Raw genomic sequence first — 57,671 nt, 5'->3', positions numbered from 1 at the left:
AGTGATGTAGCCGATCTGCATGTTCGCCACGAAGATAATCCCCAGGTGCACCGGGTCAATCCCATACCGCAACGCCACCGGAAGGATCAGCGGCACCATAATCACCAGCGCCGCGAAGATATCCAGCAACGCGCCCAGCAACAGCAGCAGGATATTGAGCAGGATCAGAAAGGTAATCTTGCTCTCAACGTGGGTCTGGATCAGTTCGAACAATTTCTCCGGCACACCGGCATACACCAGGTAATCGGAGAAGGCCTGCGCCACCGCCAGAATCAGCAGGATACCGCCCACCATGATCATGGAATCGCGCATGATTGTCGGTAGCTTGCGCAGCGAGATTTCCCGATACAGGAACACCTCGGCCACCAACACATACAGCGCCGTCACCGCCGCCGCTTCACTGATCACCAGGAAACCGGAGAAGATCCCGCCGAGCACCACCAGCGGCAGCGGCAGCTCCCAGCGCGCTTCCCAGAGCGCATCCACCAATTCACGAAAATCAAACGCCTGCCGAGGCACATCGGTGCCCCGCGTGGCCCACACACAGTAACCGTAAAGCAGCACGATCATCAGCAGCGCAGGCAACAGACCAGCCAGATACAGATCGACAATTTCTACCGTCGGCATCTCCAGCTGCTGAGACATTTGCTGGGCAATAATGCCGTAGATCAACAGGGGTACCGACGGCACCAGCAACAACCCCAGACTCCCCGAGGAAGTCACCAGACCGAGGCTGAATTTTTCCGGATAATTGCCTTTCACCAGCGCCGGTAGCAACAGCGCACCCAGTGCCACAATGGTGACACCGGAGCCGCCGGTCAGGGCGGTGAAGAACGCACAGGCAATCAGCGCAACAAAGGCCATGCCACCGGGCATCCAGCCGAACGCGGCCTGGCTGAGCCGCAACATGCGATCGGCGGTTTTCGATTCACTGAGCAAAAAGCCGGCGAAGGTAAACAGCGGTAACGCCATCAGCACGACGGAATTACTCAGCTGATAGATGTCGATGTGCAGCACCGCCAGCTCGATTTCCAGGGTATAGAAACCCAGTGCGGCTGCGCCGAGAATAATGGCAAACAGAGGAGCGCCCATCAGCGCCAACACCACCAGCAGGACAATCGCCGCAATGATCATGGCGTCGGCTCCTGCATTTTCGGCCGTTTGCCAATCAATCCCAAGGCAAACAGCACCACGTAGCGCAGAGCCATGACCGAGAAACCCACCGGGATAATGGCTTGCAACAACCAACTCGGCACACTGGCAAATGCCGGCGAAGCGTACTCATACTCTTCGATTACGAAGTGCACGCTATACCAGGCCACCAGCAGACAGATAAAGGCGGTGAACAGATCCACGAAGGTGGTCAGGAAGGGATGGTACTTTTCCGGTAACAGTGACGAGGCCACATCAATGCGGATGTGCTCGTCATTACGTGAGGCTATCATCGCGCCCAGCAAGCCAATCCATAGCACCGCGTTCTGCAGCAGCGGCTCGATCCATACCAGGCTGGTGCCAAAGAAATTACGCAAAACAATCTGCGCCACCGCCAGCAGGATCATAAACAAAAGGACGGCCACGATAAGGCCGTCCTCGATATGATGAAGGGTGCGATGCACCCCACGTAATAGCGCTGCCATCATTGCCCGTCGCGTTGCTTGGCAAGAATGCCGTTAAGTCGATCCAGCATGGCCTGGCTGATTTCGCCTTCTTCCACCAGTTCTGCAGTAGCGCGCTCGGCGTAGCTGTGCCATTCCTCGCGTTGTTCGTCGCTGGGCTTGATCACTTCCAGCCCCTGCTGCTGGACAGCGGCAAAGGCACTCAGGTTTTCCTTGCGGCTTTGCGCATCCAGTTTGTCAAAGGTGGCTTCCAGTACCGTACGGACCACCTGCTGATCTTCCGGGCTCATACGCTTGAAATATTTTTCATGGATACCCAGCATGCCGAAGGTATAGAGCAGCGGCATGTCGGTCAGGTAGTTCACCCGGGAATACCATTGCAGGGTCAGGGCCGCCACCGGGGGGGCTGCGAAGGCATTCACTGCACCGGTCTGCAGGGAGGTGAGCACCGAACCGATGTTGAGCAAAATGGGGGACAGTTCGAACGCCTTGGCCGCCTTGGCAGAGGCTTCATCATTGGCCGGCAACCACAGTTTCTGTTCACGCAGATCGGATACGCTTTTCACTGGCTGCTCAGACATGACATACGCAAAGCCGCCATCCAGCAGACCAAAGCTGACCCAGCCGCCGTCTTCCAGGCCTTTCTGGATGACCGGGTCCAACTCGCTGCGCACCGCGTCTACTTCATCGTAATTGTTGAAGGCCAGCGGCACGTTGAGAATCTGACTGTCCTTGTAAGCGGAGGCAAAGGCACCGCCCTGGGCCACCAGGCCATGGAGCTGGCCGATGCGGATTTTGCGCTCTACCGCCCGGTCATCCCCCATCACCCCACCAGGGTAGATTTTCAGCTTTACCCGGCCTTCGGTTTGCGCCGCAATGTCTTTGCCGGCTTTTTTCAGGCCGGTGACGATGGTGGTGCCATCCGGATACAGAGTGGAAATTTTCAAGGTGGTCGCAGCGGTGGCTACCAGCGGCAACAGCGCGATCAGAACAGTGACAAGGCGCAGCATAAACACTCCTAGAAATAATCATCCGCGTCGGCAAGCAAGGCTTCAGCCTGCTGCTGCGCATAGGTATTTTGCAGGGTCAGGCCGTGGACATCCGGGTCCGCCGCCAGCACCTCATTGAGCAAGCTGTCGTGCAGCTCCCGATCGAACACCAGACGCGCGTACTTTTCTGCATACAGCACCTGGGCCAGCAGGTTCTTGCCGTCGGACAGCAATACCGCCTCTTCAAAATGCGCCTTGGCCTGTTCCGGCTTGCCACCCAGCGATGCCGGCAGGATGCTGTTCAGCACCCCCAGGTACATATGTGCCTGGCCGTACTGGTAGCCTTCATCCAGCGCCACGATGCGCACCATGATGGCTTCCACCCGACCCAGTTCCGCTACCGCATTCCAGTCACTGGTGTTCTGCTGGATATAACCGGCCCAGGCGCTGCCCAGGGAAAACAGCACCGGCACATCGCCTTTACCGGCATCATCCAGCAGGGATTCAAATTCGGGCACCGACAGGCTGCGCAAATCGCAGTAATCCTTGTGGTGGGCGCAGGCAGCGCGAAAACCGTATTCCAGCGCCTTGTTGCTGAGTTTGCGGGCCCGTTCCGGGTCTTCCACAAACAAGCCAGCGTAGGCACCGTAGAGGTCTGCGCCGCTACTCAGCAGGGATTCGCTTTCCGGCCAGTTCTCAATCAGGCCATCGACCATCAACAAATAGGTGGGCAGGCCGTCTTCGACCAGCTGCAGGTCATTGTTGTTGAGGACACCATAGGGCAGGTTGTCGTCAACATGGGCCAGAGAGCAGCCTTGCAGGGTAACCACCGCTGCGAAAAAGAGAGAAGGTACCCAGTAAGGTACAGAGCGCCACTGCATAGGTCGCTGGCATCCTTTCATTATTGTGACTTCATCGTTTTGGCTGTCTTTATAGCAGCCCCCCGGGGGTAACTCAAACCGCCCTGCTCTTCTGGCTGCGCCGCACCATGCCGAAAATGCCACCCAGCAAACAACCGCTTACCAACCCGGCCAGATGCGCCGCATTCGCCACCACATCCGATAGCCCTACGAAACAAATTGCCATCCATGCCAGCATGAAGACCACAATCTGCCGGCGCAGAGCAAACCCGGCCCCGGGATTGAGCCGCCCGAAGATCCACAGGTAGCCCAACAGACCATACACCACGCCGGACAAGCCCCCGAACATGGGGCCGCTGTACAAGAACTGAGCCACATTGGACACCGCGGCCGTCACCAGCGTCACCAGCAGCAGCTGGGCGCTTGATTGATGGCGTTCAATCAAGCGCCCCAGATCCGCCCACCACAGCAAATTGAAGATGATATGGAGCAGGGAAAAGTGCAGCAGCATGGGGGTGATCAAGCGCCAGGGCTGGCTAGTCAATCCCTCCATGGACGCGGGGAACAGCAAGGCACGATAGACCCCGTCACCGAATAGATAAGGGGTCAGGAAGATGGCCACACACAGCACCAGCCCAATCCTGGTCACCCACCCCATGCTGGCTAGCCAGCCACCAGACAACAATGGCTGCGGCTGGCCGGTCAGGGGCTCCACAGCCTGTTGGCTTTGGCCCCGTTTCAAGTCGGCAATCAGCTCCGCGGTCAGCTGGCGCGCATGGGGGTATTGCTCCGCATCGGGGACCCCCAGCACGAATTGCCCCTCGTCCTCATGACGGTCCACCTGAAAACCATTGCGCTTCAGCGTGCGTTCAATCAGGTCCGCCAGCTCTGCCTGGGGGGTGCGAATCAGTTCCATGCGAGTGCCTCCAGGGCCTGTTTGCGTTGCGTATCCTTCATGGCCACCAGGTTATCCACTTGTTGCCAGAAGCAGCCCCAGTCCCGCCGACACTGGTCCAGCAGGCGGGCAAAGGCCGGCACATAATCGTTATAGTCACTGACGCCGTTAAGGCGGGCATTGTTCAATCGCCCGTCGAAAAACCCCGCGTAGGCTTTCAGGGCCGGTTGCGCCTGGCTATCGCGGGCAAAGCGGTCTCGGGCCTGCTGCAGGATACGGGTTTTCTCCCGCGCCAGCGCGTCTTCATCCTGCTGCGACGCATACAGTGTTTTCAGGGCCCCACGCGTCGCCTGTACAATGGCCATAAAGGCATCCTGCACCTGTTCGCGCTGCTGCCAGTAGTCCGCCGCCAGCGGCTCTCCGCTATGGGCAAAATAATCCACTGCGCCCTCCCGGCCGACCAGGGTCGCCAGGGATTCATTGAAACGGGTGTCATCCTTGATATACAGCTTGCGGTGCACCAGCTCGTGGATCAGCAATTGCGCCAGCGACGGGCGGGATCGGTCGAGCATGGGCGTGGTCAGCGGGTCGGCAAACCAACCCAGGGTGGAGTAGGCAATGGCGCCACCCACGAAGGTGTCCATCCCGTCTTCAGCCAGTGCCTCCGCCTCGCGGGTAGCACGCCCCTTGTCAAAATACCCCCGGTAACTGACACAGCCAATCATCAGGTAGCACCAGGTTTTCGGTGCCAGGGAATATGCCGGTGCCGCCAACACATTCCACACCACCGCATCCTGCTCCAGCGCCACATACTGGTGGTAGACATCGTCGGCCGGCAACAACAGGTCCTCACCGGCAAACGCGATGACCTGCTGGCTGAAGCGCAACTTGCCGGCCAGTGCCGGCGACGTATTGGCATCCGCCAGCACCGTGCTCACCGGCTCGCGCTTGCCCATCAGCGACCAGTGGCCTTTCACCGCCTGGCCGTAATACCCCACCTGACACCCCGCCAAAACGCCGCACAGCAACAACACAGCGACAGCAGGCAACTTGCACAGGGGAGATAACCGCATCTGCTGGCAATCAGGCCCGGGACATGAATTTACGTTCGGCGGTATTCACCCGCACCTTTTCCCCTTCCACGATATATTCCGGCACCTGCACTACCAGGCCGGTATTCAGGGTGGCCGGCTTGGTGCGGGCGGATGCAGACGCAGCCTTCATGGCCGGGGTGGTTTCAGTCACTTCCAGTACCACCGACGCCGGCAGCTCCAGGCCGATAACCGATTCTTCCACTCTCAGGGCCAACACCCCTTCAGTTTCTTCCGTGATGAACGCCAGCTCATCGCTGATATCTTCCTGCTTGAGCAAGTATTGGGAGAAATCCTCGTTATCCATGAAGATGTAGTCATCCCCGTCCACGTAGGAAAACTGCACCGGGCGGCGCTGCAGCTCCACCGTGGCCACGTCGTCATCCCCCTTGAAGCGCTCTTCAAACTTGGGACCACCGCCAACCGCACTGGCCTTCACCCTATACAAGGTGGCCGCGCCGCGGGCAGAAGGCGACTGCACCTCAATCTGGCGGATGGCATACAGGGTGCCGTTGACTTCGATAACGTCGGATTTTTTCAGTTCACTGGCGCGGGTCATGGAAAGCGGTCCTGGGCAATTGATGCGCCAATGCTACAACAAAGCGAGACGACAGGCAGGGAGAGCCGAGAGACAAGTTGAACGTTCTTGCGCTTTTAAGCTTTCAACTTTGAACTTTCAATTGCCCCTCAAGCCGTTCGTAAGCTTGGGCACACAATTGTTTGCGGTCCATGCCTTCACCATCCAGGGGCGTACAGAAGTGCAGGCGAACGCGGATTTTTTGGCGGAGCAACATGGCCCACAGGTGATGATGAAACTCATCGTCACCAATAAAGGCCAGGCCCCGGTCCGGAGCGCCCATGTTATCCAGGTAGCGTACCGCTAACGGTTGCACCGGCACGCCCGCCAGCAAGGGGGCATCAAACAATTGCGGAAAAAAGCGGCGCAGGCTGGAGCCATCGGTGGTGGTTCCTTCCGGGAACACCAGCACCGTGTGCCCCTGCTGCAAGCGGCTGGCAATTTCCTGGGCCTTGTGAACCGACTCACCACTGCCGCGCTTGATAAACAGGGTCCCCATGGCCCGGGCCAGTGTGCCGATCAACGGCCAGTCACCCACCTCCGCCTTGGAGAGAAAATACAGATGCCGCTGGCTGGCAATCACAGGAATATCCAGCCACGACACATGGTTGCTGACCAGAAACACGGGGGCTTCCACCCGGCTCCCCGTGACCGTCAACTCCACCCCGAGGATACGCAGAAAATGCCGGCACCAACGCTGTTTCGCCGCCAGCACCACAGGCCGATACGGAGACCAGAACGCCCCCAGCAAGAACGCCAGCACAAAACCCCACAACAGATAGAGTGCAACGCGGATCACCCGCCCCACTCGGCGCAGTTGCGGCCAGAGCCCACCCTCGGAATACGCGCAAACGCTGGCGCTATGATTCATCTCGCTCATCTATCCCGCCCGTTAGCCGTCAACTGCCCACGATGCATTGCCAACCGGCTTTACACCGCCTGGGCCGGCTGCATGAAGTGCTGCACATAACGGGCGGGCAAGTCCTCCACCGCCATCAACACAAAGAAATCCAGGCAGTTAAAATCCGGGTCCCAGCACGGTTCACCGCACACTTGAGCCCCCATGCGCAGGTAGGCCTTGAGCAGCGGAGGCATTTTCACACTATCCGCCTGGGCATCTCCTGGCAGCGCCTGCAAGCGCAGATGCGGCTGCACGCGATGCCCTGCCTGGCTCAGGTGGCGCGCCTGGATACGCTGATTAACCGCTGCCACGTTATAGCCTTCACTCAGAGCGATACTGGCGCAGCCCAGCAGGTAGCGCACATCGTTTTCCAGCATGTACTGCGCCAGCCGCGCCCACAGCACACTGATAACGGCCCCGTTGCGGTGTTCCGGGTGGATACAGGTACGGCCGATCTCTGCCAGCTTGCCATCCAGTCGACCCAGCATGGTCAGATCAAATTCACCGCTGGAATAGAAACCCCCGGTCCGGTGCAAGCGATCGCCAGGCAGCACACGGGTGTAACCCACGATTTCCCCATTGCGGTTATCACGCACCACCAGGTGCAGGCAGTGACGATCAAAGCGGTCCCGGTCGAGCCCGAATGGGGCACTGAAACTGGCGCCGTATTCCTGGGAAAAGATGCGATAGCGCAGGCGCTGGATTTTCAGAATCTCGCGGCGCGAGCGGGTGAAATAGGCCGTGAAACGACCCGGCGCTGGGGCCTCAAGCGCCCTCTCGGCGGCCATATCACGGGGAAAGCGAAGAATCTCGGCGGTGGCCACGAACGGCTTGGCGAAGGCCCCTTTCAATTGCGGGCTTAACGCTTTGATCTTTCCTGCAGCTTGCGCAAGCATAGTGTACTCCACTGGCAGTTTCGGCCAGTGTCGTCAGCCGCCGTGGCAAGGCAGTGACATTTGCATGACATTTGCGCGACACACGAAAAATGCGCTTGACGTTAACGAAAGCCCCCTGGAGAGCACCATGGACACCCCCCGCATCGCCCACACCGTACCGTTCCCGCTACCCGTCAAAAAAGGCGATACGGTCTACTGGTGCGCCTGCGGCCTGAGCCAGACACAGCCTTATTGCGACGGCAGCCACAAGGGCACCGGCTTCGCTCCGGTGCCCTACACCGCCACGCGGGACAGGATTGTGTTTTTCTGCGGCTGTAAACACAGCAGCAAAGGCATGATCTGCGACGGCAGTCATTCGAAGATAGTGGACAGTGAATAGTCACCAGGCAAAAACGTCGCGATTGCGTTGCCATGCCTGTCGAAGCCAAGAGGCCGCGTCCAAGGATTGGGCGCGGCCTCTTCCGTTTCAAATCAAGACAGCCGATTTCGCGCAGCTGTCAGCTGTCAATTGCCTTTACCCCGTGTTGCGCAGTCCTGCCGCAATCCCCGCGATCGTCACCATCAAGGCGCTTTCCAGCGTTTCGTCGCCGTCCTGCTGACGTAGCCGCGCCATTAGCTCTGCCTGCAGCAAATGCAACGGGTCGGTGTACGGGTCACGCACGCGGATGGACCAGCGCATCACCGGGTTGTTATCCAGCAGATCTTCGCGGCCGGTGAGCGCTGACAGGGCACTGACTGTGGCGGTGAGCCGCTCGCGCAGCACTTCGCCCAAACGCATCAGGCCGGCATCATCGCCAGCCAGGCGCTCTTCATACCAGGCCGCCACCCGCAGGTCGGATTTGGCCAGCACCATTTCCAGCATATCCACCACGCCCTGGAAAAACGGCCACTCGCTGGCCATTTCCCGCACCATGCCATTCTGTGCCGCATCGTTCTGGGCATCTTCCAGGGCGGCACCGGTGCCCAGCCAGGCAGGCAGCATCAGGCGGATCTGGGTCCAGGCGAACACCCAGGGAATTGCCCGCAACGAGCTGATGCCCTGATCCGATTTGCGGCGGGCCGGACGGCTGCCCAGCGCCAATCGCGACAATTCGGTTTCCGGCGTCACGGTACGCAGGTAACGCACCAGCTCGGGCTCATCGCGAACCACCCCGCGATAGCCCGCCACAGAGGTATCGGTCAGCGCCTGCATCTGCTGGCGCCACTCCGGCCGCGCCGCCTGGGGCGGCAACAGGGTGGCTTCCAGTGTGGCCGCCACATACTGCTCCAGGTTGAACACCGCCACCGACGGGCGGCCATATTTGAAGCGAATCACCTCACCCTGCTCCGTCACCCGGATACGCCCGGCCACTGATCCCGGCGGCTGCGACAACAACGCCATGCGGGTGGGCGAGCCGCCGCGGGAAATGGAGCCACCCCGGCCATGGAACAGGGTGAGCGGAATAGCGTTCTCGGCAAACAGCGCCGTCAGCTTTTCCTGGGCCCGGTACTGGGCCCAGGCAGCACCGAGAAAACCGGCGTCCTTGGCGGAATCGGAATAGCCGATCATGACTTCCTGGCCCGCGGCGACTCGCTCCCGGTAGAACGGCAACGCCAACAGGGCCGACATGGTCTGCTCGGCGCCGTCCAGATCGTCCAGGGTTTCAAACAGCGGCACCACGCGCATGGGCTCGCGGACACCGGCGATCTTCTGCAGCAACATCACCGCCATCACATCGGACGGCGTGGTCGCCATGGAAATCACGTAGGCTCCCAGCCCTTCACTGCCCTGCTCGGCGATCACCTCACAGGTGGCCAACACTTCGGCTACCTCGGGGGTGCAGTGTTCGCTATCGCGGAACGCGGCATCAATCAACGGCCGGCGCGCCTGCAGTTCGTCTACCAGAAACGCCTGGCGGGCCGCTTCATCCCAGTCGTTGTAACTGCCCAGCTGCAGATAGCGGGTGATCGCATCCAGCACCTCACTGTGGCGGGTGGATTCCTGGCGGATATCCAGCCGCAACAGGGTAATCCCAAAGCAGTTCAGGCGGCGCAAGGTGTTCTTCAAATCACCATCGGCGATATCGCTCAAACCCACCGCACGTAGCGAACGGTCCAGCATCTGCAGTGGCGCCATCAGTTCTTCGCGACGCAGGTACGCGTCCCCCTCCGGCACCGGCAAGCCTTCCACCTGGGCTTCCATCTGGCGGCGGGTCAAGCGCAGGCGGCTGCGCACGTCGCGCAACAACACCCGGTACGGCTCGTGGGTAGGGCCCGTGGCCGCCAGTAGTTCGTCACTGGCAGCTTTCATGGACAGGTCCGCCAGCAGATTTTCCACATCCCGCAGGTACAAATCCGCCGCCATCCAGCGAGCCAGCAACAGCACTTCGCGGGTCACCGGGGCGGTGACATTGGGGTTGCCGTCCCGGTCACCGCCCATCCACGAGGCCAACCTCACCGGCGCCCAATCCGCTGGCGGCGCGGGCAGGCCCTGCTCGGCCAACTGCGCTTCCAGCCGGCGCAATACATCCGGTACGGCTTGCCACAGGGATTGCTCAATGGTGGCAAAGCCCCATTTGGCTTCATCCACCGGGGTCGGCTTTTCACGGCGGATTTCATCGGTGCACCAGGCCGCCAGGATCACCCGGCGTAGCCGTTCACGGCGCAGTTCACGCTCGTCATCATTGAGATCGGAACGGTCCAGCTCGCTGAGCAGGTCAGCCATCTGATCGTACTTGCGAATCAGGGTACGGCGAGTGACCTCGGTGGGGTGCGCGGTCAGCACCAGCTCCACGGAAAGGTCTTCCAGCGTGCCCGAGATCTGCGATTGCGCAATCTGGTTATCCGCCAGACGCTGCAACACATCCTGTAGCCCCTGATCGGTGCCCGCATCGCCTGGATACCGCTGGTGCTGACGGTGCAGCCGCTCGCGGTGATGTTGTTCGGCAATATTGCTCAGGTTGAGAAACTGGCTGAACGCGCGTGCCACTTCCAGCAGAGTAGCATCGTCCAGGGGGGACAGCAGGTCACGCAGTGACGCCAGTGACTCGCCCCCGCCGGTGCGGGTTGCCACCGATGCCTGGCGAATCTTTTCCACCGTCTCGTACATGGCGTCGCCCGCCTGCTGGCGCAGACATTCACCTAACAAATCGCCTAACAGACGGACATCATCACGCAATGGTGCATTTACACTGTGATCCACTGTGCCTCCTTACGGTGCAGGAATATTCACCGGCGCCTACAATACTCACTCTTCAGGTCGAAACCATGACCGGCAAATTCATCTCAACGTACAGTTTTAACAAGATTACACTGCCGGGCATCTTTATTCCGCTGCCACGGTGCCGCAACATAGGCCCCCTAATAAACCCGGGATCGACTCAATGATGAACACCTCAAGCCGTATCACCTCGGATCAGGGGGTGGTACTGATGCAGTATCTGGCGCGGGCCTTGTTTGCCGGTCTCGCCGTGATGTATTTCCACCACGCGGACCATTTCTTCTTCACCCTGCCCAAGGCGACTCCGTGGCTGCTGTTTTGCGCCTATATCGGCATCCAGCTTCTACTGCTGATCTGGCGCCCGGTCAATGCCGACGCTTTTGCCTCCGCACTGGACCTGCTCACCCTGGGTATCGTGCTGCTGCTGGATGCGGGAGATCCGCCTCCCACCATGGCACTGCTGTTTATCGCCGTGCTCAGTAACGGCCTGCTGCACGGTCTCAAACGTTTTCTGATCATGCTCATCGGTGCGGAGATCGTGCTGGCCTTTGTCCTGCCCATCCGGCTCAGCTATGCCAGTGCTCCTACGGCTTCTGCCAGCCTGTTTCTGGTGGCGGCACTCAGCGCCTGCATGCTCTACTTCGGCTTGATGATCTGGCGCAACCAGCACCTCTCCCGAGCCGCACTGGAAGCCACCTGGCGTGACCCGGATACCGACTTCATCAGCCGCGAAGCGCTGGTCAGTACCGCTGGCTGGCTGGTGCCCCTGCACGATCGCATTTCCTCGCCGCTGACCCTGGCGCTGGTGCAGCACAACGAACTGCCACTCCTGGCCGACCGGGTCGCCCAGCGCATTCGCCGCAGCGATGTGGCGGCCCGCTACGATGAACAACACCTGGCCCTGCTACTGCCCTGCACCGCTACAGCCGCCGCCGAGCAGCTGCTCAATGACTTGCGCGACCGGCACCCGGGCCTGCGCGCCGCGGTGATGACGCTGACCGATGGCGACGCGGCCCTGGAGCAGGCGTTCTCTCACCTGCAGACGTCCATGGCCCGCACCACGGAAGAGGACAACCACTGGCTGGCCCATGCGCCACCGATGAACTGAACCCTCAAGGCCAGCCCCAACGGCTGGCTGTCGGCACACCACCGCCACAGGGCACCGGAAACAAACAAAACACGCTTCGCTCACACAGCCTTGTCACCCTTTGCGCTAAACTGGCGTAAACAATGACAAGGCCGCCTTCATGCCCCTTCGTACCGTTTCCGCAGCCCTGCTCGTCTGTCTGCTGACCGCCCCGGGCACGCTCTTGCTCGCCGCCGACGGCCCCAGCCCGCGTATTGTCGGGGGCAATCAGGCTCCCTCTGGCTTCTGGCCGTGGATGACACAACTCGCCATCGACGACCCCAATTTAGACAACGGTTACTTGCTCTGTGGTGCCAGCCAGATCAGCCCGCGCTGGGTGCTCACGGCACATCACTGCACCCAGTACCAGAACGATGCCCTGGCCACCGCCGACCGCATATTTGTTTATATCGGCGAAACCGAACGCAAAGGCACCTTCCCCCAGCCGGGACGCATCGCGGTGGAGGGTATTTACCGCCACCAGAGCTACAACAATTTTTCCTTTGCTCACGATCTGGCCCTGCTGCGCATACCTGCCACCAGTAACAACCAATGGCCCAGCCTGGCGGACAACGGCACCTTTGCGGAACTGGAAAGTCGCTCGTTGAACCAACGTGACGAAGCGGTAACGGCCCTGGGCTGGGGCCAAACGGGCAGCGGCAACCTGAGTACACGGCTGCGCGAGGTGCAACTGGATTACATTCCCAGAACGATCTGCAATGAGCGATCCACCCTGTCGATTCCGGCATCGACCATCTGCGCCGCTGAGCTCAACCCCATCAACGGCATCAACCAGGACACCTGCTTCGGCGACAGCGGCGGCCCCCTGTTTATCGGCGAAGAACCCAACCCCTGGTTGGTGGGCCTGACCAGCTTCGGCCTGGAAAACTGTGCATCCGGCGCCCCTGCCGGGTACAACCATGTAACCACTGAAATCGCCGAAATCGAACGACTGACCACGCTGGGCGGAGTACCGCTGGTGGACATGACCGTCAATGGCGCCAACACGGCCCGCTACTATCAACCCCTGAACGGCACCCAAATCATCTCCGCTACCCTGCGCAACAACAGCACCAGCAATACCGCCACCAACGCCACAGTGAGCCGAGCGCTCAGCGGCAGCCTGACCACCAGCGCCCGCTTTGACTGGAACGGTTGCAGCGCCCTGTCCTCCGCTACCCGCTGTACCGTGGCCAGCAGCCTGGCCGCAGGCGCTTCCCGCACTGGCAGCGTGGAGGTGACGGACAGCAGTGGCACCGACCAGGTCGTGACCCTCACGCTCAGCGCCAGTGCCGATGAAAACGACTACCGCCGCCGCAACGATGACCGGGTACAGGAAATCGCCTTCTCCGACAATCCCGACCTGGCCCTGTCCGCCGCCCAACAGACCAGCAGCCCCACCCGAGCCAGGCTAACGCTAACCCTGAGCAATCGCTCTCCGCTGAATGCCGCCACCAACACCGGCATCAGCTTCCCGCTCCCTGCCAATACTCAATTGGTCAACGGCGCGGAACTGGGCTGCCAACAAGGCAATCCGGTGTTCTGCCCTGTCGGCGATCTCGACCCGGAACAAAACCAGACCCTGACCCTGGAGTTCACCACTGACACCGGCATCAGCCAGACCTTTACCTTCAACGCCAGCGCCGATCAGAGCGACCTGCCTGGAGACACCGACACAGAAGCCGACATCACCGTGCAGTACAACGCCAGCGTTAACACAGCGGCAGGTGGCAGCAGCGGGGGCGGTGGTGCGTCACTGTGGTTGGGGCTCATGGCGTTGCTGCTGGGCGTGCGCTTGCGTCAACATTAGTGGTGGCACGTTGTATTATTATTTCTTCAGCAAGAAGAAGTGACATAGATCACAATCCTCCTATCCGAAAATAAATTTTAGCCGCGCCTGTAAGTCATGGCTGACAAGAGAAAGTGCGCTCCTGCCTTATACTTTCGCCCCAATTAAAACGACGAATCCAAACATGGGGAAATCATGCTGAGTATGCAGTGGCACCGTATGAAACGTACTGTAATTGCACTTTTATTATTCATCGCAGCGGCGCCCAGTTTCGCAAACCTGGAAGCCCAAGGCCCCGAATACCTCGTTAACACCTCATCATCCGGTTACGAAGCAACACCGCACATAGCCGTAGACGGGAACAATCAGACACTGATCGTTTGGACCTCTCAAAACCGCCTCTCCGATGTTGGCCCAACCATTAAAGGCCAATTTTATAATCAATTTGGTGAGACCGTTGGCCCAGAGAAAGTCTTGGTCGATGCGGACCAAAATATCGCCCGCATTCCTGAACAGAACGACTACCCACACATTGCAATGACCATGTGGAACGATGGTGATTTTGCCCTCGCCTGGTCGGAAACCGGCGATCCCATCAGTGACACCGATAACGACTACAATCTGGTGCTTCAATTCTTCAATAACGACGGCTCTCCAACAGGTGAGCCTGTCACCGTTGCAAATACCGACGGCAAAGAAGCGCTACCCGCCCTCGCCCACAACGACACCGGTCTGGTAATTGCCTGGCAAACTTTTCCCACTACACGGGGCAAGCCTATAAATAGCAAGACACTGTCATTCCGGCGTTATAGCAAAAGCGGCAACGCCACAAATAGCGGAGTCACCGTCCCGCAGCCTATACCGCTCACCAACCTGGGGGCTATTCCAGCCGTTGCCCTGAATACCGATAACGCGATATTCCTCGTATGGGGCGCAGATATGCAGGGCAAGAAAACCGGAGAAGAAACGTCACCGCATTACGCTATTAGAGGCGCGCTTTTCGCTGCGAATGATAATCCGATAGGCGAAACATCCACCCTGTTTAGCATAACCGATGTGGGCAGCTACCCTAGCGACGTTCACGCGGCCACACTAGACGAAAACCACTTCATCGCAGCCTGGGACAGCGGTGATTATGGAAGCCGGGACCCAATGGCACGGTCTGTTTCGCTAACCGGGGTTCTTGGCAGCGTCATGGGCCAACAAACGCAGGAAGATAATGCCATCTCGGCTATCGCAAAGGGCAAGGATGGCAATGCCTTTATCGTCTGGAACCGCAACGGCGGATATAACGATAAAACTCTTTACACTCAACAGCTCACGGTCAACGGCCTTATAGGCGGCCCTCAACAAGCATCCACCTACACCACGCCTGAAGAGAACCATGTGGCTCTTGCCACAGACAGCAATGACTCGCTCATCGTTACCTGGGAAAGCTGGATAGCGAATGATGACGACGCGCCGGATATTTATGCTCGCCGTTTTGAGGTCACGCAAAGCAGCAATACAGAAACCGGCGGAGCAAGCAGTGGAGGAGGAAGCAGTAGTGGAGGCGGTAGCCTGCCCCTTGCTTTGCTTACTGCTCTCGTGGCGCTCGGCAGGTTTCGCAGGAACCACTGGCGGATCTCGGACCGTAGGTCAGATTAGCCTATAAGGCGTAATCCGACATCCAGGTACGCAATAAAAGCGAAGACGTATCACATCGTCCGAAACTGCTCCAACGCCGCCAGAATATCCAGCGCATGGCGGCGTTTCACCGGATCATACAAATCCACCGTCACCATCAGCTCATCCACCTCTACCGAATCCAGCAACTGATCCAGTTGTCCTTGCATAGAGGCTGCCGTTCCCAGCAACTGCAAGCCCAGGAAATCTTTTACCCCTACTTCCTCTTGTGGATTCCACAATCCGTCCATGCTCTGTACCGGCGGCTTCATCCACAAAGGCTGGCCACGGAACAGGGCCAGAATGCGCTGGTAACTGGTGGTGGTCAGGTACTGGGCCTCCACATCGGAATCCGCCGGCACCGCAGGCACCGTCAACATGGCATAGGGCCTGTCCAGCTGAGCAGAGGGCTGAAACTGATCCCGGTAGATACGCAACGCCTCACGATACAACCGCGGCGCAAAATGCCCGGCAAAGGCATAGGGCAAGCCACGCTGTGCGGCCAGCTGCGCGCTGTACAAACTGGAGCCCAACAACCAGATCGGTACTTCGGTGCCCGCCCCCGGAATCGCGTTCACAGCCCGTGACGCATCCAGCGGCCCGAGCAAACGCTGCAACTCCGCCACATCCTGGGGGAACTGCTCCGCCCCCAGACCTTCACGACGCAGGGCACGGCTAGTCATTGGATCGGTTCCCGGCGCACGGCCCAGGCCCAGGTCAATCCGATCAGGATAGAGACTCTCCAGGGTCCCGAACTGCTCGGCAACCACCAGCGGGGGATGATTCGGCAACATCACCCCCCCGGACCCCACCCGAATGGATTCGGTCGCCCCGGCAATATGCCCGATCAACACCGAAGTCGCGGCGCTGCTGATCCCCTGCATATTGTGGTGCTCCGCCAGCCAGAACCGCTGAAAACCCAGCGATTCCGCATGGCGGGCGTAGGCAACGCTGTTGGCCAGCGTCTCGCCCACGGTATCGCCCTCACGGACCGAGGCAAGCTCCAGTAATGAAAACGGCACTTTTGCAGACAAGATTTATCCTCCCATAACGCCAGCGTTATGAATAGTGTTCAAATTCGGGATTTCAAGTCAACAGAGAAAAAGCAAAGGGCCGGCTCATGCCGACCCTTCAGATTTTTAGTAGAAAATAAGGCTAACTCAAGGTGAGCCCATATGCCCATGACTATTTCATTATGGAGCTTTAGCTCCACAACGGGTAACACAACTGTAGTTTGAGTGCGGCGATGATCCCGAAAAGAGTTCTAGCGGATTGCCCCAACCAGGTTGATTTTGTGTCGCGCTATGAAACGGCACTGCCGGCACCTCCATTGTCACCAGTGAGTTAGTCGTCGCGTCGAAATGATCCACGACACTAACGCTCTGCCCATGACTCCCATAGACATATAGCCCGTGATTTCCACCTAGGCCCTGCCCTACAAAATCGCCACTGTTAACAGAGGAACTAGTAAGCAACATGCTGTTACTATGGAGGTACGTGTTGAAATCCTTCAAATTCACTGGGGAACCAAACATATTCCAGGTGAAATTTGGATTACCGGCTGTGCCGAACGCGATATCCTCAGACAGCCCCACCGCAAGCAAGCCCGAGTAGTTCAGCAAGTTCCCCTGTGAGTGGTTTGCAAGATTTGCATGATCGTCCCCTCTGGCCAGCATCACCTGATTCGCAAATATGCCCGTATCAACCGCCACGTTTGTCGCCATCCATGATTGGCCCAGCTTAATCGACAGCGTGTCTTGCGCGCTTTCAAAGAGGTCAGCGAGCACACCTCGCGACGGGTTGTAATTCAGTGTCACCAATACCGGCTGCTCAGGATTGTTTAACAGGTCATGGGTTTGCGTCACAGCGTTGTAGGAGGCCAGCGCAGGGGTATTTAGCATGCCGTTTGTGGAATTCTGATAAGTAGCCGTTCCTGCGGCAATCGCCAGCGGGTTCGTGCTAACCATTGTCCCTGCCAGCTTTGCTTGCTGCGCAGCATTCATCAAATGATAGCCAGGCGTTTCTGAAATCGGCACCCAGCCCAACTCCGGATTGGCCAGCATATAGGGATTGTCTGCCGTAGCAATCACCATCTGTTGTTGGTGTGCATCGCTCCCAGGCAAGAGCTGGCCTGGTAACTGTGCCAAAAGCCCGCCAAAGTTCTGTGCGGTGGGCAGGATTCCGAATGCTCCGATTCTTTGATTGATTATCTCCCTCATCACCGTGGGATTATCTACACCCGAGATGCGTACACCAAGGTCTACACCACGGCTTATCTCACCGCCTACTCCGCTAATCACTGTCTGAGCATTGGTTCCTGAGCTTAATTGTTGCTCCACAATCTCGGCCCGACCCACTTCGCTGAAAAGACGATTATCTACCGTCACTCCGACGTCCAGCACCCCAGTCTGCTGATCAAGCGTCACCACTTGCGACTCATTGATATCACGATTCAAATCGGCATAGTCAGCATGTTCATCCAGACTTACTCCACCAACGGTGATATTACCCGCCCCAATCGTGGCCAGGGTCTGACCTTCCATGCGGCTCCCCGAATTCTGGAGACTGACTGTCGTTGTTCCGGTTGTCTGCTCCTTGCCCTTTAGATCTTCTCGCGTCCCTTCATATTCTTGCTTACCAACATTACTTACCTGCAGTCCAACACCCTGCTGTTCACTCTTACTGTAATCGCGCAGATCTTCGACCGTTAATGTTTCCGTAGCAAAGCTCAGATTGCCATGGTCCACCAACGCCAGCTCACCAGTCTCAGCATTTTCTTCATAGCTGGCATTTGCGATCATGCCACCGATCAGGGTAGTGTCCCTGGCCGTGACCCGGCTGTTTTCGCCGTCTGCCACCAGAATGGCACTTTGCTGATTGGTGCGCGCGCCTTCGCTGCTTCCTTCTGCCATGTTAAAGCCCGCGCTGCCGCTAGCAGGCTTTCTCTCGTTTCCAGCACCAGCGATTCCAAGATTTGCTCCCATGCTGCTGTTGCTGCTGCTGTAGGTATCTTGCAGACTTTCAATATGTAGTGCTCCGGTTTCGATTTCAGCGGAGTTAGCGGTGATAAGGCCGCCTTTCACCGTCAGGCTCTCACTGTTACTGGCCAGGTGGCCCACATTGAGCTGGCTATTTACGTACTGGGTGGCCTGACTTTGGGAGTCAGCTTCATTAAAACCGACATTGGCATTCCAGCTACCCGCACCGCTGGTGCTGACACTGAAGCCACCGTTTTTGCTCTCTTGTTCAAAGCGGCTGCTTTGTTCGTTGGTACCCGCTCCAATAAGGATATCGGCTGCATTCAGGTCCAGTACACCGGCATTAATGTCACTGCCAATGATGCTTGCCTTGTCCGCATTAATGCTCATGGCGGAGGCATTGAGGGTGCTACCTTTCCAATCTTTTTGTGTTTCAGTGCTAGTCGAGGTGGTTTCACTATGCTGAGCACTACCGCTGACATAGAAACCGGTGCCAGCCGCTGCCGTCCCGGCAGCCATCGCCATACCTAGCGCAAGCTGAGCCTGGACTAAGTTTGCTTCTGCAGCGGCCACCATAATGCGATAATCATCCAGTGCATCTTTAGCCAGCTCCCCTCGTTCGACACGCCTTTCCGCCTCTTTTAGCCCATCAACCGCATCACCAACTGCCTCACCCGCCTTTTTAAGGCCCTCCACCGCATACGCGGCATCCACGTAGGCATTGCGAATACCTACCGACGTTTCCGTGGTTTTTTCCTTCAGCGTTTCCGTAACCGTTTTTTCATCCTGCACCCCGGTAATGCTGACGCTGTCACCAGCCAGTGACAGAACACCGTCTTCCCCGGTAGCTTCAATATCGGCATTGATCAGGCTTAACTCGCTGTCTGCCTCAAGGACAATCTGATTCCCTGAAATACTGCTACCGCTATGCGTTAGCGTATTGGTGACCGTTGCCTGCTCCAGCTCGGTCAACCGAAGCCCGCCCAGGCTGATTTCGTCCTTTTTCAGTGAGGGATCGATACTGGAGGCGGTCTCGGTTTCATCTTTTTCAGTGATCGTCGTTTCGGTGACCGCTGTATCCAGCAGGATATTGTCGGCCAGCATCACGACCTTGCCACTCTCTTCGTCAGCTTCCAGACTCGAACCCGTCAAGGTCATATCGTTTTGGGCAGAAAGCTGGATATTCTCTGCTTGCAACGCCGAGCCAACCTCGCGACGCTCATGGACTCGGCTTTCCGTACTTTCGGAAAGCGTTACCTCCATGTCTTTGGCCCCCAGTGCCAGCCCTGGCAAATACATGCCGCCGGCCCCCATAATGACGGAGGAAGCTTTTGCCAATTCCTTGACAGGGCCACGCAAAGAACGGGTTTTTATATCCCAGTTTTCGTTTTCGAGGGCAACAGTACCAATGTAAAGATTGTCGATACTGCCGCGCTCAATAATAGGGTTTCCTTCATCGTCCAACCTCAGGGCACCGTTCTCAGCCGTTACCAAGGCGGCATCCCCGATGCGCAGATCACCCTGCGCTTCAAGCTGGGCGGCACCCAGCACCACATCCCCTTTTGCATCAAGGGACAGTTCCGCTCCCGATGTCAGCCCGGCTTGTGCCAGTGTCTGAGCCATGCTTCCCGTGTCACGGGTTTTGATCCTGGCGGCATTTTTATCGGTAGTTTGTATTCGTGTGTATGCGCTATTGACACCAGATTCAATGTGCACATCCCTGCCGGCCTCAACCTCGACACCCTCTTCGCCATGACCGTTAGAAGCGATCAATTTCACATCACCCGCTTCTGCCGCAAGCGAGAGGGTGCCACCTGCCGTTAAGAGGCTGCCAATAGCATTTTTTGTTTCATGTTCGATCGTTGTCGTCTTGCTGCGTCCAAAACTGCTATCGTCCTCTTCATAGCTATAACGGTAGTCAGAATTTTGGGCCGCCAGAATACTAATATCTCCCTTACCCATCAGCGACAGATCTTCCCCAGCTTCCAGCCGACTGGCAATCGCGGTCAGATCATTCCCGGACTCCATAACCACATCGCCACCAGCGGTAACTGAGGAACCCTGCTGGCGCACGCTGCGCTGGATGTTATGGCTGGTTTCGCCATCGTGTCGCACCCTGAAATCGTAGCTGTCGCTGTTGGCCGCGGAAGCGATCAGCAGGTCGTTCCCCGCGCTCAGTTGTACGCCACCATCACTGGCCAAGTCGGAACCGATGATGTTGAAATCGTTGCTGGCACTGGCCAGCAGATTCATGGTGGCGGTGATTTCGCTGCCGATATGGCGGATACGGGACTCACTGAGCTTGCCGCTGTGGTAGCTGCCTTTTCTCCCGGATTGATCTGTCACAGTATCAACGACGATATCGCCTTCGGCATTGATCGCGACACTGCCCCCCTGGATGCGACTGCCGGTGATACGGATATCATCGCCGGCATCAAGCGCTACAGATTCCAGGCCGTCGATGGTTGCCGCTTTGCCCATCTGGGTGTGCCATTCTCTCCAGCCTGTTCCATCGCTTATCTCGCTCTGGTAGACAAGACGCTGGTTAATAATCTCCTCGGCACTCTTAAGCGCCACTTCCCGCCCGCGAATGGTGCCGCTGACATTGCGGACATCGCCTTCGGATTCAATATCCACCAAACCTTCACCAATAATATCGCCGCCCAGATTTTGCAGACCCTCTTCATTGAGATTGAAATGGGTATCGCCCCCGATGTGTATGGTCCCGCTGTTAACGATGCTGCCGCCGTCATTCACCATATCGCCACCAGAGGCGATCAATGCACCGTTCTCGTCAATCACCGCGCTTTGTGGTGACAAGTAGAGCTGCGGCACCAATACGGTCTCACCGGCGACTTCCTGTTCCACCATCCAGACGACGTCTCGGGTCAGCTTATTAACCTGTTCAGGGTTGAGTGCCACCCCAACTGTCAATTCCAGAGATTCGGCAGCGAACAGGCCATTATCGAGCAAAGCACGATACTGGGCATTGGCATCCACATATTCCTGGTCCAGCAGGGCGCGGCCGGTCAGGTCCACCACCTGCTGACGAATCAACTGCTGTTCGTAGAAACCATCGCCCAGCAAACGCATGGCGCCATTTGGGTCCCAGCCCAACCGGTTGAGAAGATATTCAGAGCCCAGGAAACCGTCACGGGAGGCGAAGAAAGGGTTGGTTTCAATCAGGTAGGGATGGTCCGGGTCGGCAATGGAGAACAGGCCGCCATTGGCGCCGTCCAGGTAGCTGTCCATATCGTTACCACCACGGCCGGCGCCCTCGCCAACGGCGATAAGCTCTTCTTCGGAAACTCCCCCGGCCTGCTTGTGGCCAAAGTCTCCATTGGTAACGGCCGCTCCCCCCATGTCCAGGTCGCCGCCAGAGATAATATTGGCGCCCAGGATTTCAGCGGATTCAAGTGGGACGGTTTCTTCACCAATATGGGGAGTGTTCTTTACAACCCAGTTATCTTCACGCTTTAGGAAATTGTCGGGATCATAGCTGGAGTTATTCCAGCCTGGATGAAGGCGCATATATTCCAGGGCTTTATTCCCACCATCGCCCCAATATTCAGCCCTACCAAAATAATTACGATTGTTGTATGGCTCGATTCCATATCTGACATTAGCCACATGCGCATCATCGGAAAGATATTTCTTGTAATGGTTGATCAGGACATATTCGCCACTATGTAGTCCAATATTGTCAATGCGATCCACATCAAGGTTCATATTCCCGTAGGCGAGAATGTCGCTGGTCTCATTGACCAGCTCCTCTCCGGTGAGTGACATATCGCCACCCGCCACCAGAAGGCTGCGCCCGGTGGTTGCCTCATCCAGCTCACGCACAAATTCTTCGGTGAAGGTATAGCGCATGGTGAAGTTCGTATGTTCGCATTCTATGCAGAAATACTGCGCCTTGGCGTCCACCAAAACGTCTTCCCAATCGAGTACATCCCGCACATTCAGAATCTGCTCCGCCTGAACCGCAACATCGCCTTCCGCCTCAATTCGCCCGGACCGGTTTTCCAGTTTTTCTGCACTCTCTCCATCGTTACCGCTGATAGTGATAGTCCCGGAGGTATAGATATCTGCCAACCGGTTGGTCACCTGATCGGCTGACAGGGTGATATCGTTTTCGGAGAGCAGGGCCCCGCCTTGATCATTGAGAATGGAGTCTGCCTTGACGGTCAGCGCTTCGCGCCCCCCCAGGGTGCCTGTGTTGGTAACGGTGGTGGCCTGAATATCCGCCATGCCATCAGCAACCACATACCCGCTATTGGTGTAATCGGCTGCATTCACACTCAAGTCTGCCTTTGCCAACACGGTGCCTGTGGACATGATATCGTTCTGATTGGCATCAATGGCAATATTCCCGGTTGCTGCCAAATCGAAATTTTGGATCTTGCCATTGGCCGACAGCACCATATCCCCATTCTGCGCCGCCACCGGCGCATCAAGCTTGACCCCCACACCCTCTTCATTGGCGATCAGTCGAATGCGGTTGGCGTACATGCCGCCCAGTGCACTGGAATCGATGGCAAAGCCCGGCTTGTTGGTGCCGGTGGTTTCATTCGATGTGGCCAGGGTGTTGCGGTCTACCCGTTGTTGGCCGGTGACGATGTTCAGTGAGTCTGCGTGCAGCTCACCGGCCACCTTGACAGAGCGGGCGATGAGGTCGAAGCGGTCGGTATTCGAACCGTTCAATCCGTTCTCGCCAATACCAATACGGCCGCCCTGCACATCAAACCCCTGCAGCTCGCCCCCTTCCATGATGGATTTACCGGTGGTCAGGGTGGCGTGGTTGGTATTGATAAAGCCACAACCGTTACAGCTGATGCCATTGGGGTTGGCCACCACCACATCGGCGCGGGCGCCGCCGACTTCGATATAGCCGCCCAGGTTGGACGGGTTCTGGCCGATGACTTCATTGAGAATCAGGCTGGCGGAGCCATTGTGCAGGTTCGGGTTGCCTTCGATGTAGCCACCCAGTTGAGTTTGCGTTACCTGCTGGCTGTTATTGAGAACAACGCCTTTGCTGCCTACGTTGAAATCGTTATAGAAATTCTGCGACACCCCTTTGCTGTTGGGGTTTTGAATATTGACCACGGGCACGCCATTGGCGGCTTTATCCATCGTCGGCCGCCCATTGGTGCCATGGGTGGGAGTGATGGGTTGTGCGGACAGCAGCATGGGCTGCCAAATCAGCAACAACGACAGCGTATACACCAGACCACGACGGACCGGCTTGGCGGAGGACTCAGAATTCGGCATAAAGTGAGGCATGGAGAGTGTACTCGCTGTCTGTCAGTTCCGTTGAATGCTGTTCCATGGGCCAGGAAATTTCGGTGGTAAGGCGCACCGAGCGGTAGCCCAACCGCACTCCGGCGGTGGTTGAATCTATGCGTGAAAAACCAAACTCGTTCTGATTGCCCGGCACCACTCCGGAGTCATACGCGGCAAAGGGGATCACCGAAACAGGCCCGGTGATCGGCGGGTAACCATCGAACTGCACGCTGCCCGCCACGGCTGAATTCCCGTTCAGGGTAATATCCCGATACCCCCGAACCACTGAACTGGATGCCACCGAGAACCGTTCCGAGGGAAACAACACGTCGTTGGCATACTGTGCATTCAACCGTAATGACAGGGCGCCATATAACGGCTTTATAAAGCGATTGGCTGTAAGATATGTCTGATAGCGAGTGTGCGTTTTCTCTGCAATTGAGACGTCACCCGGAAGGTTCGTCGCCGGCCCCGTGCCCCAGCCTTCTTCCACGGTGACCGTGCCCGCCAGCTGAGTGCGCCCCCAAAGGTGTTTGGCATTGATGCGCCCACCCAGGGCTTTCAGCTGGTAGGAACTCACCCGGATGACCGCATCGTCCAACAGGTTCTCGGTATCGGAGTAGGCGCCTAACAACGAGAACGACAACCGGGAACGGTTGCTGCGATACAAAGTACGGGTGAGCTCAATACGGGAGGTATCGGTGGCGCCAGTGGTTTCAAAACGCTGGAAGATCCCCTGGATTTCGTTTTCATATTGTTGGCGGTTATAGCTCAACGCCAGGTTCCAGTAGCCCAGGCTAATGTCATAACTGAGCCCGGCCCCCCAGGCACGATCCGAAAATTCCGTATCCAGATCGCTATTCAGGGATAGAGAGATCCTGTCGGTGAGTCCGAAGGGACTGCCCCAGTCCAGCCCTGCTTGAGCGGTGCCATGGGTAACATCCCCATAGTGCTCTTCATCCAGCACCAGGGTGCCCCGGTAGCGCCGTGGCCATTCCGCCTGACCCAGCACCACCGTGCCACCCTGTTCCTCCCCGGGTGCCAGATCCATCTTCGCGTCCAGATGGGGTAACCGCGCCAGGGTTTCCACCGCGTGCTCCAGATCACGCAGGTTGACCAGATCACCGGGCGACGCAGGCACCGCCCACTCCAGCACGCGCACGGGCATGCCCACGGCCTCGAAGGACTCCACACGACCGGCCACCACCAGAAGCACCAGGGTGCCGGAAGCGATATCCTGTTCGGGAATCAATACACGGCTAGTAACATAACCTTTGTCGATCAACGCATTGGAAAGCACCGCCTGTAAGGCGCGAATGTCTTTCATACCAATGCATGTGCCTTCTACCGCATCGGCGGGCCGCCGAAACCAGCGACCAAAAGGAAGCGGAGCATCCCCCAACGTTTTGAGTTGAACCGATTCAATCTCAAAACAGCGGTCGGATGCTCCAGAGCCTTCCGGAACAGGCATGCGCAGGTCCGGCCCTTCGCCGGGCACCTGCATATCTTCCAGCTGCTGCTGCTGACGCTGGCGCTCCTGCTCCTGCAGGCGGTCGAACATGCGCTGCTGGGAATTCGGGGCAGGAGCGGCCATTACCGCCCCAGCGCCTCCAATACCCACACAGAGACAGGCGGCGATAACGCCGTAACGAAACAACGGGTTTTCCCCCAACATGGCTATCCTTGCCGATTATGATCACACTGCCGCAGCAGGAAGGTTCATTGCCTTCTCGTAGTTGTGTATTGTGCTGCGGCGAATTAACAGGCGGCGATTCTACACTTTCGGTTATGCAAACGGACTTGAGAGACAGCACGGACGTGAACTTCATCACACGGATCTCGGCACAAACTGCCCAACGGTTTTTTCTGGCCCTTTTTCTGGCTTTTTTTAGTACGACAGTGCATTGCAACGTGGGCCAAGCCATGGCCCCACTGACGGATGCCTCCGCCAATTCTGACCATGCGGTTGAAGAGGCACTCAAGGCCAGCAAGACACTGAAGCCAGCAGAACAGCTGGTTGTACAGAACCGCCTGCGCCTGCGGCAAGCCGCCATGATGATGGTTAACAGCCAGTTCACTCAGGCCCGGGAAGTCTTGAGCACAATAGAAACCGCCAGCCCATCCGGCGCTCAGGCAGGCCTGTTGATGGCCGAAAGTTTTCGCCTGGAAAACAACACCGAGCAGGCAAAAAACTGGTTTCTACGCACCGCCCGGCACTTCCCTTACCGCCCGCAAACCCTTTCTGGCTTGATGAGCGCCGCCCACGACCAACGGACCACAAATCCCGGCCTTTCTCTTGCCCTTTACCAGGAAGTGGAAGCGCAAAGTCAATTTGCCGAAGACCAACTGAGCATCCTGAAGGCAAGCGGTCACATCGATCCGCTGGCTGTTATTTTTCCTTCAGGAATAGATGACGATGTGCGCAAGACACTATTAAAAAACTGCTTGCACCACCCGGATCTCGACCTGCTGCACGCGTCGTCCAGACTCCAGGAAGCTGTAACCACTCTTCTGCAACTGCAGGCACAAAACAGACAATTAACCGAACAGCTCAACGCACTAACGCAAAAACTGGCCACGTATCAAAAACAACGCAGTGACATAGAATCCACCCTCAGCAGCAATGCCAGCCGACTCACTTCGCTTAAAGAACAGCTGGTCCCCAATGACTTCAGTCCTGACCAAACGCGCATCCGCCAGCAACTAACCCAGCTGACCAACCAGCAAACCCGACTGCGCGCCCAAATCGCCTTCATCGACCAGGCAAGTGAGTCTCTGCCCGGCATTATTGACAAGATCGACCGCCAGACCCGCCAACTTCACAGCGCAGCCATGGCTCAACTCAAGGGAAGTCAGGTCGACGTGGAAACGGTGCTGAATAAAAGCTATCAGGCGTATTTAAGTGACCTGCGCAACCTGACCGCAGAAGCCAAGCTGCAACGTGCAGAAATACAAATATCGGCTTCGCCATAATACGAGGGCGGCTAGCCCTTTCTCTCTTCTTCCACCGCTCAACGTGCTCTCACCTTCCCTGCCTTCTGCCCTACCTTTTCCCGGCATCCTGTGGTTCACTGCCGGCATCACGCCCCGGAACACGGTATGCCATGCCCACACTCAAATGCCCCAGTTGCGAACAGGTCCTGCGCCTTGCCGGCAATAGCTGGCACTGCGATAACGGCCACCGGTTCGATCGTGCCAAGCGCGGTTACACCAATCTGTTGCTGGCGCAGCAACGCCGCTCCCGGTCACCGGGGGACGACAAGGCCATGGTGCAGGCGCGCACGGCGTTTCTTGAACTGGGCCGTTATCAGCCATTGGCAGATGCCCTGCTCGCCCACCTGCCGGATGAAGAACCCGCCTGGCTGGATATCGGCTGTGGCGAAGGCTGGTACACTGAGCAGTTTGCCCAGCGGTTGGGCGGCGTGAATGGTGTGGGCGTGGATATTTCCAAGTTCGCGGTGGATGCAGCTGCCAAGCGTAACAAGCGCATCACCTGGTTGGTGGCCAGCGGCGCCCGGCTACCGCTGTTTGATGACAGCCAGCAAACCGTATTTGTGTTGTTCACCCGCCTGTTCGTGGACGATATCGCCCGGGTGCTGCAACCCGGTGGGGAATTGATTGTTGTCGGTACCGGGGAAACGCACCTGCTGCCGTTGCGCGAAGCCCTGTACGACGATGTGCGGCAAAGCAGTTTCGATGCGGGCAAATTTCTGGACGAGCGTTTCGAGCTGATCTCAAGCGAGACGCTGCATTGCCAATGGGTGCCGGACTCAGAAGAAGAACTCCGTAACCTGCTGGCCATGACGCCCCATCACTGGCGGGCACGGCCGGATGCGAAAGCCGGCATTGGCGCCTTGGCCGGCCAGCCCATGAACGGACATTTTGTGATTCAACGCTGGCGGCGGGTGGCGTAGATTTCGTTTTTATCACGCGTGATGTCGGGTTCGTGTCGGATTACGGCTACGCCTAATTCGACCTACAAAACCCGTGTTCCTCGTAGGTCGAATTAGCCTGAAAGGCGTAATCCGACACCGCACACTCCTCTCACTCTACTCTCTTCCCAAGCACTCGCTCCAGATACCCCAACAAATCATTCGCATTACTCACCGGCGCCCGGTACGCCAGATGCCCATCCGGGCGCATCAACCAGAGCCGGCCCTGGTCGCCGAATGCGCTGGCAAACTCCCCTTCATGGTCACGCCAGATACGGGTGGTACCTTCCCGGGGCACATCTTCATCGGCGGTGGCCCGCGCCGCAATCACGGTCAGGTGCACACGCTCACGGTATTCCTGCCCCAAACGATCACTCAAGGCATACATCACCAACCGCTCGTTATGCTCGGGGGATTCGCTCAACTGCAGCAACAAATGATGTACCGGTTTGCGCAACAAACCGTGCAGCTGATGCAGATGCCCGGTGCGCACGGATTTCAGCGCCGCATCCGGCAGCCGATCGCCCGGCAGCGGCCCCTGATGCCGCCAGCCCACGTCGGCCTCCGGCCCACAGGTGACCAGCGGCGAATTGCGATAATGCACATCCAGCTGGCTGGCCGTGCGCAGCAGTCGGCTGGAAATATTGCGACGGCTACCTGCCAGTTTCAGCAGTGAATCCCGACTGCGCCGCAGCAAGGGCAATTTCACCAATGAGGCCCGCGACAGCATATCCACGCCATACAACATTTTCTCAGCCACCGGGCGCCGTTCCTGCTCGTAGCTATCCAGCAAGGCGCCCTGCCCAAACCCCTTGAGGTAAAATGCCAGCTTCCAGCTCAGATTGAAGGCATCCGCCAGGCCCGTGTTCATGCCTTGAGCACCCAATGGACTTTGCACGTGAGCCGCATCCCCAGCCAGGAAAACCCGATTGCGCCGAAAATGCTGCGCCAGCCGGCGCTGCACGGAGAATTGGCTCAGCCAGCGGGGTTCACCCAAATCAGGCACGTCCCCAAGAATCGACGTTAGCCGTTCGCTAAAGGGCGCCAGACTCAATGGTGTTTCCGGCGGCTCACGGCTAGCCATAATCAGCCGCCAGCCCTGCGGCAAAGGCAAGGCCAGCAACAGCCCTTCTTCCTGCAAAAAACCATGGGAGCGGTCGTTGCTCCAGGGGGCAGCATCCCAAGGCACATCTGCCAACAGGAAATGCTCGCTGTAATCCACGCCGTTGAAACCAATGCCAAGTTGCTCACGGACCGTGGAGCCCACGCCATCAGCCCCCACCAGCAGCTCGGCATTCAATGTCTGTACCTCCGCCCCCTGGCGAATGCGCGCCTGCACGCCGCTGCCGTCCTGACGGAAATCCAGCAATTCGGCGCTGCGAATCAATTCCCCGCCCAGCATCCGGTATCGGTCGATCAACACCGCCTCCACCTCGGATTGGGGGCAACTGAGCACCCACGGGTACGGCGCTTTCAGGGAGGTGAGATCCAGTTCGAAGAGAAACCCTTTATCGCCGTACACCGATACGGCCTTGAGTCGCCGCGACGCTTTGCGGATCGGCGCCAGCACATCCAGCGCCTCAAAGATTTCCAGCGAGCGGGCATGCAGACCCAGCGCCCGGGAATACGGCGATGGCGCCTCAAGACGATCGATGATGCAACAGTTGATACCGTGACGGCGCAAGCCGATACCCAGTGCCAGCCCGGTGGGGCCCGCACCGACAATCAGCACCTGCGGTGTGCGGTTCTCGCTAATGGCGATGGTACACTCTCCTTATGGCACCCTTATTGGCGCCCCTGCCTGGCACTATGCCCACGGGGGTAGCCCGGTCTGTCTGCAGCCCACCGGACACGTCTCTGTGCCTGTGGCCTGCAACAGCCGCGCCAACACGTGAACGCTTACCCGAGCCCATCATGGCACATTCCACCACACCCTCCATGACGCCTTCCATGACGCCTTCCATGGCGCCTGCATCGCGCAAAATTATCCACGTGGACTGCGACTGCTTTTACGCCGCCGTGGAAATGCGGGACGACCCCAGCCTGCGCGGCCGCCCGGTGGCCGTGGGCGGCGACCCGCACCGGCGCGGCGTGATTGCCACTTGCAACTACCCGGCGCGGCAATTTGGTGTGCATTCGGCCATGGCATCCTCCCAGGCCCTGCGGCGCTGCCCGGAACTGGTTATTGTGCCTCCGAACTTTGACAAATACCGCAAAGTTTCCGCCCAGATCCATGACATTTTTCGTCGTTATACAAGCCTGATTGAGCCGCTGTCACTGGACGAGGCCTTTCTGGATGTGAGCGCCAGCGAACAATTCGATAATAGTGCCACCCGCATTGCCCAGGCATTGCGCCAGGACGTTCGCCGGGAGGTGGCTATTACCGTGTCCGCAGGCGTCGCTCCCAACAAATTTCTGGCCAAGGTTGCCAGCGACTGGCGCAAGCCCGACGGGCTGTTTGTGATCCCTCCCGCCCAGGTCGAGGAATTTGTGGCCGCCCTGCCGGTGAACAAGATTTCCGGGGTGGGCCGGGTCACCGGTGAACGCATGGCCGGCCTCAACCTGAAAACCTGCGGCGATCTGCAACAGCTAAGCCGACTGGAGCTGGGCCAGCACTTCGGCAGTTTTGGCGAGCGGCTTTATCACCTGTGCCGCGGTGAAGACAGCCGCCCGATCCAGACCGGGCGGCGGCGCAAGTCGGTATCGGTGGAACGCACCTACGACAAGGACCAGCTCACCCTGACGGACTGGCTCCGGGAGCTGGAGGGGCTGATTGAAAAGCTGAAGGAACGGTTTGCCAAACTGGATCAGCATTACCTGATCAGCGGGCTCACCGCCAAGGTGAAGTATCAGGATTTTGTCAGCATGAGCTGCGACAAGGCCGGCAATGACCTGGATTCCGCCCACTTCGAGGCCCTGTTCCGCCAGCTTTGGGAGCGGCGCGAAGGCCCGGCCCGCCTGCTGGGCATCGGCGCCCGGCTACGCGACCTGAAAGCCCCCCAACAACCGGACCTGTTCCCGGAAGAACGGGACAAGGCCCTGCATAGCCAGCGAAACAGGATGTGACAGGAGACGCGGCACGCTGCACGCTTCACGCAACAACACGGAGATAGGTCAGGGGCAACCGACTATTCATTCGCCCCGCGCGGAGGCTACATCAGCAGAAGCGTAGGTTGGATTACGCCTTTCAGACGTAGGTCAGATTAGCCTGAAAGGCGTAATCCGACATTTTGCTGGTGGCCCGCGGCGCTTCGCGCTCATTGTTAGCGCCAAAGAGAGAGTCGCGTTGACGTCTGTTGCGTGCAGCGTGTGGCGGGCGTTCCTAGTGCAGCCGCTGACAAACCCGGTCGTGCAGATGCGCCGGAATCAGCCCGTCCATCAATTCCCGGCCGCGGCGTTGCACCGGCTCCATTTGTGCATCCAGGTAGGCATCCAGCGTCGCCACACAATCGGCGCAACGGGTAACGGTAGCCGAATCCGGGTGTTCGGACGCCGCTTTCACGGCCTGTTCCAGTTGATTCAAATACTTGAGCAACATGGTTTGCTCCTGAGTCTCACTCTCTGCTGAGGCCTGTTCAGCGGCCCCGAAACTGATCAAGTCTGGCCGATAATGGCGACAACCTCATGACAAGGCGTTGCCCCATATCAACATAACAGGCGCCCTGGCCTGTATCGGGAAGTTCCTGCATGAACAATGCCGTGAACATTCCCGCCTTGATGTTAAATCGGACGCACGTGCCGGCCCGTCGTTCCCCGGCAAAATGTAAAAACACTTGTCCGCCGACGGGCGGGCTGCCAGCTTGAAAGCTGCGCCCTCACCCCCAACACTCCTTTCTCGCCCGGACTACGGTACTCTCTTTCATTCTTGCTCTGGTACTTTCTCTGAAAGCGATGACAGAACACGCTCAATACCGGTATTAAACCGACCTGATTATTTGCGACGGACCGACCTTATGACCGAAACGGTATCGACCATTGTGGCGCCGGAAGGCAGCCTGGAAGTACTCAGCCAACATGAAGTGGAGCGCCTGCGCGATACCTCTGGCAGTGGCTTGCATGACCTGCTGCGCCGCTGCGCCCTGGCGGTGCTGAACTGCGGCACCCCCACCGATGACAGCCGCGAGGTACTGGAAACCTACCACGACTTCGAAATCGAAGTGATTCAGGAAGACCGCGGGCTACGCCTGAAGCTCGACAACGCCCCGGCTGGCGCCTTCGTGGACGGACGCATGATTCGCGGTATCCGCGAGCACCTGTCTGCGGTATTGCGCGATATCGTCTACGTGGCCAACGAGATCCAGAACAACGACCGTTTCGACCTGAACAACAGCGAAGGCATTACCAACGCGGTATTCCATATTCTGCGCAACGCCGGGGTACTCAAAGCCGGAGCCTCACCAAACATGGTGGTTTGCTGGGGCGGGCACAGCATCTCCCGCCACGAATACGATTACAGCAAAAGCGTGGGCTACCAGCTGGGCCTGCGCCACAAGGATATCTGCACCGGTTGTGGCCCTGGCGCCATGAAAGGCCCCATGAAAGGGGCCCATGTGGCACACGCCAAACAACGGGAGAAGGAAGGCCGTTATCTGGGGATTTCCGAGCCGGGCATCATTGCCGCCGAAGCGCCCAACCCCATCGTCAACGAACTGGTGATCATGCCGGATATCGAGAAACGCCTGGAAGCGTTTCTACGTCTGGCCCATGGCATCATCGTGTTTCCCGGCGGGGTCGGCACCACCGAAGAGATCCTCTATTTACTGGGCGTTCTGTTGCACCCGGACAACGCGGACATTCCCCTGCCCATGGTGCTCACCGGCCCGGCCAGCAGTGCTGACTACTTCCGCCAGGTGGATGCGTTTATTCGCTACACGCTGGGCGAAAAAGCCGCAGAACGCTATCAGATCATTATCGATGACCCGGAAGCCGTGGCCCTTGCCATGTGCCACGGCATCGACCGCCTGACCCTGTTCCGCCGGGATAACGACGATGCGTTCTATTTCAACTGGCGGCTCAACGTGCCATTGGCCTTCCAGCACCCGTTCCTGCCCACCCACGAGGCCATGGCCGCGCTGAATCTGGACACGGATCAACCGGTTCATGAGCTGGCCGCCAACCTGCGCCGCGCCTTCTCCGGTATCGTCGCCGGCAACGTAAAGGAACATGGCATCCGCGCCATCGAACAGCACGGCCCCTACAAACTGCACGCCCCCAACGCGCTGATGACGCATCTGGACGAGCTGCTCAAGGCCTTTGTGGAACAGCAGCGCATGAAACTGCCGGGCAGCCATTACGAGCCCTGTTATGAGTTGGTGGGGTAACAGATAACGGCTAATCACGAACCACACTGTAGGAGTTCCCTTCCAGGGGACGAACCGGCCCGTAAACATGGAAAGATCGAAATCACGGGTTGCTCAACCGTCGATTGCAGCAGACGGTTATCTCTGTCGCCTCGCTGCGCTCGGTTCGTCCCCTGGAAGGGAACTCCTACAGCGGCTTCGTAGACAGCAAAAAGCCCCGGGAAACCGGGGCTTTTTTGTGTTGCGTGTAGCGTGACGCGTGCTTGCGTCTCCTGTGCTACCGCGGCTGCATACGGATACCGCCATCGATACGGATGGTTTCGCCGTTCAGGAACTTGTTCTCGATCATGTGACACACCAGCTGACCGTATTCCTGCGGATGCCCCAGGCGTTTCGGGAACTGGGTCATTTCGATCAGCGGCTGCTTCACCTTGTCCGGTGCCGCATTCATCAGCGGGGTGTTGAAAATCCCTGGGGCGATGGTGTTGCAACGAATCCCCAGCGGCGCCAGATCACGGGCGATGGGAAGGGTCATGCCGACTACGCCACCTTTGGTTGCCGCATAAGCAACCTGACCGACCTGACCATCAAAAGCTGCTACCGAAGCGGTGTTCACAATCAGGCCGCGCTCATTATCTTCGCCCGGCTCGTTCTCGGCCATGGCAGCCGCTGCCAGACGCGCCACATTGAAGGTCCCGATCAGGTTGATCTGCACCACCATGTTGAATACGCCCAGATCGTGCGGCTTGTTCTCACGGCCCACGGTTTTCATGGCAGAACCCACACCGGCGCAGTTAACGCACACATGAATGGCACCAAACTTGGCCACGGTAGCATCCACCGCGGCTTTCACCGAGGCTTCGTCTGTCACATCGGTCTGGGTGAAGGCTGCATTGTCCCCCAGCTGGGCCGCCACTTCCGGGCCTTTCTTGTCGTCACGATCAAAAATCATGACCTTGCCACCCTTGGCAATAATGGCTTCTGCAGTCGCCTGGCCCAGGCCTGAGGCACCACCAGTAATCACGGCCACTTTATCGGTAATATTCATATGCTCTCCTTCTTGTGAAAGGTAGAAAGGTAACGGGCTATTAAACGTTACCCGGAGTATACCCAGCCCGGCCAAGCGTCTCATTGTTGCTTTCGCTCAAACCGGGACTGCTTTAAGGTGAGATTGCGTCATTGCAGTCATTATTCATCAGGACCGCACCTTGACCCATGGCATGGGAGGGAAAGCCTTGCCCGACACCGTCAGACAGGACGATACCACCTGGCTCGCCGACTCGTACCGGCGCATCCGGCAATTCAGCGAGCAATTATGTGCCCCCCTGCTCGCCGAAGACATGGGCCTGCAAGCTTGCCCGGAAACCAGCCCACCCCGCTGGCACCTGGCGCACACCACCTGGTTCTTCGAAACGTTTCTGCTCAAGCCTCACCTGCCCGGTTATCAGCCCGCCAATCCCGCATTCGAATACCTGTTCAACAGCTACTACAACGGCATCGGCGAGCAATACCCTCGCCCTCAGCGCCATCTGTTATCGCGCCCCACTAACGATGAAGTGATGGCCTGGCGCCACCAGGTGGATGCCGCCATGGACGATTTGCTGGCGCGGACCGATAGCCTCACGCCGCTGGTACAGCTGGGCCTCAACCACGAACAGCAACATCAGGAACTGTTGCTCACCGACCTGAAATACAGCCTCTCCTTCAACCCCCTGTCACCGGCCATCACCCAGCCCGTGGACATCCCAGGGGACACGCCACCGCTGACGTTTCAGGACTTCGAGGGCGGACTGGTGGAGATTGGCGCTTGCGGTGGCTTCGCGTTCGATAATGAAACACCTCGCCACAAGGTCTGGCTGGAACCGTTCCTGCTGGCCAACCGCCCTGTGACTCAGGGGGAGTTTCGCGCCTTTATTCTGGATGGCGGTTACCGCAAACCGGACCTGTGGCTTTCCGATGGCTGGAGCTGGGTGCAGCAGCAACAGGTCGAACGTCCGCTGTACTGGAATCCGGCCCTGACCGAGCATTTCACCCTGGCCGGCCAGCAACCCCTCCACGACAGCCAGATCCTGGCGCATGTGAATTACTACGAAGCTGACGCCTACGCACGCTGGGCGGGCAAACGCCTGCCCACAGAGCAGGAATGGGAACACGCGGCCCACAGCCAGGCGATCGCCGGCACCTTCGCGGATTCCCCGTCCGATAATCGCTCGTTTCAACCCGGTGCCGCCCGCGACGCCCGCCTTGCCCATCTGTTCGGTGATGTCTGGGAATGGACCGCCAGCGCCTACCTGCCTTACCCGGGCTTCCAGGCCGCCCATGGGGCCGTGGGCGAATACAACGGCAAGTTCATGTGCAACCAGATGGTACTGCGCGGCGGCTCCTGCGCCAGCAGCACCGATCATCTGCGCGCCAGTTACCGCAACTTTTTCTACCCCCATCATCGCTGGCAGTTCAGTGGCATTCGGCTCGCCTGCGACAAGCGGGCCAATGATGGCTGACAGGCACGCCACCCCGACTTCTTGCAGAGGCTAAGATGAAGCATCAACACACCCCGTTGAACCACCAGCAGCTTTGCCCGAACCTGACGTTTTACGACCTGTACCCGCCAGCCACCGATATGCTTGCGGAGGTCAGCCAGTCCCTTTCTGCTCCCGCCCCGTCCCTGCACCCCAAGTATTTTTACGATGAAGCGGGCTCCGCCCTGTTTGACCGCATCACCCGCACCCCGGAGTACTACCCCACCCGCACCGAAACCTCGCTGCTCACCGGTTACGCTGAAGAAATCCGGGCACGCCTCAACCAACCGCAAACCATTGCCGAACCCGGTGCCGGTAGCTGTGAAAAAGTGCGCCTGTTGCTGGATGCCTGGCAGCCCCGCCACTACATGCCACTGGAAATTTCCCGTGAATGTCTGCTTGGTGCCTCTCGCCAATTGGCCCAGGATTTTCCCGACGTGCACATCAGCGCCGTGTGCGCCGATTACTGCCAGGCCATGGCCATGCCGCAAGCCCTGGTACAACCGGGGCGGGTGGTATTTTTTCCCGGCTCCACCATTGGCAATTTTGAACCGGCCGCCCGCGGCGAATTCCTCAAGGGGCTGCGCACCCTGGCTGGCCCCGGTGGCGCCCTGCTGATAGGCGCCGACCTACAAAAACCCGATACGCGCCTCAATGCCGCCTATAACGATGCCGAAGGCCTTACTGCCGCCTTCAACATGAACGCCCTCCACCACCTGAACCGGGAGCTGGGTTGCCAGTTCGATACCGACAACATGCAGCATGTGGCGTTCTACAATACCGCCCGACAGCGCATCGAAATGCACCTGGAGTGCCTGAGCGACCAACACATTCACCTGGGTGAACGCACCCTCACCCTGAAAAGCGGCACCCGTATCCACACCGAGAATTCCTATAAATTCACCGTGGAAAGCTTCAGTGCCGAGCTGGTCGCCGCCGGCTTCACCCCGCTAAGCTGCTGGACAGACCCGCAAAACCTGTTCAGCCTGCATCTGGCCCAGGTATAGCGGGAACGTAAAAGCTGTCACCCTCCGATCCCGCAAATAGTGTGAACCGGTTCCAGTGCCGTTATACTGAACGGCGTTTTTCTGTCCACACGTTACCAACGATAATAAATGGGGCTGCGGTGATAACCGTGGCATAGGGAGATCGGATGCTTGAACTGATCAGCGCAGCGCGACGCCGTAAACGGCCGCCTACGCACCAGCTGTTTGATGTGGTCACCATGGAATTCCGGGTGGGCCTGCTGGATATTGACCTGAACATGCATCTGAACAATGCCAAATACCTGAAGTTCATGGACCGCAGCCGGCTGGAACACGCGGTGGTCACCGGCCTGCTCAACCGCATGCTCGAGGCCCGCTGCAATGGCGTGGTAGCCAATACCGAAATTGCCTATATCCGTGAACTGCGCCCCTATCAGCAATTCCAGGTACACACCCGAATTCTCGGCTGGGACGACAAATACATGTACTACGACCAGCGCTTCGAGTCCCAGCGCAAACTGCACACCCACGCCCTGCTGCGTGTCGCCAACGTCTACGGCGGCAAATCTGTCAGCCCCCAGACCGTGCAGGAAATGACCGGCATGAACCTGACCTCCCCCGCCTTGCCGGAATATGTGGAGCAGTGGAAGCGGTTGCTGCAGACCAAGCGGCGGTTGACGGAAAGCGACTAGCCAAAAAGCTGCAAAAATAAAAATGGGGAACCCGAAAGGGTTCCCCATTTTTTTGATTCATTAGCACGCTCGAAGCGCGGCCAAGGCGACCGTTCGTTTGGCACCAGCTCCACCCGTGTTGCAGCTTGAAGCTTGTTGCTTGTAGCTGGTCCTTATTCTGTCGAATAGGTATAAAACGGCGCCCAACGCTTCTTTTTCACGTCATCGCCGCCGTAATACACGCCCGGCTCATCCAGCCGCAGATCGGCAATTTCCCGCAGAGCCAGCGCACGGGGCACCTGCTGCAGTGGCCCGGCCTGTTGGTAGTCTTCCGGGTTGGCAACCAGCTCTTCCATGTCCAGCGGACGGGTTTCCGAATAGCGGAAGAAGTATTCCTGGCCACCATCCACCTGCAATGGCATCTCAAACACCATCTTCAGGTACAGCACACTGAGCGGGCGACGGGCGTAGAAATCGTGGGTGCCGGCTGGCAACTCCAGCCATTCGTAGGCCCCGGCCTTCAGGCCGAACAGTTGGGAAGAGTCCATGAAAAATACCGGCGCCTGAACTTCTTCATAGCCCCAGCGGGTAATCGGACGATAGATATAGACCATGGCATTACGCGGATCGAGCGTATCCATGGGGGCAAAGGTTTTTCCCTTCGGCGCATCCAGAAAAGCACCCGGCGTGGAAGGAATCCCCATCCCGACTCCGGAACAACCCGAAAGTGCCCAAAGGCAAGCCGCCAGCAGCACAGCCAATCGCATTATTATTCTCCAGCGTTGCCGTATCCGGTGCGTCCAGATCGGCCCTGTTTATTATTGGGTGCAACGTAAAGCAATGTTGAACGCCCAACTATGGCCGATTTGCCCGCATTGCTCAAGCCGCAGGCGCCGCCCCCACAGGCCCTGAAGCCCGCCGCCTGCGGCGTAACAGGCAAGCGCTCAAATTACCGGCAACCGACCGGCGCGACTCTCCCAGGCCCGGGGTTTTCTGTTAGGATTTCGCCATGGCAGTAAATCGAATCCACACCCCCTGTATTGGCGTCTGTTCCACCGTGTTCGGTGACACAGTCTGCCGTGGCTGTCGTCGTTTCAGCCACGAGGTCGTGCACTGGAATGGCTACACCAACGAGGAAAAAACCATCGTCTGGCGGCGCCTGAACCTGTTGCTATGCCAGGTCGTGGATAACTATTTTGTGGTGGCAGACGCCGACCGACTGGCTGCGGAGCTGGATTTTCAGAATCTTCGCTACCAACCCCAGCTGTCTCCCCAGGGCTGGGTGCCGGAGCTGCTCAAGGCCGCCGGCTCCAAGATGATCCCCTATGACCATTTCGGCCTGCGGGCACTGCCCCCCAGCGACGGCCTGACACCACGTCAGCTGTACGACCAGATCAGCGCCGAATGCCACGCCCTGTCCCAGGCCCACTACGACCGCTCCTACGCTCGCCCGGTTACCCTGGTGGCGGAACTCACCGAGCACGCCGCCCGGGAGAAGGGGCTTATTTAGCCCCCCCTATCCGCAGGAGCCTCGCTAGCGGCGCGATTCCGGATCCCGGCAAAACTGTTTTTCCGTTAACGCAACAGCGCCTCTGCTTTTCCTCAGCCCTAGAGTACATCGAGTTTTCCAACCCTCAATGATCGCGCCGCCAGCGACGCGCCTGCGATTCACCATCGTCATTTGGCCCCATCTGACCGAAACAGCTCTTCACTAAGACATCATTCAATGGCACATTAACGGAATGAACATTCATTCTGATTTGGTGTGCCCTCTATGAGCCTGACCGCCAGCCCCTCACTCGATACCCGTGAAGGCCGCAAGCGTGACCTGATTGTCCAGGCAGCCCTCAAGGTGTTTGCCGAACATGGTCTGCACGGCACACCGGTTCCCCCCATTGCCACGGAGGCCGGGGTCGGCGTCGGTACGCTATACCGCTACTTCGACAGCAAGGAAGCCCTGATCAATGCGGTTTTTCAGGACAGCAAACACCGCCTCCAGGAGCGCTTGCTCAGTGATCTCGACCTGCTGCACCCGTCGCGCAGTCTGTTCGACAACCTTTGGGCCCGGCTCACCGCCTTTGCCCGTGAAGAACCTGAAGCCTTCCGGTTTCTGGAAATTCAGGACCACCACAATTATCTGGATGCGGAAAGCCGCCACCAGGAGCAGGCCCTGCTAATCCCTTTGGGGATGATGGTGATCATCGGCCAACGCACCGGCCTGCTCGGCAGTCACATGAAACCGGACCTGGCCATCGCCCTGTTCTGGGGTGCCTTTGTCGGCATCTTCAAGGCAGAACGCCTGGGCTACCTGACACTCAGTGATAGCGACCTTAAACAGGCAAGGGACGCCTGCTGGCTCGCCATTGCCAACCACAACCACTAGGGAACAACAGCCATGACCCCAACCCATATCCTGATTACCGGCGGTGCCGGCGCCATTGGCGGCCAGCTCGCTGGTCAATTTCGCCAGCACCACCCCGAGGCCCGCATCACCCTGGTCGATTTGAATGCCGAGTCACTGGCTATTGCCGCCGACCAGCATGGCGCCCAGGCCGAAACCTGTGATCTGACGGATATCGACGCCCTGCCCGCCTGGTGGCAATCACTGGAAGACCGCCACGGCCCGGTGGACGTGCTGGTCAACTGCGCCGGCATCATGGATATCATCAGCATCACCGGTACGGGCTGGGAGAAAGGCAAGCTGTTGATGGACATCAACTTCACCGCCCCCATGCGGCTGATGGACCTGGCGCTGCCCGCCATGGTGGAAGCCCGTCACGGTTGTGTGATCAATGTGGCCAGCATGGCCGGGCGCGTGCCGATTCGCGGCTGCAGCTATTACGGCGGCGCCAAGGCGGGGATCGGCCTGGCGTCGGAAATTGCCCGGCTGGACCTGAAAAAGCAGGGCGTCAATGTAATCACTGTCTACCCGGGGCCGATCTATTCCGGCCTGGAAAGCCATGCCCGCAGCCAGGTTAAAAAAGGCCCCGCTTCCCGGTTTATTCCCACCGGAAAGCCGGATGTGCTGGCTGAGCGAATCTACAACGCTTTTCGCAAGGGCAACGCTCGGGTGATCTACCCGGATATCTACAGCCTGGCCAAGCAAGTCGCCAACCTGAATCTGACCAACCGGGCGATGGATTTCTTCAGCCCGCAACCGAACCAGTAACCACGGACCGACCATGACACAGCAAGCCAACACTCCGATTTATGACACCCTGATTGTCGGTGCCGGCATCAGTGGCATCGGCCTGGGCATCCGCCTCAAGGAAGCCGGGTTGGATAACTTTGTGATCCTGGAAAAAGCCGCCGACCTGGGCGGCACCTGGCGGGACAATACCTACCCGGGCTGCGCCTGCGATGTGCCCTCGGCGCTGTATTCCTACTCCTTCGCCCAGAAACCGGACTGGACCCGGGCCTTTGCCGGCCAGGCGGAGATTCTCGATTACGTCCGCGATACCGCTGAGCGTTACGACATTCCTGCGTCGATTCGTTTCAACCAGGCGGTGGAACGGGCGCAATGGCGCGAGAGCCAGAACCTGTGGGAAGTGCAAACCGGCGACCAGCTGTATCGGGCCCGCACCGTGGTGGCCTGTTCCGGCTATCTGCATGAACCGATTATTCCGGCAATTCCCGGCCTGGAAAACTTTCAGGGCAAGCTGTTTCATTCCTCGCGCTGGGATCACCACCACGACCTGACCGGCGAGCGCGTAGCCGTAGTCGGCACCGGCGCCTCCGCCATTCAGTTCGTCCCGGAGATACAGCCGAAAACCCAACACCTGACCTTGTTCCAGCGCACCCCGCAATGGGTGCTGCCCAAGCCGGATCACAGCATCCCCAAGATCGAGGAAAACTTCTTCCGCCTGCCGTTCACCCTGAGCGCCTGGCGCAAGATGCTCTACGGCGGTTTTGAAACCTTCGGCATCGGCTTCCGCCGCCCGGCCATCCTGCGGCAAATCCAGAAGCTGGGCCTGGCGCACCTGAAAGTGGCTATCAAGGACGCGACACTGCGCGCCAAGCTCACCCCGGATTACACCCTTGGCTGCAAGCGTGTATTGATGAGCAACAACTATTACCCGGCCCTGAACCAACCCAATGTGGATGTGTTCCACACCGGCCTGAAAGAAGTCCGCGGCAACACGCTGGTGGGCCAGGATGGCAGCGAATGTGAAGTCGACACGGTGATTCTCGGCACCGGTTTTTTTGTCACCGAACCGCCCATCGCCAACCATATTTTCAATGATGCCGGCGAATCGCTCAGCACGATGTGGGAAGACGGCATGCAGGCCTACCGGGGCACCACCATCAATGGCCTGCCCAACGCCTTCATGGTGCTCGGCCCCAATCTGGGGATCGGCCACAATTCCGCGTTTATCGTTATCGAAGCGCAGATCAACTACATCGTCAGCACCCTGACCACCATGCGCGACCAGCAGCTGGACCGCATTGAAGTGAAGGCCGAGGTGCAGCAGCAGTACAACCGCAAGGTCCAGAAAGACCTGCAGGGCACGGTCTGGAACACCGGCGGCTGCTCCAGCTATTACCTGGACAAGAACGGCTTGAACAGCGTCGGCTTCCCCTGGAGCACCCTGGAAATGCAGCGTCTGCTGAAAACCTTCGACGCGGACAACTACACCCTGACTTCTGCCACCCAAAAGGTATTCTGATCATGAGCAAAACGGCTTCTTCTTCCACACCCCGTCGCGCCCTGGTCATTGGCTGTGGTGGCGTCGCCGGCGGCGCCTGGTCCATTGCCGCCCTGCATCATCTGCAACAGCAACTGAACTGGGACGCCCGCGATGCGGACATTCTGGTAGGCACTTCCGCCGGCGCGGTACTCGCCACCCTGCTGGCTAGCGGTGTGTCCGTGGCCCAACTGCGCGACTGCCAGCAAGGCACCAGCGATCGTTGCCAATGGGACCACGACACCGATACCGGCGGCGCACTACCGCCCTTGCCCGGGGCCCGGTTTACCGGCGCCAAACTGGCACTGAAAGGATTGCGCGGAGAGATTTCGCCACTGACAGCGATCTGCGGGTTGCTGCCACAGGGGCAGTTCGACATGGCCCCCTTCCGTCAGCTGGTCAATACCGCCACCGCCGGCAAGGACTGGGTCAGCCACCCGGCCACCTGGATCATGGCGGTGGACACAGACAGCGGCAAACGGATTCCTTTCGGTAAGGGCGGCGCGCCCAGCGCCACCATAGCCGATGCGGTGTGCGCCTCCTATGGAGTGCCGTTCTGGTGCCCGCCGGTCACCGTGGCCGACCGCACCTACATTGATGGCGGCGTCGCCTCGCCCACCTCCGCAGACCTGCTGGCCGACAGTGCAGTGGATGAAGTGATCGTGCTGGCCCCCATGGCCTCACGCCAGCCGGACCAGCCCCGCTCTCCGTTGATGAAGATAGAACGGCGGGTGCGCCGCTACATGACCACAATCGTGGATCGGGAAGTCGCCTTGTTGGAAAAAAACGGCAAGCGCGTCATCCGCATCGAACCCAATGCACAGGATCTGACCGCTTTCGGTTACAACATGATGGACCCGAAACGACGCCGGCAGGTCTACGACACGGCGCAAATCACCACCGCAGAAACGGTACGCATGGCCATAGGTTGATGGGCTAACGGAAACAGGCCGGGAACATCCCGGCCTTGTTGCCCCTGATCAAGCGCCGTATTGCTGAACACAACAGGAGAGGCGTCCTAAAGGGAATTGGCCGCCTGAGTCAGGGTTACGTGGATATCTTTCAGGGCCGTGCGCGCCTCGATCCCTTCCGAGTGTGCAAAGAAGCCCAGCATCAACGCGCCCGCAACCAGAGCCACCAACGCCAGCAGCATCAGCTTTTCCTTTTCCAGCACGCGCCGTAGCGGCGAGCGCGACGCCTCTTCGCGACGATTGCGACTGTTATTGTCATCGTGGCTGTCTTGTATCGTATCTCGCACCGTGCCTCCCATACCGACTATCTATGGTTGTACCCACCCAGCCGGGCAAGCACAAGACACGGGCAGACCGCTTGTCTGACAAGCGCCGCGCGCTGCCGGCTACGGCGTGATACGGCGAACCCGGATCACCAGCTCCCGGCCAACGACCTCATAGCCGTGGGCCTGGGCAATCTGCTCCTGCCGCGCCTCGATGACCGGATCACGGAATTCAATCACCCGCTCCGTTTCCACGCACACCATGTGGTCATGGCGTTCACCGAATGACAGCTCGTACACACAGCGGCTCACCGCCCCCTGGGAAAACTGATGACGGGTGACCAGCCCCACCTGCTCCAGATTCAGCAACACCCGGTAAATGGTAGAGATGCCTATCCTTTCCCCTGCCTGATACAAGCGGGCATAGATTTCTTCAGCGCCCAGATGGCGCTGCTCATCGTGGGCGGCTTTCAGGTGTTGCAGGATCCGCACCCGCGGCAACGTGGCTTTCAGCCCCGCCCCGGTCAACCATTGCTCATTACTCTTGGCCGCCCCGCCACGTTCTTCTCCCTCACTCACCTCAACGGTCAGCCCCGGGGCCTCATCCATGCCTTTACCTGCCATCTTCAGCTCCTTCTGTATCGCGCATTTTTTCCCTGTCTCTATAGAAGACGAATAACGCCCACCGATGGTGACATTTTTTCTCGAATAAAAACGGAAACCAGGGCAGGCGTCATACCATGCGTTTCATTCTCATTATTGTAATGATATCCATTCTCAAATAGTATTCGGCATTCATTCTTTACAGAACAACGCTGGGGGGCGGGATCATGTCCGGGGTGGCGCAGGAATCCCTGTCAGTGGAAACGCTGTATACCGACTACCACAGTTGGCTGCATTGCATATTGCAGCGGCGTCTTGGCAGCCGTGATGATGCCGCCGACCTGGCCCACGACGCCTTTATTCGCCTGCTCAGCAAACCTCGCCACCTGAACCACCACACCGCCCGTGCCTACCTGAGCCGCATGGCCCGAGGCCTGTGTGTAGACCTGTGGCGGCGCCGGGAAATCGAGCAGGCCTGGCTGGATACCCTGCTCCACCTGCCCGAACCGGAAAGCCCATCCGCTGAACAGCAAACCGCTGCCCTGGAAGCCCTGGTGGAAGTCGACACCATGCTCCGCCGCTTACCCGAAGCGGTGGCCCATGCCTTTATCCAGTCCATGGTGCATGGCCTCACCGGCAAGGAAATCGCCACGCAGCTGGGCGTATCCGAACGGACCGTGCGCAATTACCTGTCCAGGGCCATGCTTGCCTGCCTGCGCCTGCAGGCCCGACTGGAAGGCACCTGCGTGGCCGCCCAGCCATGAACGGCACAGCACACATTGATCACCAGATTCTCAGTGACGCCGCCGACTGGTTTGCCCTGCTGCGCTCCGGGCAGGCCTGCGAAAGCGACAAGCTGCGCTGGCAGCAATGGCTCCGCCAGCACCCGGACCACCTGCGCGGCTGGCAGATGGTGGAGCACATTGAACAACAGTTCAGCACCGCCAGTGCCAACCACCCGGCGCATACCGAAGCCACCCTGAAACAGGCCCGCCACAACCGTATCCAACGCCGCAGCGTCATTACCGGCCTGGCTCTGGCCATCGGCACCGGCGGCCTGGGCTGGATGAGTTGGCGGCACAGCCCGCTGCCCACCCTGGTGGCGGGCTGGAACGCACAGTACCGCACCGGCACGGGCGAAATCCGCGCCCTGGAACTGGCCGACGGCAGCCGCCTGTGGCTGAACACCAACAGCGCTATCAATACGGTACTGGACGGCACCCAGCGGCACATCCAGGTGATACAGGGAGAAGTGCTGATTGAAACCGGCAAGGCAGACCCGCGCCCACTGGTGGTGTTCACACCGCAAGGTCAACTCCAGCCACTGGGCACCCGTTTCACGGTGCGCCGGGAAACAGACACGACCTTCCTTGCGGTCTACGACGGCGCGGTGGAAATCACCAACCAGGCACGGCAGAAAAGCGTCCTGCACCCTCAGCAACAAACCCATTTTTCCGCCAACGCCCTGCAACCGATTCACCCCGCCGACCCCGCACGGGAAACCTGGCACAAGGGGATTCTGGTGGCAGACGATATCCGCCTGGCCGCGCTGGTTGATGAACTCGGGCGCTACCAGCATGGCTACATCAACCTGTCCCCGGCAGTGGCCGACCTGCGCGTGTTCGGGGGCTTCCCGCTGACCGATCCACAGCAGGCTCTGGACATGCTGGCATCCGCGCTGCCCATTCGGGTCACCCGCCCCCTGCCCGGCTGGACCAATATCCACCCCGCCAACCCCTGAGCAAAAAAACGAAAAAACTTTTCCGCTTTGCAGGGCGCTATTCGATATATCAGTAAGTCCCGACAAAAAGGGGCACCACAATCCTGATAATACTGGAGTGACCGTGAGCCGTTACCAACCTGCCCGACCCGCATTGCGGGCAATGACACTGCGCCTTGCCATGGGCCTGACCTTTCCCCTCGCCCTGACCCTGACTCTTCCTGCCCAGGCAGAAACCGGCCAGCAGCAATACAATATCGCGGCCGGGCCCCTGAATACCGTCCTGACCCGCTTTGCCACTGCCTCCGGCACCCTGATTGCCGGAGATATCCAGCTGGCCGCAGGCAAACAGAGCCTGGGCCTGCAGGGCAGCTACACCCCGGCCCAGGGTCTGAGCCAGATCCTCGCCGGCACCGGCCTGGTGGCAAAGGCACAGCCGGATGGATCGTTTTCACTGGCCAAAGCCAACAACAGCGTTTCCACGTTGGAGCCGGTTAACGTCAGTGCGACCAATGGTGACAACCTGCAGAATATTCTTGATTACGACTACAGCGATATTTCACGACAGCAGCCCCAGGACACCAAGGACCTGTTCAAGAACGAGGCCTCGGTTTCTGTGGGCGGCTCCATACCGGTCAACGAAAAGGTCTATGTGCGCGGTGTGGAAGAAACCGCCATGCTGGTCACCGTGGATGGCGCCCGGCAGAACAACAAGGTGTTCCACCACAACGCCACCAACCTGATTGACCCTTCTCTTCTGAAGTCCGCCAGTGCCGCCGCCGGCGTAGCCTCTGCCGATGACGGCCCCGGCGCACTGGGCGGCGCACTGAAATACGAAACCGTGGACGTGGCCGATATGCTCGCCCCTGGTGATAACCTGGGTGGCTTCCTGAACGGCCGCTATGCCTCCAATGGCGATGCCGTCACCACGGCCGGCTCCCTGTTCGGTCGCAGTAACGGTTTCGAAGCACTGGGTTATGTGAAGCAGGTAGAGGGCAATCACTACGAAGATGCCAACGGCGATAACGTGCCCTACACCGAGCCCGGGTTGCTCAGCGGCCTGGCCAAGCTGGCCTACGAGAATGGCGACATCGGCCGAATCGAACTGAGCCACGAAGTGGTCAACGACGATTCCGAGCGCCCCTATCGAGCCAATTTTTCCGGCCTCACCGCCGGGCGTCCCGTACCGGCATCGCGCAACTATGACCTGACCCGCCAGAACACCGTGCTCGGTTACAGCCGCTTGAAAGGCAGTGGCCTGTGGAACCCGGAAGTGACTCTCGCCAATAACGAGACCGAGCTGGTCACCAGCGAAAACCCGCTGGCCACCCCCAACACCACCGTGGAATACACCGGCATCACCGAAAGCGTCTCGGCCACCGCCAAAAACACCTTCCACACCGGTTTCGTGGATATCACTGCCGGCATGGACTACTACGATGACAGCGCCCTGTTCCAGTACGCGGGAGATCCGGACCTGGAAGAAAAAGCCGAAAACACCGGCGCATTCGTGCAGTTCCGCCAAACGCTGTTCCAGCGCCTGGACCTGTCCTACGGCCTGCGTTATGACCAGCAGGATTTCACCGGCACCGATGACTCCAGCCATGAAGACGAAGGCACCAGCAGCAACGTCTTCGCCGAATTTCATTTCAACGAACACTTTGCCATCAATGCCGGTTACGCGGATGTCTGGGGTGGCACTGCGCTGGCCGAGAACTTTATTCTCAACGGCGCCTGGGTTTATAACGACATGAAACCGGTGCAGTCCCACAACCACACCGTGGGGTTCAAGGCTAACTGGAACGGTTTCTTCGTCGAAGCGAATCAGTTCGAAACCGGCCTGCGCGATGCGCGCGTGCCCACCTATGGCGGTGGCCCGGATCTGTTCTCGGACTTTGATATCAACGGCTTCGATACCACCGTTGGTTACCGTGCCGATCTGGGCCGACTGGCAGTGACCTATGCCGATATCGAATCCAAAATGGATGACGAATTTGCCACTTCTTACGACGGCAACTATTTCACCGTGCCGCTGGGTGAACAGGTGGCCATCAGCGGTGAACTCTACTGGCCGAACACACAATGGGCCCTGGGCCTGACCACGGAAATCGCCCTGGAGAATGATGACCTGGAGTCCCGTGGCCTTGGGGAAAAGCAGGACAGTTACACCGTGGTCGATGTGTACGTGAACTACACCCCCATCGATGCCCTGTCCCTGCGCCTGTCAGTGGACAACCTGAACAACGAGGAATACACCGAGCGCGCCAGCTATGGCCAGGAATTCGCCACTGTGGAACCCCTGCTGGAACCGGGCCGCTCCATCAACATGGATGTTCGCTACAACTTCTAGTGCCTGTGCAATGGAGAACCCTCGGTTCTCCACCACCCGGCGGGATGCCATTGGCATACCCGCCCTGCTCAGTCATAAAGCCCAGAATTTTTCTGGCATAAATCAGCAAGCGGCGGAATAACGGCTGGCGTATCCAGGAGCTCCATGCCACCGACAGTATTGCGACACTTGAGCATATTTTTTACAGGGAGAGAAAACGCAAAAGGCCGCAACAGGAAACTGTTGCGGCCTTTCTTTGTGATGGTGCGCCAGGAAGGACTTGAACCTTCACACCTCTCGGCACCAGAACCTAAATCTGGCGTGTCTACCAATTCCACCACTGGCGCAGTGGGCGGCTATTCTAGCAGGCTATCGGCTAATTACCAGCCCCGCCAGCCGGTTAACCGCCCTGCAGAATGCGGTAAAGCGCCTGCAGATCCTGATCGATTTTGCTGACCCGGTTTTGCAGCGTACTCAACCGGGAATTATCCTGCTGTGACACTGGCTGCACGACCGGCTGCACCTGTGGCCGCGTATTCGCCAACGCACTCACTCGCGACGACAACGCCTTGACGCTGACACCCAACCCATCCAGACGTTTCTCCAGTGCCACTGTCGCCTCGCCGTTATCAGCGCTGTTCAATTTGGCCACCGCCACGGTGAGCCCACGGACCTTGGCGCTCAACTGGCGCAGGTCATCACGCACCGACGCAGCCACATCAGCGGATGTTCCGGCAGAGGCCCGCGGCGCCGTTGAGGAACGGGAGGTCTGTTCTGCCAGCTCCGCAGCGAGCTGATAGTACTGTTGCCGCACCTCGCTCAGTTCACGGTTGGCGGCTCGCTGGCCCAGCCACAACGCCACCGCCAGGACAACCGCGACCATACCCAACGCCAGGGATAGCCAGAGCAGCCCGGAGCGCCCTCCTTCGGACATGTTGACCGGCCTCTGCCGGGGCGGGGAAATAAACGGGGCGGACTCGGTATCGGGCGATGGCGCCGGCGGCGCAACCGCCAACACATCCTGGTTCAAGCCCTGCAACCGGTTTGCCTTACTTTCCGATAACGGGCTATGCGGCATCTTGGCCATGGCAAAACGCTCTTCTTGATTATTGTTTATTCACATTGAAGTCGGCAGTGAGCCTGCCTCTCCCCCCGGAGAATCCAGCCCACTGCCGGTTAGCCAATCAACGCCCTTCCAGTGAATCCAGACGGCTGTTGACCTGCAGCCGGTAGGCATCAAACGCCGCCACCGCCGCTTCCACATCATCCACACGGGAATCCAGTGTCGAAATCTTGCTCTGGGCTTTTTCCACCTTGTCCAAACCGTTTTTCAGGTTGGCTTGCTGGCGCTCAAGCTGCTTGATGCTGTCCACCAGCACTTCCACCCGGGTCTGCATTTGCCCGATCTGGCTCTGCCACTGATCGCTGCTTTTGTTCACAGCCGCCACAGCACTTTCCACCTGCTTTTTCAGCGCAGCGGCATCGGTGCTGATGCTTTTTAATTTACCATCCACACCGGCCTGCCCTTTTTTCACTTCTTTCACCGAAGACGACAGCGTGTTCAGCGCTTTTTTCTGTTCTGCAATGGCCGCTTTATTCCGCTTGTTGCTTAGATCCCACAACTTGCGAATTTCATCCTCATTGGCTTCCAGCTTCTTGCCGTGGGACTGAACCGTATCCAGCAGCTTGCCGGAGGACTGGTTGAGGCTTTCATCGGTCGCTGACAAACGGGATTGAAGGTTGCCCATTTTTTCGCTGGATTCCGTCAGCCGATTATCCAGCTGCGCCTGCAGGCCCGTCACCTGCTTATTGAACCAGACGCCCAACACGGCAATCAGTACCACCAGCACCAGGCAGGCCGCCATCCAGCCACCATTGCCGCCACCGGACGATGCCAGTTTCTGCGGTTTCGGCGCCGGCTTGCCGCCGCCGGGAGGCGCTTTTTTGCCATTGCCACCCGACGCCGCACGGGACGTGTTGGCTCGGGGTTCATCAACAGTAACCTCATTCAGGTCACCGAGATTGACTTCACGATCTCGCGTCATTCCAAAATCCTAATCCAGAGCCTCGGTTAATATGTTGCCAAGGTTCACACCAAAATACCGTTTACGGTCTCTACTTTTCGTTCAACCGATGTGCTGTCAGCCGCCGTATCACTTGTCCACTACGGCCTTATCGAATAGCGGTTGCTCAGTGGCGAAATAAATCATTTCACCCAGTTCATGTTTGCCTTCTTCATTTTTCACCAAGGGCAAAAAAATCACCCACGGCCGAACGTTACGGTGGTCCACTTCTGCCCACACACCCACGATTGTTTCGTCATTATCGTTGGTGATTTCATGGAGCCGAAAAAGGGCCATCAGGTCCACATCCGGTTGCTCATTGCCAATGGCGCGCAACTTGCCAAACAATGCCCGCGCCCATTCATCAGCCGGTGGCGCATCCTCTTTTTCGCCCGAATAGCCCACCGCTTGTACCGTTTCGCCAGACCGGATCAAGCCAAACGGGTACATGCCCCCGGAACGCTGAATTGCCTGCAAGGCCTGGCGGATACCCGCTTCGGCCAGGGCATCCATGGCCTGTTGTTCCGGGCTTTTTGCTGCTTCGTCAGCGCTCTTTGTTTGCGCTGCTTTTGTGTCACTGGCCTGCTCGGCAGCCATGGCCGGGTTCGCCCACAGCCCGGCAAGTAACATCACCAATCCAATAAAACGCATACAACACCTTGTTATTGTCATCATTATCCCGGGATTTGACCGTCATCCGGCCAACAAGATCCCGAGCTTGTCGGACGCTACCAAACTTACCCTTCTGCCGCCATAAAGACACAAAAAAGGCCGCAAAAGCGGCCTTTTTCATTGCCTGAACGGTCCCAGCGATGGGCCATCAGGCTTATGCAGCCCGGTTTAGGCAGCAAAGTTGCTGGCTGCGAAATCCCAGTTGATCAGATTCCAGATGGATTCCAGATACTTGGGACGGGCATTGCGGTAGTCCACATAGTAAGCGTGCTCCCACACGTCCACGGTGAACAGCGGGGCCTGACCCTTGCCATGAGCAATCGGGGTGTCCGCATCGTCAGTGTTGACGATTTCCAGGCTGCCATCGCTGTTCTTCACCAGCCAGGTCCAGCCGGAACCGAAGTTACCGGTTGCCTTGGCGTTGAACTGGTTCTTGAACTCGTCGAAAGAACCGAACGCCTTGTCGATGGCTGCGCCCAGATCACCACTGGGAGCGCCGCCGCCGTTGGGGCTCAGGCTGTTCCAGTAAAAAGTGTGGTTCCAAACCTGCGCTGCCTGGTTGAACAGACCGCCTTCGGCGCTCTTGATGATTTCTTCCAGGGATTTGCCTTCGTTGTCGGTGCCGGCAACCATGTCGTTCAGCTTGGTCACGTAAGCGTTGTGGTGCTTGCCGTGGTGGTACTCAAGCGTTTCGGCAGAAATATGCGGTTCCAGTGCATTTTTCTCGAACGGAAGCGGCGGTAATTCAAAAGCCATAATTTGTCCCCTGACATCATGTTGTCCCATTGCTCACTGCAACGGGCCGAAATTCCCCGCAGACAACCTGCCGGTGGCCTGCGGCCAAACGATAATAACAAGCTACCGGTCGTGATCTCTACTGCGGGTACTGGCAGGTAAGGCATTGCCTTTCACTATCATAGACAAAACCTATCAATCGCCAGCGGCCCCCGTGACCGGCAGGTCCTTGTCAGATGGGGCGCAATGCCCTTGTTTCAAGTACAATGCGCCCCAATTTTTACGTTCCGCGGCGTTTCTTTTTCGTCTTGTGCGGTTTAGAGCGCCTTCAACTGTTTGGCAGGAGAAAAGCATGTCTGATGATGCAGTCGTCATTGTAAACGGTGCCCGCACCGCCATGGGCGGTTTCCAGGGTTCCCTGTCCGCTGTCAGCGCCCCGGAACTGGGTGCCGCGTCCATTCGTGAAGCGGTCGCTCGCGCCGGTCTGAAAGCCGAGGACGTGCAGGAAGTCATCATGGGCTGTGTACTGCCCGCCGGCCTGAAACAGGGCCCCGCTCGCCAGGCCATGCGTCTGGCCGGCCTGCCGGACAGCACCGGTGCCACCACCATCAACAAGCTGTGTGGCTCCGGCATGAAGGCCACCATGTTCGCCTACGATTCCATCAAGGCCGGCACCAACGACATCGTCGTGTCTGGCGGCATGGAATCCATGACCAACGCCCCCTACATACTGGAAAAAGCCCGTGCCGGCATGCGCATGGGCCATGGTCAGGTCATGGATCACATGTTCCTGGACGGTCTCGAAGATGCGGAAACCGGCCGCCTGATGGGCTCCTTTGCCCAGGAAGTGGCCGACAAGCGCAGCATCACCCGCGAAGACATGGACAACTACGCCATCGAATCCCTGAATCGTGCCAATGCCGCCGTTGAAAACGGCTGGTTCAAGGACGAAATCGTGCCGGTGACCGTGAAGACCCGTAAAGGCGAAGTGGTTGTCGACACCGACGAGCAACCGGGCAACGCCAAGATCGACAAGATCCCCACCTTGCGGCCTGCGTTTGCCAAAGACGGCACCGTCACCGCCGCCAACGCCAGCTCCATCTCCGATGGTGGCTCAGCGCTGGTACTGGCTCGCGAATCCGTGGCCAATGAGCGCGGCCTGAAGCCGCTGGCCCGCATCCTCGCCCACGCCACCAACAGCAAGCACCCCAGCGAATTCACCATTGCCCCCATCGGTGCCACCGAAGCGGTGATGAAGAAGGTGGGCTGGAGCGTGGACGATGTGGATCTGTTCGAAATCAACGAAGCCTTCGCCATGGTGGCGATGATGCCGATGATCGATCTGGGCATCCCCCACGAGAAAGTGAACATCCACGGCGGCGCCTGTGCCCTGGGTCACCCGGTGGGCTCCACCGGCTCGCGCATCATCCTGACCCTGATCCACGCGCTCAAGCGCACCGGCGGCAAACGCGGTGTGGCCAGCCTGTGTATCGGCGGCGGTGAAGCCACCGCGGTAGCTGTCGAGCTGCTGTAATACGCTCAACGCTTGATGCCAGACCAAACGGGGCCTTCGGGCCCCGTTTTTTGTTGGCTGCGCCCCATTTCCCGCCCTCTGTAGGAGCACCTCTTGAGGTGCGAACCAAGCGGAGCGAGGCGGCAGAGGAGTGTAATCATTTAGAATGACCTGTCGGGTCCTGAAATTTCTGATCACCCTTCGGGCGATTTCCGCGCAAGCGCGGTTCGCACCTCGAGAGGTGCTCCTACAGCAGCTTCGTAGCTACCCGGCCCCGAAACATCCGCTTTCACTTTCAAATTCTGTTGCACTTTCCTGACCGGATTCGCCCTCTGTCGTATACGCAAACCCGGATTTCACCTGTACCCTGACCGGCTAGTCACCGTTTTGGGTTGGGCACAAGCCCGGGAGCACCATGTCAGTATTACCCGTTATTACCGCCATGGGCGGCGTCAATGCAGCCGGCCGCAGTGCCCAGCATTTCGCTTTTCAGCGGCTTGTTTTCGATGCCCTGGATCACGCCCGACAGAGCGACACGCTGAATGCGCTGTCCCGCCTCACCGGCAATGACAGCGAGACCGTGCTGGCCCGCACCCTGATCCGGGCGCTCCCCGACAGCCACCAGCTTCACGCCGCCCTCGCCGGCACCAGCGACGCCCCCATCACGCTGGAAATGCGCAATATGGACCTGCCAGACAGCCTGCCCCCGGGCTGGCAGGTCAGCGCCGTGGACAAGCGCCGCAGCCGCGTCACCCTGCCTGCCGGGCTGGGGCTACGGGTGCCCCACGACACCCCGCGCCGGGTCAGCGCCGCCGGGCAATTACCGGACGGTTTTGACCCCGGCGCGCTCTACGCCTCCCGTAACCATCCCCGCGCGCTGCAAATGGCCATTTTTGGCATCAGTGATGCGCTGGGTGATCTGGGCATGGACTGGGCGCAGGTCGCCGCCCGGGTTCGCCCGGATCAGGTGGCCGTGTATGCCAGCAATGCCATGTCGCAGATGGATGACAACGGCCTGGGCGGCGTCATGCGCTTCCCGCCCAACGGCCAGCGCATCACCTCCAAACAGGTGCCGCTGGGACTGGGGGAAATGACCGCCGACTTTCTCAATGCCTATGTGCTGCACTCCGTCGGCACCACCGGTGGCATGCTGGGCGCCTGCGCCACCTTCCTCTACAACCTGGAAAAAGGCGTCCACGCCATTCGTAACGGCCGGGTGCGGGTCGCCATTGTGGGCACCAGCGAAGCCCCCCTGGTACCAGAAATCATGGAAGGGTACCGGGCCATGGGCGCACTGGCCGAAGACCAGGCGCTGGCCGCCCTGGACGGTACCGCCAGCGCCGACCTGAACCGGGCCTGCCGCCCCTTCTCGGATAACTGTGGCTTCACCATGGCGGAATCCGCCCAGTTCACGGTGCTGATGGACGATGCCCTGGCGCTGGAGCTGGGGGCCGATATTCTCGGCGCCGTGCCGGATGTGTTCATCCATGCGGATGGTGGCAAAAAATCCATATCGGCTCCCGGCGTGGGCAACTACCTGACTGTGGGCAAGGCTGCGGCCCTCACCCGCCAGCTGATCGGCGAAAAGGGCCTGCGCGAGCACAGCTTTGTGCACGCCCACGGTACCGGTACGCCGCAGAACCGGATCACCGAATCCGTGATTCTGGAGCGTACCGCCAAGGCTTTCGGGATTGAGCACTGGCCGGTGGTCGCCATCAAGGCCTATGTGGGGCACTCCCTGGGCAGTGCCGGGGGCGACCAGCTGTCGGCCACGCTGGGCAGTTTTGCCCAGGGCTGGCTGCCGGGCATTCGCACCGTGGACCACATTGCCGACGATGTGCACCGCGATCACCTGAATTTCTGTCTGGAGCATCAACCCCACGATGCATTGCAGGCCTCGCTGATCAATTCCAAAGGCTTCGGCGGCAATAACGCCACCGCCGTGGCGCTATCACCGACGGTCGCCGAAACCATGCTAAAACAGCGCCACGGCCAACAGGCATTCGCCGGCTGGCAGCAGCGTCGCGAGGGAGTGCGTGAAGCGAAAGCGGGTTTCCGTGACCACTGTCTGACCGAGGCACCGAAACCGGTTTACCGCTTTAACGAAGGGGTACTGGGAGATGAGCACGTCACCCTGAGTGACCAGGCGGTGCAGTTAAATAACGGCCCAGTCATGACCTTTGATGACGACAACGGCCTGGCGGCTTACCAAATCAATCTCTAACGCTGCTCGGATGGGAAAGGGTGAGTAACGAGGTACGAGTTTCGAGTTGCGAAAACCTTTCCCCGTCTTCGCAACTCGTTTCTCGACACTCGACACTCAGCATCCCCAGCCACTGAAGATCAGCGAATCTCCACCTCAAAGGCGGGCGACGCCCAGCCCTGCCTTGACGAAGGAGCATCAGCCGCCAGCGGGGCACCACCATAAATCACCTGCTGTGCATCACCGTATTGCAGCCAGGTTTCGGTGGGTGCGACACCTTCCCCGGGCTTGCTGTAATCGCATACCCCCTGCGGGAAAATCTCCGCCACCTGCTCGGCAAACCCTTGCGGGTCCAGCGCAGTGGGGTAATCCGCCGGGTCCACGGGTTTGAGCTGGCACTTGTTGGTCAGGGTTTCAATGCTGTCCCCTGCCACCGTGCGGGGTGTGCCAAAACGGGTCTGCACTACGGTCTGCTGCAGGCCCACCAAGGGATCGGTAATCGGCGATAACAAATCCGCCACGGTGCCCAGCAGATCGCCCACCACGGGGATATCGGACACCACCGGCAGTTCACTCAGGTCCAACCCGCAGACCTGACCGGTCAGCGCATCCACCACCACGCCCGCCTCTGCCGGCGCCGCCGGTAACAACGACAGGTCCAGCCCCGGCAAAATCGGGGTCGGGTACAACAGGTTACCGCTGAGCGGCACGATAGGGCCTTCCGGCCCCACCAGCGAAGACACCGACAAACAACGGTCACGGGCGTAGACCGGTTTGTGCTCACGGACTTTTTCTTCAATGCTCAATGCCGAGGCGTCCGCTTCAATTTGCGACAGCCACAAATCCATCACCAATAGCGCCTCGGTGGTATAAACCGTATCGCCAAACAATGGCGCCGGACCGTACCAGATCACCTGGTTGTCCGCGTGCCCCTGGGTCTTTTCCAGGCGGGCCCGCATCTGCCAGGAGTGATAGGCATCGTGGGCGATCCCCGGGTCCGGGCCGCGCAGATCAATAATCGGTACATTGGCCAGGTGCTCGGCGGTGTTAATGGCACCGGTGCGGTAAGCATTGTGCAGCGCCTGACTATCGGCCACGGTGCGCTCCGGCTGATAGTCGATATCCACATTAAAGCCGCCAATTTCACGGTTCACTGTCAGGAACTGGTCACCGGTGATCACACCACTCTGCAGCGCCCGCAGGCCATATTGAACGCCCACGTTATCCAGCGGAATGCCCCCGAATCCCCGCGACAGCAATTGTTCGTTCGCAGACCACACTTCTGGCGAACGCAGCCCAAACTGGGACTTCATGTAATCCAGCAAGCCACAACGCAATCCATCCGGAGCGTCCTGGGCGTCATAGACGGTCACCCCGTCCTCCAGACCCGGGCAGCTTTCCTGGTCAGGATAGGCTGCCGGGAAAAAGGCCAGATCCGAAATCAGCGGATTCAACGGCAGATGGCCATAGAACGCGGACCATTGCGCAGCGGGAATCACCCCGGAACTCAACAACCGGGTGACCACATCCTGGAAGCCTTGCGGGTCGGAAGGCAGCTGATTGCCGAAATACTGGCTAAGCAAATTGTAATCGGCGAACTGGGTGGCCGTGGTCCACACATCCGGGTAGGAGCACTGCACGATCATGCCTTGATAAATGCCCGGATACGCATTAGCCACATGCTGCTGGGTGATGGAACCACCGGAACACCCCGTACCAATGGTGTAACGAATTTCACCGTACTGCTCGACGATGCGCTCCTTGCCCATCATCAGCGATTCCGCCGCCGTCACCAGATTGCCGTTATGTCCCAGGTTACCCTGGGCGGTGGAGAGGGTCATGAAACCGCGTCCCAGCGCCGTGGTGATACTGTCACCCAGCAACAGCTCGGCGCCTTCCGGGGCCGTACCGGCGATATCACCTCGGGGAGGGTTACCCATGCCATAGCTCACGCCCACGTTACCGCCGTGGTGAATCAGCAATTTGCCGTTCCACTGGGGCTGCGGGTTCAGCGCGGTCCAGGGTTGATCCGGTTGGTACAGGGTCATGATCAGGTAGCGATCCCGGTTCTGCACGCCCTCTTCCATGCGCACGATAAAGGGCACCTCCACACCTGCATCCGTGGTGATCCGGGCAATGGCCTCCTGGGCCGGTGGATTGGCCAGGTCGTAAGGTTGAAAGGCGCCGGGAATCCCCGGGTTCTCTGGATCAAAATTGGTCAGCAAATTCTGCAATTTGTCGGCGGGCACATACTTGAAGCTGTACTCAGCCGGCTGGTTGCACTGGGCATCCACCGCCGCCGCATTGGTGCATTGCCAGGGCTGAATCTGCGGCCCGGAAATCACCGGCCCCCCATTGGGGTGATTGATAATGATCCGTTCCAGCACGCTGTCATCCGCCAGCACCACAGTCAGCCGGTTGTTGCCCAGCGCCAGGCCATTGATCAGGCCTTTCAGGGTACCGGCGTCAGTAGCCGTCAGTTGGTCGGTGACGGCCCTATCCCCCAGTGTCACCACCGCGCCTTCAAGCTGGGCCGCATCAGGGGTGATCACCTCCACCAGTGCATCGCCACCGCTGATCAGGTCTGCCCGGTTGGAAAGCACCCGGATTTCACCTTCCCCGGCAATCGGCTCAGCGGGCT

General features: G+C 58.9%; 45 protein-coding genes and 1 tRNA gene (2 of these 46 cut by a window edge). 21 read left to right on the top strand and 25 right to left on the bottom strand.

The annotated features are described in order from the left end of the window. The 9 genes from F1529_RS08565 to F1529_RS08525 all read right to left on the bottom strand — a co-directional run. Window positions 1-1,134, bottom strand: the 5' portion of a protein-coding gene (locus F1529_RS08565) for a TRAP transporter large permease (RefSeq protein ID WP_155133751.1). The gene continues 156 nt to the left of window position 1, outside the view; 1,134 of the gene's 1,290 nt are visible here — the first part of the coding sequence; it begins with the start codon at window positions 1,132-1,134; the stop codon falls past the left edge of the window. Continuing rightward, window positions 1,131-1,577, bottom strand: a complete 447-nt coding sequence (locus F1529_RS08560) for a TRAP transporter small permease (protein WP_370456983.1) — start codon at window positions 1,575-1,577, stop codon at window positions 1,131-1,133. Before F1529_RS08560 ends, F1529_RS08565 begins: the two co-directional genes overlap by 4 nt. A gap of 59 nt (window positions 1,578-1,636) precedes the next feature. Next, a complete protein-coding gene (dctP, locus tag F1529_RS08555) occupies window positions 1,637-2,626 on the bottom strand; it encodes a TRAP transporter substrate-binding protein DctP (RefSeq protein WP_007148727.1) in 990 nt (329 codons plus the stop codon). Window positions 2,627-2,634: 8 nt separating this feature from the next. Then, entirely contained in the window at window positions 2,635-3,486 is an 852-nt protein-coding gene (locus tag F1529_RS08550) for a TRAP transporter TatT component family protein (protein WP_155133748.1), read from the bottom strand. A 73-nt stretch (window positions 3,487-3,559) separates the two neighbouring features. Continuing rightward, window positions 3,560-4,381: a rhomboid family intramembrane serine protease gene (locus tag F1529_RS08545; protein WP_007150573.1), complete on the bottom strand. Its 822-nt coding sequence runs from the start codon at window positions 4,379-4,381 to the stop codon at window positions 3,560-3,562. Continuing rightward, the gene (locus F1529_RS08540; RefSeq protein WP_155133745.1) at window positions 4,372-5,433 is read right to left on the bottom strand and encodes an aminopeptidase; all 1,062 of its coding nucleotides are present in this window, start codon (window positions 5,431-5,433) and stop codon (window positions 4,372-4,374) included. The genes F1529_RS08545 and F1529_RS08540 overlap by 10 nt, the downstream gene beginning before the upstream one ends. A 10-nt stretch (window positions 5,434-5,443) precedes the next feature. Beyond that, a complete protein-coding gene (yeiP, locus tag F1529_RS08535; protein WP_007149168.1) occupies window positions 5,444-6,010 on the bottom strand; it encodes an elongation factor P-like protein YeiP in 567 nt (188 codons plus the stop codon). Between the two features lie 103 nt (window positions 6,011-6,113). Next, window positions 6,114-6,908, bottom strand: a complete 795-nt coding sequence (locus tag F1529_RS08530) for a 1-acyl-sn-glycerol-3-phosphate acyltransferase (RefSeq protein WP_155133742.1) — start codon at window positions 6,906-6,908, stop codon at window positions 6,114-6,116. A 50-nt stretch (window positions 6,909-6,958) separates the two neighbouring features. Continuing rightward, window positions 6,959-7,825, bottom strand: coding sequence for a GNAT family N-acetyltransferase (locus tag F1529_RS08525; protein ID WP_155133739.1), 867 nt, complete (start codon window positions 7,823-7,825; stop codon window positions 6,959-6,961). A 127-nt stretch (window positions 7,826-7,952) separates the two neighbouring features. Between F1529_RS08525 and F1529_RS08520 the strand changes: the two genes are divergently transcribed. Beyond that, window positions 7,953-8,204 carry a CDGSH iron-sulfur domain-containing protein gene (locus F1529_RS08520; RefSeq protein ID WP_155133736.1) on the top strand — a complete coding sequence of 84 codons (252 nt, stop codon included), beginning with the start codon at window positions 7,953-7,955 and terminating at the stop codon, window positions 8,202-8,204. Window positions 8,205-8,339: 135 nt separating this feature from the next. On the opposite strand, the gene ppc is transcribed toward F1529_RS08520, so the two are convergent. Beyond that, window positions 8,340-11,006: a phosphoenolpyruvate carboxylase gene (gene ppc / locus F1529_RS08515; protein WP_370456982.1), complete on the bottom strand. Its 2,667-nt coding sequence runs from the start codon at window positions 11,004-11,006 to the stop codon at window positions 8,340-8,342. Between the two features lie 181 nt (window positions 11,007-11,187). Here ppc and F1529_RS08510 point away from each other — a divergent pair, with 181 nt between their 5' ends. The 3 genes from F1529_RS08510 to F1529_RS08500 all read left to right on the top strand — a co-directional run bounded on the left by F1529_RS08510 (window position 11,188) and on the right by F1529_RS08500 (window position 15,586). Continuing rightward, window positions 11,188-12,132, top strand: a complete 945-nt coding sequence (locus tag F1529_RS08510) for a hypothetical protein (protein ID WP_007150986.1) — start codon at window positions 11,188-11,190, stop codon at window positions 12,130-12,132. Window positions 12,133-12,271: 139 nt separating this feature from the next. Continuing rightward, entirely contained in the window at window positions 12,272-13,960 is a 1,689-nt protein-coding gene (locus F1529_RS08505; protein WP_155133733.1) for a trypsin-like serine protease, read from the top strand. Window positions 13,961-14,134: 174 nt separating this feature from the next. Beyond that, window positions 14,135-15,586: a hypothetical protein gene (locus F1529_RS08500; RefSeq protein ID WP_155133730.1), complete on the top strand. Its 1,452-nt coding sequence runs from the start codon at window positions 14,135-14,137 to the stop codon at window positions 15,584-15,586. A 50-nt stretch (window positions 15,587-15,636) separates the two neighbouring features. On the opposite strand, the gene F1529_RS08495 is transcribed toward F1529_RS08500, so the two are convergent. The 3 genes from F1529_RS08495 to F1529_RS08485 all read right to left on the bottom strand — a co-directional run bounded on the left by F1529_RS08495 (window position 15,637) and on the right by F1529_RS08485 (window position 25,540). Next, window positions 15,637-16,641, bottom strand: a complete 1,005-nt coding sequence (locus tag F1529_RS08495) for an LLM class flavin-dependent oxidoreductase (protein ID WP_370457070.1) — start codon at window positions 16,639-16,641, stop codon at window positions 15,637-15,639. Window positions 16,642-16,797: 156 nt separating this feature from the next. Beyond that, complete coding sequence (locus tag F1529_RS08490) at window positions 16,798-23,865, bottom strand: hemagglutinin repeat-containing protein (RefSeq protein ID WP_155133724.1); 7,068 nt, start codon at window positions 23,863-23,865, stop codon at window positions 16,798-16,800. Next, on the bottom strand, window positions 23,840-25,540 hold the full coding sequence (locus F1529_RS08485; RefSeq protein ID WP_155133721.1) for a ShlB/FhaC/HecB family hemolysin secretion/activation protein: 1,701 nt from the start codon (window positions 25,538-25,540) through the stop codon (window positions 23,840-23,842). Before F1529_RS08485 ends, F1529_RS08490 begins: the two co-directional genes overlap by 26 nt. Before the next feature lie 143 nt (window positions 25,541-25,683). On the opposite strand from F1529_RS08485, the gene F1529_RS08480 reads away from it, so the two are divergent. Beyond that, entirely contained in the window at window positions 25,684-26,838 is a 1,155-nt protein-coding gene (locus tag F1529_RS08480; protein ID WP_155133718.1) for a hypothetical protein, read from the top strand. A gap of 131 nt (window positions 26,839-26,969) precedes the next feature. After that, window positions 26,970-27,779: a putative RNA methyltransferase gene (locus F1529_RS08475; RefSeq protein WP_155133715.1), complete on the top strand. Its 810-nt coding sequence runs from the start codon at window positions 26,970-26,972 to the stop codon at window positions 27,777-27,779. Window positions 27,780-27,909: 130 nt separating this feature from the next. Here F1529_RS08475 and F1529_RS08470 read toward each other — a convergent pair whose 3' ends face one another. Continuing rightward, entirely contained in the window at window positions 27,910-29,529 is a 1,620-nt protein-coding gene (locus F1529_RS08470; protein ID WP_370456981.1) for an FAD-dependent monooxygenase, read from the bottom strand. A 218-nt stretch (window positions 29,530-29,747) separates the two neighbouring features. On the opposite strand from F1529_RS08470, the gene dinB reads away from it, so the two are divergent. Beyond that, the gene (gene dinB / locus F1529_RS08465) at window positions 29,748-30,863 is read left to right on the top strand and encodes a DNA polymerase IV (RefSeq protein ID WP_155137203.1); all 1,116 of its coding nucleotides are present in this window, start codon (window positions 29,748-29,750) and stop codon (window positions 30,861-30,863) included. 256 nt (window positions 30,864-31,119) lie between these two features. Here dinB and F1529_RS08460 read toward each other — a convergent pair whose 3' ends face one another. After that, on the bottom strand, window positions 31,120-31,335 hold the full coding sequence (locus F1529_RS08460; RefSeq protein WP_007151335.1) for a hypothetical protein: 216 nt from the start codon (window positions 31,333-31,335) through the stop codon (window positions 31,120-31,122). A 415-nt stretch (window positions 31,336-31,750) separates the two neighbouring features. Here F1529_RS08460 and ppnN point away from each other — a divergent pair, with 415 nt between their 5' ends. Next, window positions 31,751-33,118: a nucleotide 5'-monophosphate nucleosidase PpnN gene (gene ppnN / locus F1529_RS08455; RefSeq protein WP_155133712.1), complete on the top strand. Its 1,368-nt coding sequence runs from the start codon at window positions 31,751-31,753 to the stop codon at window positions 33,116-33,118. Between the two features lie 256 nt (window positions 33,119-33,374). On the opposite strand, the gene F1529_RS08450 is transcribed toward ppnN, so the two are convergent. Further along, a complete protein-coding gene (locus F1529_RS08450; RefSeq protein ID WP_007150543.1) occupies window positions 33,375-34,145 on the bottom strand; it encodes a 3-hydroxyacyl-CoA dehydrogenase in 771 nt (256 codons plus the stop codon). 172 nt (window positions 34,146-34,317) lie between these two features. Here F1529_RS08450 and egtB point away from each other — a divergent pair, with 172 nt between their 5' ends. The 3 genes from egtB (at window position 34,318) to F1529_RS08435 (ending at window position 37,294) form a co-directional block, all read left to right on the top strand. Then, window positions 34,318-35,598, top strand: a complete 1,281-nt coding sequence (gene egtB / locus F1529_RS08445; RefSeq protein ID WP_155137200.1) for an ergothioneine biosynthesis protein EgtB — start codon at window positions 34,318-34,320, stop codon at window positions 35,596-35,598. 35 nt (window positions 35,599-35,633) lie between these two features. After that, a complete protein-coding gene (gene egtD, locus F1529_RS08440; protein WP_155133709.1) occupies window positions 35,634-36,623 on the top strand; it encodes an L-histidine N(alpha)-methyltransferase in 990 nt (329 codons plus the stop codon). A 146-nt stretch (window positions 36,624-36,769) separates the two neighbouring features. Then, window positions 36,770-37,294, top strand: a complete 525-nt coding sequence (locus tag F1529_RS08435) for a thioesterase family protein (protein WP_007149930.1) — start codon at window positions 36,770-36,772, stop codon at window positions 37,292-37,294. Window positions 37,295-37,446: 152 nt separating this feature from the next. On the opposite strand, the gene F1529_RS08430 is transcribed toward F1529_RS08435, so the two are convergent. Then, entirely contained in the window at window positions 37,447-37,977 is a 531-nt protein-coding gene (locus F1529_RS08430; protein WP_155133706.1) for a DUF2846 domain-containing protein, read from the bottom strand. Between the two features lie 305 nt (window positions 37,978-38,282). Here F1529_RS08430 and F1529_RS08425 point away from each other — a divergent pair, with 305 nt between their 5' ends. From F1529_RS08425 to F1529_RS08405, 5 genes are all read left to right on the top strand, one after another. Continuing rightward, window positions 38,283-38,783, top strand: coding sequence for a DUF1289 domain-containing protein (locus tag F1529_RS08425; protein ID WP_039926929.1), 501 nt, complete (start codon window positions 38,283-38,285; stop codon window positions 38,781-38,783). A gap of 264 nt (window positions 38,784-39,047) precedes the next feature. Further along, window positions 39,048-39,656, top strand: a complete 609-nt coding sequence (locus tag F1529_RS08420; RefSeq protein ID WP_155133703.1) for a TetR/AcrR family transcriptional regulator — start codon at window positions 39,048-39,050, stop codon at window positions 39,654-39,656. A 12-nt stretch (window positions 39,657-39,668) separates the two neighbouring features. Then, on the top strand, window positions 39,669-40,442 hold the full coding sequence (locus F1529_RS08415; protein WP_155133700.1) for an SDR family oxidoreductase: 774 nt from the start codon (window positions 39,669-39,671) through the stop codon (window positions 40,440-40,442). 13 nt (window positions 40,443-40,455) lie between these two features. After that, the gene (locus F1529_RS08410; protein ID WP_155133697.1) at window positions 40,456-41,940 is read left to right on the top strand and encodes an NAD(P)/FAD-dependent oxidoreductase; all 1,485 of its coding nucleotides are present in this window, start codon (window positions 40,456-40,458) and stop codon (window positions 41,938-41,940) included. A gap of 2 nt (window positions 41,941-41,942) precedes the next feature. Next, entirely contained in the window at window positions 41,943-42,890 is a 948-nt protein-coding gene (locus tag F1529_RS08405; protein WP_155133694.1) for a patatin-like phospholipase family protein, read from the top strand. A gap of 86 nt (window positions 42,891-42,976) precedes the next feature. On the opposite strand, the gene F1529_RS08400 is transcribed toward F1529_RS08405, so the two are convergent. Together F1529_RS08400 and F1529_RS08395 are read right to left on the bottom strand one after the other, a co-directional pair. Next, window positions 42,977-43,216, bottom strand: coding sequence for a hypothetical protein (locus tag F1529_RS08400; RefSeq protein WP_155133691.1), 240 nt, complete (start codon window positions 43,214-43,216; stop codon window positions 42,977-42,979). A 99-nt stretch (window positions 43,217-43,315) separates the two neighbouring features. Further along, window positions 43,316-43,816 carry a transcriptional repressor gene (locus tag F1529_RS08395; protein ID WP_230457741.1) on the bottom strand — a complete coding sequence of 167 codons (501 nt, stop codon included), beginning with the start codon at window positions 43,814-43,816 and terminating at the stop codon, window positions 43,316-43,318. 206 nt (window positions 43,817-44,022) lie between these two features. Here F1529_RS08395 and F1529_RS08390 point away from each other — a divergent pair, with 206 nt between their 5' ends. The 3 genes from F1529_RS08390 (at window position 44,023) to F1529_RS08380 (ending at window position 47,865) form a co-directional block, all read left to right on the top strand. Beyond that, window positions 44,023-44,559: a sigma-70 family RNA polymerase sigma factor gene (locus F1529_RS08390; protein WP_155133688.1), complete on the top strand. Its 537-nt coding sequence runs from the start codon at window positions 44,023-44,025 to the stop codon at window positions 44,557-44,559. Then, window positions 44,556-45,536: a FecR domain-containing protein gene (locus F1529_RS08385; protein ID WP_155133685.1), complete on the top strand. Its 981-nt coding sequence runs from the start codon at window positions 44,556-44,558 to the stop codon at window positions 45,534-45,536. Before F1529_RS08390 ends, F1529_RS08385 begins: the two co-directional genes overlap by 4 nt. Before the next feature lie 103 nt (window positions 45,537-45,639). Then, window positions 45,640-47,865: a TonB-dependent receptor gene (locus F1529_RS08380; protein WP_370456980.1), complete on the top strand. Its 2,226-nt coding sequence runs from the start codon at window positions 45,640-45,642 to the stop codon at window positions 47,863-47,865. 241 nt (window positions 47,866-48,106) lie between these two features. Here the strand turns inward: F1529_RS08380 and F1529_RS08375 are convergent. The 5 genes from F1529_RS08375 to F1529_RS08355 all read right to left on the bottom strand — a co-directional run bounded on the left by F1529_RS08375 (window position 48,107) and on the right by F1529_RS08355 (window position 51,335). Then, window positions 48,107-48,191, bottom strand: a tRNA-Leu gene (locus tag F1529_RS08375). A 53-nt stretch (window positions 48,192-48,244) separates the two neighbouring features. Further along, window positions 48,245-48,931 carry a hypothetical protein gene (locus F1529_RS08370; RefSeq protein WP_007148466.1) on the bottom strand — a complete coding sequence of 229 codons (687 nt, stop codon included), beginning with the start codon at window positions 48,929-48,931 and terminating at the stop codon, window positions 48,245-48,247. 97 nt (window positions 48,932-49,028) lie between these two features. Continuing rightward, a complete protein-coding gene (locus F1529_RS08365) occupies window positions 49,029-49,889 on the bottom strand; it encodes a hypothetical protein (protein WP_007150951.1) in 861 nt (286 codons plus the stop codon). Window positions 49,890-49,997: 108 nt separating this feature from the next. Then, the gene (locus tag F1529_RS08360) at window positions 49,998-50,558 is read right to left on the bottom strand and encodes a hypothetical protein (protein WP_007151403.1); all 561 of its coding nucleotides are present in this window, start codon (window positions 50,556-50,558) and stop codon (window positions 49,998-50,000) included. Between the two features lie 189 nt (window positions 50,559-50,747). Then, the gene (locus F1529_RS08355; RefSeq protein ID WP_007151159.1) at window positions 50,748-51,335 is read right to left on the bottom strand and encodes a superoxide dismutase; all 588 of its coding nucleotides are present in this window, start codon (window positions 51,333-51,335) and stop codon (window positions 50,748-50,750) included. A gap of 331 nt (window positions 51,336-51,666) precedes the next feature. Between F1529_RS08355 and F1529_RS08350 the strand changes: the two genes are divergently transcribed. Continuing rightward, the gene (locus F1529_RS08350; protein WP_155133682.1) at window positions 51,667-52,848 is read left to right on the top strand and encodes an acetyl-CoA C-acyltransferase; all 1,182 of its coding nucleotides are present in this window, start codon (window positions 51,667-51,669) and stop codon (window positions 52,846-52,848) included. Between the two features lie 394 nt (window positions 52,849-53,242). Then, entirely contained in the window at window positions 53,243-55,051 is a 1,809-nt protein-coding gene (locus F1529_RS08345; RefSeq protein WP_155133679.1) for a beta-ketoacyl synthase, read from the top strand. 119 nt (window positions 55,052-55,170) lie between these two features. Here the strand turns inward: F1529_RS08345 and F1529_RS08340 are convergent, their stop codons facing one another. Further along, on the bottom strand, window positions 55,171-57,671 hold the 3' portion of the coding sequence (locus tag F1529_RS08340) for a DUF6351 family protein (RefSeq protein ID WP_155133676.1). Its footprint extends 121 nt past the window's final position; the window shows 2,501 of its 2,622 coding nt (coding positions 122-2,622); its start codon lies beyond the right edge, outside the window — the gene reads right to left on this strand; its stop codon occupies window positions 55,171-55,173.

Source organism: Alcanivorax sp. VBW004 (assembly GCF_009718865.1).
Lineage (GTDB): Bacteria > Pseudomonadota > Gammaproteobacteria > Pseudomonadales > Alcanivoracaceae > Alcanivorax.
The sequence above is the reverse complement of the archived record's forward strand: the minus strand, read 5'-3'. Positions and strand labels throughout refer to the sequence as shown.

Bases quoted from the DNA above. Each gene is read 5' to 3' on its own strand.
- dctP (WP_007148727.1), bottom strand. From the start codon at position 2,626: ATGCTGCGCCTTGTCACTGTTCTGATCGCGCTGTTGCCGCTGGTAGCC.
- F1529_RS08550 (WP_155133748.1), bottom strand. From the start codon at position 3,486: ATGCAGTGGCGCTCTGTACCTTACTGGGTACCTTCTCTCTTTTTCGCA.
- F1529_RS08545 (WP_007150573.1), bottom strand. From the start codon at position 4,381: ATGGAACTGATTCGCACCCCCCAGGCAGAGCTGGCGGACCTGATTGAA.
- F1529_RS08540 (WP_155133745.1), bottom strand. From the start codon at position 5,433: ATGCGGTTATCTCCCCTGTGCAAGTTGCCTGCTGTCGCTGTGTTGTTG.
- yeiP (WP_007149168.1), bottom strand. From the start codon at position 6,010: ATGACCCGCGCCAGTGAACTGAAAAAATCCGACGTTATCGAAGTCAAC.
- F1529_RS08530 (WP_155133742.1), bottom strand. From the start codon at position 6,908: ATGAGCGAGATGAATCATAGCGCCAGCGTTTGCGCGTATTCCGAGGGT.
- F1529_RS08525 (WP_155133739.1), bottom strand. From the start codon at position 7,825: ATGCTTGCGCAAGCTGCAGGAAAGATCAAAGCGTTAAGCCCGCAATTG.
- F1529_RS08520 (WP_155133736.1), top strand. From the start codon at position 7,953: ATGGACACCCCCCGCATCGCCCACACCGTACCGTTCCCGCTACCCGTC.
- F1529_RS08510 (WP_007150986.1), top strand. From the start codon at position 11,188: ATGATGAACACCTCAAGCCGTATCACCTCGGATCAGGGGGTGGTACTG.
- F1529_RS08505 (WP_155133733.1), top strand. From the start codon at position 12,272: ATGCCCCTTCGTACCGTTTCCGCAGCCCTGCTCGTCTGTCTGCTGACC.
- F1529_RS08500 (WP_155133730.1), top strand. From the start codon at position 14,135: ATGCTGAGTATGCAGTGGCACCGTATGAAACGTACTGTAATTGCACTT.
- F1529_RS08490 (WP_155133724.1), bottom strand. From the start codon at position 23,865: ATGCCTCACTTTATGCCGAATTCTGAGTCCTCCGCCAAGCCGGTCCGT.
- F1529_RS08485 (WP_155133721.1), bottom strand. From the start codon at position 25,540: ATGTTGGGGGAAAACCCGTTGTTTCGTTACGGCGTTATCGCCGCCTGT.
- F1529_RS08475 (WP_155133715.1), top strand. From the start codon at position 26,970: ATGCCCACACTCAAATGCCCCAGTTGCGAACAGGTCCTGCGCCTTGCC.
- dinB (WP_155137203.1), top strand. From the start codon at position 29,748: ATGACGCCTTCCATGGCGCCTGCATCGCGCAAAATTATCCACGTGGAC.
- F1529_RS08460 (WP_007151335.1), bottom strand. From the start codon at position 31,335: ATGTTGCTCAAGTATTTGAATCAACTGGAACAGGCCGTGAAAGCGGCG.
- ppnN (WP_155133712.1), top strand. From the start codon at position 31,751: ATGACCGAAACGGTATCGACCATTGTGGCGCCGGAAGGCAGCCTGGAA.
- F1529_RS08450 (WP_007150543.1), bottom strand. From the start codon at position 34,145: ATGAATATTACCGATAAAGTGGCCGTGATTACTGGTGGTGCCTCAGGC.
- egtB (WP_155137200.1), top strand. From the start codon at position 34,318: ATGGGAGGGAAAGCCTTGCCCGACACCGTCAGACAGGACGATACCACC.
- egtD (WP_155133709.1), top strand. From the start codon at position 35,634: ATGAAGCATCAACACACCCCGTTGAACCACCAGCAGCTTTGCCCGAAC.
- F1529_RS08435 (WP_007149930.1), top strand. From the start codon at position 36,770: ATGCTTGAACTGATCAGCGCAGCGCGACGCCGTAAACGGCCGCCTACG.
- F1529_RS08430 (WP_155133706.1), bottom strand. From the start codon at position 37,977: ATGGGGATTCCTTCCACGCCGGGTGCTTTTCTGGATGCGCCGAAGGGA.
- F1529_RS08425 (WP_039926929.1), top strand. From the start codon at position 38,283: ATGGCAGTAAATCGAATCCACACCCCCTGTATTGGCGTCTGTTCCACC.
- F1529_RS08420 (WP_155133703.1), top strand. From the start codon at position 39,048: ATGAGCCTGACCGCCAGCCCCTCACTCGATACCCGTGAAGGCCGCAAG.
- F1529_RS08415 (WP_155133700.1), top strand. From the start codon at position 39,669: ATGACCCCAACCCATATCCTGATTACCGGCGGTGCCGGCGCCATTGGC.
- F1529_RS08410 (WP_155133697.1), top strand. From the start codon at position 40,456: ATGACACAGCAAGCCAACACTCCGATTTATGACACCCTGATTGTCGGT.
- F1529_RS08405 (WP_155133694.1), top strand. From the start codon at position 41,943: ATGAGCAAAACGGCTTCTTCTTCCACACCCCGTCGCGCCCTGGTCATT.
- F1529_RS08395 (WP_230457741.1), bottom strand. From the start codon at position 43,816: ATGGCAGGTAAAGGCATGGATGAGGCCCCGGGGCTGACCGTTGAGGTG.
- F1529_RS08390 (WP_155133688.1), top strand. From the start codon at position 44,023: ATGTCCGGGGTGGCGCAGGAATCCCTGTCAGTGGAAACGCTGTATACC.
- F1529_RS08385 (WP_155133685.1), top strand. From the start codon at position 44,556: ATGAACGGCACAGCACACATTGATCACCAGATTCTCAGTGACGCCGCC.
- F1529_RS08370 (WP_007148466.1), bottom strand. From the start codon at position 48,931: ATGGCCAAGATGCCGCATAGCCCGTTATCGGAAAGTAAGGCAAACCGG.
- F1529_RS08365 (WP_007150951.1), bottom strand. From the start codon at position 49,889: ATGACGCGAGATCGTGAAGTCAATCTCGGTGACCTGAATGAGGTTACT.
- F1529_RS08360 (WP_007151403.1), bottom strand. From the start codon at position 50,558: ATGCGTTTTATTGGATTGGTGATGTTACTTGCCGGGCTGTGGGCGAAC.
- F1529_RS08355 (WP_007151159.1), bottom strand. From the start codon at position 51,335: ATGGCTTTTGAATTACCGCCGCTTCCGTTCGAGAAAAATGCACTGGAA.
- F1529_RS08350 (WP_155133682.1), top strand. From the start codon at position 51,667: ATGTCTGATGATGCAGTCGTCATTGTAAACGGTGCCCGCACCGCCATG.
- F1529_RS08345 (WP_155133679.1), top strand. From the start codon at position 53,243: ATGTCAGTATTACCCGTTATTACCGCCATGGGCGGCGTCAATGCAGCC.